This window comes from Neisseria bergeri (assembly GCA_003044455.1).
In the GTDB taxonomy this organism is placed as follows: Bacteria; Pseudomonadota; Gammaproteobacteria; order Burkholderiales; family Neisseriaceae; genus Neisseria; species Neisseria bergeri.
Window position 1 is genome coordinate 1 of record POWY01000001.1, and the last position, 57671, is coordinate 57671.

Consider the following 57671-nt stretch of genomic DNA (forward strand, 5'->3'; position numbering starts at 1 on the left):
AGACGAAACGGCGATGACGAAGTTTCGTTTGGCGATGTCGATACCTGCACAGTTGTATTGGGTACTCATCATAAACCTGCCTTGCATTCGGTTGTATTGTCTGGCAACTGTCCGGTTGTGTCGATGGGTTGCCCTGCCCTCCCTGTGCTACGCAACGGTTGTCTGCCTTGGGTGGGCGCGGGTGGCGGCCGGGCGGTTTGTTGCTATGATACAGTGATTACAATATACAAGGGTGGGCTTCAGCCCACCGCTTCGACGGCATCAAATGCCTTGTCGGGCTTCAGACGGCATCGCCCCCGCCGCCGTCATTCCCGTGCTCGGGCAACGGCAGTTTCTAAAGATCATAAAAACCCGTCATTCCCGCGCAGGCGGGAATCTAAACCTTCGGGAAACGGCAATATTCAAAGATTATCTGAAAGTTTGAGGTTCCGGATTTCCGTTTCCACGGGAATGACGAAAGGTTGCGGACATCAAGGGGATGACGGGGTTTCAGAATGATTTAAGATAAATCAATCCCGCAATTCGGGGATAACCGTTTTATGCGTCGGATTTCGCAAACAGGCTGTTTTTGCACAAGCCCTGCCGCAGGTGGAAAGCAGGAAAAAGAAACCGCCGCAATGGCGGCGGTCGGCTTGCCGGCGGATGCCGGTTTCGGGGGTTAGAATTTTACGCGGACGCCGGCGGTATATTCGTTGGCAAATACCCTTGTATCGTCAAATTTGCCCAAATAATTGAAGCGGTAGCCCAAATCCAAAGTAACGTTGGGTGCGACTTCAAAGCCGACACCGCCCAATGCGCCGATGCTTGCTTTGGTTTTACTGTATTTTCCGTCTCCATCTTTTAAAGTCAATCGGTTCAGTCCCAAACGCGCGCCGACATAAGGTTTGACGATGGAATTGGTGTTGAAGTCTTTGATGACGGCAACGCCTGCGCCTTGGAGTGTGGCGGTAGTGTCCTCAATTTTGTCGCGGACGCGGTAGTAGTCTGCGGCAATACGCATATCGCCGGCATCGAAGCCGACGGAAACGCGAGGGAGGAAATTGTTGGATGTTTCGCCATCGTAGCGGATGGAGGAAAGACCCGCGTCACCTTGTACATAAACGCCCGGCTGGTTGTCGGCGGCAAATGCGGCAGCGGGGAGGGCAAGCACGGTTAATGCAGTAAGGAGTTTTTTCATTTCTCGATTCCTAAAAATGTTCAAAATTTTCTGAATATCGGAATCCGTTGGGAAATCCGTTGGGAAATCCGTTGGGAAATCCGTTGGGAAATCCGTTGGGAAATCCGTTGGGAAATCCGTTGGGAAATCCGTTGGGAAATCCGTTGGGAAATCCGTTGGGAAATCCGTTGGGAAATCCGTTGGGAAATCCGTTGGGAAATCCGTTGGGAAATCCGTTGGGAAATCCCATTTCATTATACAATATTTTTCAAATTTTTGCCTGTTTTCGGCTTTTTTGTCGTTCCGGTTCGTCCGGTTTTGCCGGGGGCTTTTGTTGCCGCCTGTTTGTGCCGGTGTGCTAAAATTTCCCGTTTCCGCGTATTGTGTTTTCCGCCGCCGGGCGGTTTGTTTGCGAATCGGACGAGAATTTATGCCTTCTGCCCATTATCCTGAAATGAACGAAAAACTGATGGCGGTTTTGATGGCGATGCTGGTCGCGCTGATGCCGTTTTCCATCGATGCCTACCTGCCCGCGATTCCCGAAATGGCGCAGTCGCTGAACGCGGATGTCCACCGTATCGAACAGAGTTTGAGTTTGTTTATGTTCGGCACGGCGTTCGGGCAGGTGGTCGGCGGCGCGGTGTCCGACATCAAAGGGCGCAAACCCGTCGCCCTGACCGGTCTGATTGTATATTGCCTTGCCGTTGCCGCCATCGTATTTGCTTCGAGTGCCGAACAGCTCCTCAACCTGCGTGCGGTACAGGCATTCGGCGCGGGTATGACTGTGGTCATTGTCGGCGCGATGGTGCGCGACTATTATTCCGGACGCAAAGCCGCGCAGATGTTTGCCCTCATCGGCATCATCCTGATGATTGTGCCGCTGGTCGCACCTATGGCCGGCGCACTGTTGCAGGGCTTGGGCGGCTGGCAGGCAATTTTTGTTTTTCTGGCGGCGTATTCGCTGGTGTTGCTCGGTTTGGTGCAGCATTTCCTGCCCAAACCCGCCGCCGGCGGCAAAATCGGACGGGACGTGTTCGGGCTGGTGGCAGGGCGGTTCAAGCGCGTATTGAAAACCCGTGCCGCGATGGGTTATCTGTTTTTTCAGGCATTCAGCTTCGGTTCGATGTTCGCCTTTCTGACTGAATCTTCCTTCGTGTACCGGCAGCTTTACCGCGTTACGCCGCACCAGTACGCTTGGGTGTTCGCGCTCAACATCATCACGATGATGTCGTTCAACCGTATTACCGCGTGGCGGCTCAAAACCGGCGCGCATCCGCAAAGCATCCTGCTGTGGGGGATTGTCGTCCAGTTTGCCGCCAACCTGTCCCAACTCGCCGCCGTGCTGTTTTTCGGGTTGCCCCCGTTTTGGCTGCTGGTTGCGTGCGTGATGTTTTCCGTCGGCACACAGGGCTTGGTCGGTGCGAACACGCAGGCGTGTTTCATGTCTTATTTCAAAGAAGAGGGCGGCAGCGCGAACGCCGTGTTGGGCGTGTTCCAATCTTTAATCGGCGCGGGCGTGGGCATGGCGGCAACCGTCCTGCACGACGGTTCGGCAACCGTGATGGCGGCAACGATGACCGCCTCGACATCGTGCGGCATCGTGCTGCTGTGGCTGTGTTCGCACCGGGCGTGGAAAGAAAACGAACAGAGCGAATACCTTTAACGGAAAATGCCGTCTGAAACCGCTTCAGACGGCATTTGATGTTAGAATGCACGGCAAATTACTGTTCAGGCGAAATTATGTCCCAAACTATCGACGAACTCCTCATCCCGCACCGTAACGCCATCGACACCATCGATGCCGAAATCCTGCGCCTGCTCAACGAACGCGCGCAACACGCCCACGCCATCGGCGAATTGAAAGGTACGGGCGCGGTATACCGTCCCGAACGCGAAGTCGCCGTGTTGCGCCGCATTCAGGATTTGAACAAAGGCCCGCTGCCCGACGAATCGGTAGCACGCCTGTTTCGGGAAGTGATGAGCGAGTGCCTCGCCGTCGAACGTCCGCTGACCATTGCCTATTTGGGGCCGCAGGGCACGTTTACCCAACAGGCGGCAATCAAACATTTCGGACACGCCGCGCATACCATGGCGTGTCCGACCATAGACAACTGCTTCAAGCAGGTTGAAACCCGTCAGGCGGATTATCTGGTCGCGCCCGTGGAAAACTCGACCGAAGGCTCGGTCGGTCGCACGTTGGATTTGCTTGCCGTTACCGCGTTGCAGGCGTGCGGCGAAGTCGTTTTACGCATCCACCACAACCTTTTGCGTAAGAACAACGGCAGCACCGAGGGCATCGCCAAAGTCTTTTCCCACGCGCAGGCGTTGGCGCAATGCAACGACTGGTTGGGCAGGCATCTGCCCAACGCCGAGAGGGTGGCGGTCTCCAGCAATGCCGAAGCCGCAAGGCTGGTTGCCGAATCGGACGACGGTACGGTTGCCGCCATTGCCGGACGCACGGCGGCGGAAATTTACGGACTCAGCCCTGTTGCCGAGTGCATTGAGGATGAGACGAACAACACCACGCGCTTCCTGGTTATGGGTCATCATGAAACCGGTGCCGGCGGCAGCGACAAAACCTCGCTGGTCGTTTCCGCACCCAACCGGGCAGGCGCGGTTGCCTCGCTGCTGCAACCCCTGACCGAATTAGGCATTTCCATGACCAAGTTTGAGAGCCGTCCCGGAAAGGCGGCGTTGTGGGAATACCTGTTCTTTATCGATATCGAGGGACACCGGACGGATGACAAGGTTCAGACGGCATTAAAACAGTTGGGCGAGCGCGTCTCGTTCGTCAAAATCATCGGTTCGTATCCGACTGCCGTTTTGTAGTCGCGGCAGCGTTCAGACGGCATTTCCCCAACGATTATGTCCGAATACAGAGTCAACCACGAACCCATTTTTATGCTGGCATCTTCGCCTTGGCGCGAAAGCAGCCTGCGGGTCGAAGCCTTCAGCCGCCGTTACGGGCGTGTGGCTTTGCTGGCACGGAGCGCGCGCAAGCGGCAGAGCGAATTGCGCGGCGTGCTGGTTCCCTTCGTGCCCGTCAGCGCGTCGTGGTACGGCAGTCAGGAACTCAAAACCCTGCACCGTGCCGAATGGGTCGGCGGATGGCGGCAGCCGCAGGGCAGGGCGTTGTTCAGCGGTCTGTATGTGAACGAGCTGGTTTTAAAACTGACCGCGCGCGAAGACCCGATGCCCGAACTGTACGACGCGTTGGCAAAAGTGATGGAGGCGGTCTGCCTTGAAGCCAACCACATTGCCGATTTGCGCCGCTTCGAATGGAAGCTGCTCAATGCCTTGGGCGTTGCCCCCGATTTGCACGCCGACGGCACGGGCGGCGATATTTTGGCGGACAAAACCTACCGGCTGATGCCCGAAGAGGCGGTCATGCCCGTATGCCGGGACACGGACGCGCTTTCGCACGAAGCCGGCGCAATTGTCGAAGGGCAAAGCCTGATCGATTTGCGCGAAGGCAGTTTCCGCACCGCCGAAAGCCTGCAACAGGCATTGAAAATCACACGGCTGCTGATCGGCACGCTGCTTCCCGAAGGCTTGAAATCGCGGCAGGTGTTGGAACAGATAAGGCAGTTCGACCGCAATACCGCGTAGCCGCACCCGCACCATGCCGTCAAACAGAAAAACGAAGAGAAAAGGAAACATTATGCTTCTGGGTGTCAACATCGACCACATCGCCACCGTCCGCAACGCGCGCGGCACGACTTATCCCAGCCCCGTGGAAGCGGCATTGGTTGCCGAAACGCACGGTGCAGACCTGATTACCATGCACCTGCGCGAAGACCGCCGCCACATCAAAGACGCGGACGTGTTTGCCGTCAAAAACGCCATCCGCACGCGCCTGAACCTTGAAATGGCACTGACCGAAGAAATGCTCGAAAACGCGCTTAAAGTGATGCCGCAAGACGTGTGCATCGTGCCTGAAAAACGTCAGGAAATCACGACCGAAGGCGGCTTGGACGTATTGGCGCAACAGGAAAAAATCGCCGAGTTCACCAAAATCCTGACCGACGCGGGCATACGCGTGTCCTTGTTTATCGATGCCGACGGCAGGCAAATCCAAGCCGCCTATGATGTCGGCGCACCCGTTGTCGAGCTGCACACAGGCGCGTATGCCGACGCGCGCAGCCACGCCGAACAAATCAGGCAGTTCGAGCGCATCCAAAACGGCGCGCATTTCGCCGGCGATTTGGGCTTGGTCGTCAACGCCGGACACGGACTGACCATACACAACGTTACCCCCATCGCCCAAATCCTCGCCATCCGCGAGCTGAACATCGGGCATTCGCTGATTGCCCAAGCCCTCTTCCTCGGACTGCCCGAAGCCGTGCGCCAAATGAAGGAGGCGATGTTCAGGGCAAGGCTGCTGCCGTAAGGGCAGGCAAACCGTTTCAGACGGCATTTTACGACAGGAGTGTGTTATGAATCAAAAGTATATTCTATCTGCAAACAATAATAGTTTGATAGAAGAAATTCACAATACAGTACAGAGTATTGGGTATTGTATTGTTCGCGGTCTTAATCTAAACCACCTTGATGACAGCCGGAGAAACAAGAAATTATTTGACTTTCTATCTCAATTAGGAATGCTGACAAACCACAAAGGCGATGGTCTTATAAATCTATATTTTGGGATATTAAATATCGCGGCGATGACTATGTAATAAATAATGATATAACTTTCTCGGAAGATGTTGGAGAATGTCCACTTCATAGTGATTCATCTTTTAGTGAAAACCCGGAAAGTTATTTGGTTATGTATGTAGTAAAATCAGCCAATGATGGAGGTAATTCTCTATTTTTAAGTTCATCAGATATTGTCAATCAGTTATCTAAAACAGAAACCGGTAAAAAACACTTAAAAACATTAACGGGCAATTTATATCCATTTAAAACACCAACATCATTTGATAAAAAACAAGGTGTGATATGGGGTAATATCTTATCGCTCAATACACAAATGATTAGATTTAGAGGTGATTGTATCTATAAAGGTATTGAAGAAAATAGAAATAAAGTATCGGAGGAAATGGTGCTTGCACTTGATTATCTTGTAAAGATTATAAAAAATTCGAGTGATATTCAAGAATTTTCTGCACAAGATGATGATTTGATTATTATTGATAATGTCAATGGTTTGCATGCCAGAACTGATTATACGGATAAAAACAGGCATTATATTAGAGCAAGAATTACTGTATAAAGGACGGTTATGCAAGAAATAATGCAATCTATCGTTTTTGTTGCTGCCGCAATACTGCATGGAATTACAGGCATGGGATTTCCGATGCTCGGTACAACCGCATTGGCTTTTATAATGCCATTGTCCAAGGTTGTTGCCTTGGTGGCATTACCAAGCCTGTTAATGAGCTTGTTGGTTCTATGCAGCAATAACAAAAAGGGTTTTTGGCAAGAGATTGTTTATTATTTAAAAACCTATAAATTGCTTGCTATCGGCAGCGTCGTTGGCAGCATTTTGGGGGTGAAGTTGCTTTTGATACTTCCAGTGTCTTGGCTGCTTTTACTGATGGCAATCATTACATTGTATTATTCTGTTAATGGTATTTTAAATGTATGTGCAAAAGCAAAAAATATTCAAGTAGTTGCCAATAATAAGAATATGGTTCTTTTTGGGTTTTTGGCAGGCATCATCGGTGGTTCAACCAATGCCATGTCTCCCATATTATTAATATTTTTGCTTAGCGAAACAGAGAATAAAAATCGTATCGCAAAATCAAGCAATCTATGCTATCTTTTGGCGAAAATTGTTCAAATATATATGCTAAGAGACCAGTATTGGTTATTAAATAAGAGTGAATACGGTTTAATATTTTTACTGTCCGTATTGTCTGTTATTGGATTGTATGTTGGAATTCGGTTAAGGGCTAAGATTAGCCCAAATTTTTTTAAAATGTTAATTTTTATTGTTTTATTGGTATTGGCTCTGAAAATCGGGCATTCAGGTTTAATCAAACTTTAATTCATTATTAAATGCCTTAACTCGTTATTAAATAATTGGCACAATGTTTTAGAATTTCAAATGCAAAAGGTTACAATAAAAATTGTTACCGACAAAACCCAAAAAGTGGACATTCACGCCATTTTAACGCCCCAAGAAATTGACGGCATTCATCATTACCCACAATCAAGGGCAAAGGAGCGCAAATATGATTTACGGCATAGGCACAGACATCGTTTCCCTCAAGCGCATCATCCGCTTAAACAAAAAATTCGGACAGGCGTTTGCCGGGCGCATCCTCACTCCCGAAGAGCTGCTTGAATTTCCACAGGCGGGCAAACCCGTCAACTACCTTGCCAAACGCTTTGCCGCCAAAGAAGCCTTCGCCAAAGCCGTCGGTACGGGCATACGCGGCGCGGTTTCCTTCCGCAACATCGGCATCGGGCACGACGCATTGGGCAAACCCGAATTTTTCTATGCCCCCGCCCTGTCCAAATGGCTGGAGGAACAAGGCATCAGCCGCGTCAGCCTCAGCATGAGCGACGAAGAAGACACCGTATTGGCGTTTGCCGTTGCCGAAAAATAAAACAGTACCCATTGGCAGGTCGGATGCCCGAATCCGACCTTTCCGGATTTTGAGACGACCTTCTCCAACCCTTCCCATGACCCAAGACACCCGACCCCTTATCCGCGTCGTTGCCGGCATCCTGCTCGATTCAGACGGCAACTACCTGCTCAGCTCGCGCCCCGAAGGCAAGCCCTATGCCGGATATTGGGAATTTGCCGGCGGCAAGGTCGAGGCGGGCGAAACCGACTTCCAAGCCCTGCAACGCGAGTTTGAAGAAGAACTCGGCATCCGCATCCTCGCCGCCACGCCTTGGCTGACCAAAATCCATTCCTACGAACACGCCCGCGTCTGCCTGAAATTCCTATGGGTAAACCCCGACCAATGGACGGGCGAACCGCAATCCCGCGAAGGACAGGAATGGTCGTGGCAGAAGGCGGGGGATTTTACCGTTGCCCCCATGCTGCCCGCCAACGGCGCGCTTTTGCGTTCGTTGTCCGTTCCGCGCCGTTTGTACGGCAGCCTGAAAACAGGTTTGTACGGTGAGAACAGTATGGGTACGTACCGCGTCCTGCCTTTGGGTTCGGCAGAGGGAAGCGGTGCGAACGTTTTGATGGAGGCGGCGCAATGGCAGGACAGGCCCGAACACGCCAACAGCGTGTGGATGATGGTGCAGACCCGCGAACAATGGAGGCAGGTGCAGGAAAAGGGCGCGGATGTGGCCGTGTGGCGGGTCGGTAATGCCGCACAAGCCGCAGCGGTGGACGAAGTGTTGAAGCACGGCGTATCCGTGCCGCTGGTCGTTGCCGCCGACGTTCAGACGGCATCGCATTACGGCGGGCAATGGCTGGCGGCGGGCGCACACGCCGTGTTGGCCGATGAAAAAATGGGGGACGGAAATGGCTAAAAACCGCAAATTACTGCTTGCCGCACTGCTGCTGATTGCCTTTGCCGCCTTCAAGCTCGTTTTGTTGCAATGGTGGCAGGCGCAGCAGCCGCAAGCCGTGGCGGCGCAATGCGATTTGACCGAAGGTTGCACGCTGCCGGACGGAAGCCGCGTCCGCGCCGCCGCCGTTTCAACCAAAAAACCGTTTGATATTTATATCGAACACACGCCCGCCGGCACGGAACAGGTCAGCATCAGCTTCAGTATGAAAAATATGGATATGGGTTTCAACCGCTATATGTTCGAGCGGCAACCGTCGGGGAATTGGCAGGCAGCACGCATCCGCCTGCCCGTCTGTGTCGAAGGCAGGCGCGATTTTACGGCGGACATTACAATCGGCAGCCGGACATTTCAGACGGCATTTACCGCCGAATAAACCTTTCAATCCGCCATTGCCGTAACATCCGTCCGGAAAGGACACGCTATGAATACTTTATATACACTTTTCGCCACCTGCCCGCGCGGCTTGGAAACCGTTTTATCGCAAGAACTCGGAAGCCTCGGCTGTACCGATGTTCAAGCGTTTGACGGCGGTGTTTCCTGCCGGGGCGAATTGGAACAGGCCTACGCCGCCAACCTGCACTCGCGCACCGCCGGCCGCATCCTGCTGCGCCTGACCAAAGGCACATACCGCAATGAGCGCGACATCTACAAACTTGCCAAAAACATCAACTGGTTCAACTGGTTTACCTTGCAGCAGACGTTCAAAGTCAAAATCGAGGCAAAACGCGCCAACGTCAAAAGCCTCCAATTTGTCGGTTTGACCGTCAAAGATGCCGTCTGCGACGCTTTCCGCAACATTTACGACGCACGTCCGAGCGTGGACAAAGCCGCGCCCGATGTCCGCATCCACGCCTTTTTGGACGAACGCAATGTCGAAATCTTCATCGACACTTCGGGCGAAGCCCTGTTCAAACGCGGCTACCGTCTCGATACCGGCGAAGCGCCGCTGCGCGAAAACCTTGCCGCCGGACTGCTGCTCTCGGCAGGCTACGACGGTACGCAGCCGTTTCAAGACCCGTTTTGCGGCAGCGGCACGATTGCCGTCGAAGCCGCTTGGATTGCCACCGGCCGCGCACCGGGTATGATGCGCCGTTTCGGTTTTGAGAAACTGCAAAATTTCGATAAAACGCTGTGGTCGGATTTGCGCCGCCGCGCCGAAGCGCAAACCCGCCCCGTCCGCGCCCCGATTGCAGGCAGCGACAACGATCGCCGCATCGTTCAGACGGCATTGGACAACGCACACAATGCCGGAGCGGACGACATTGTTTCCTTCAGCGTTGCCGACGCGCAGTCCGTCCGTCCGAACGGCGAAAACGGCATCATGGTGTCCAATCCGCCCTATGGCGTGCGCCTTGAGGAAGTCCACGCTTTGCAGACACTGTATCCGCAGTTGGGGACGTGGTTGAAAAAACACTATGCCGGCTGGCAGGTCGGCATGTTTACCGGCGACAGGGAAATGCCCAAATTCATGCGCCTGTCGCCAAAACGCAAAATCCCGCTTTATAACGGCAACATCGACTGCCGCCTGTTCCTGATTGATATGGTGGAAGGATCGAACCGTTGAGGAAAGTGTACAAAAATGCCGTCTGAAAAATGTTCAGACGGCATTTATTTTTCGGAATCAACCCCGCTTCAATACGGAAGTGTTGATGTAGCGTTGGACACCTAAGGCAATGGATTGGGCGCACTGCCTGCGGAAGGATTCGCTGCCCAGCAGCTTCTCTTCGGCAGGATTGGACAGGAAGGCGGTTTCGACCAGGATAGACGGCATATCGGGTGCGCGCAAAACGGCGAAATTGGCTTCGTCCACCCTGCCTTTGTGCAGATGGTTGAGCCTGCCCAATTCTTCAAGCACCAGTTTGCCGAGTTTGCGGCTGTCGCGCAGTGTGGCGGTTTGGGTCATGTCGAGCAGGGCGGTATCGACATTGCGGTTGCCGCTGGTCGGTACGCCGCCGACCGCGTCGGCATTGTTTTGGGTTTGTTCCAAGAATTTGGCGGCGGAGCTGGTCGCGCCTTTGGTGTTCAGCATATAAACCCCTGTGCCGCGCGCGGAGGGGCTGGTGAAAGCGTCGGCGTGGATGGAGACGAATACGTCCGCCCGCCGTGCGCGCCCTTTGGCGACACGCACGCCCAAAGGGATGAACACGTCTTCGTTGCGCGTCATAAAGACGTTGTAACCCAAGGCTTCCAATTGTTTTTTGGTTTCGCGGGCGATGGAGAGGACGACGTGTTTTTCCTGCAATCCGCCCGAGCTGACGGCGCCGGGGTCTTCGCCGCCGTGTCCGGGGTCGATCATAATGATGGGCCTGCGCCCGTTTCTGCCGCGCCCGGGTTGGGGCGTGGTGTTTTGGGCGAGGTCGGCTTCCGGAGAGCCGCGCCGGGTTTTGTTCGGGCTGCCGTTAAGCAGCGCCATCATCGGATCGTCGGCATCCATCCCTTGCGGATAGAGATCGACGACGAGGCGGTTTTTAAAGCCGCCGACGGGGGGGAGGGAAAAAACTTGCGCGTAGGAAGGCTGTTTCAAATCGATGACGAGGCGGACGGTGTCGGGCGTGTTCTGACCCGCGCGTATGCTGCGGATAAAGGGGTCGTCCGCCATAACCTTCTGAGACAGTCCGTGCAATACGGTATTGATGTTTGCGTTTTGTATGTCGACGACCAGCCTGCCCGGGTTGTCGAGCGCGAAGTGCTGGTATTTGAGCGCGGTTGTGCTTTCCAGCGTCAGGCGGGTGTAGGTGTGCGACGGCCATATCCGTGCGGCGGTGAATTGTGGTGCGCGCACGGTTTTGGCAACGGCGGATGCGATGGGGCTTAGGGCGAACAGTGTGCCGGCGGTGCGGCGGATGATTTGTCTTCGTGTCAGTTTGGTCATAGCGGCAGGCTTTCGCGTCCTCGTTCGGTATGGGCGGTCAGCAGGCATTTTCTGCCGCCGCCGTCGTGTGTCAATGTTGCGGTGATGTCGGCGGGCGGCGTAAATTCCCCGCCCTGTTGCGGCCATTCGATCAGGCAGACGCTGTTTGCGGCAAACAGTTCGTCAAGCCCCGCGTCTTCCCATTCTTCGGGCGTGGTGAAACGGTAGAGGTCGAAATGATGCAGGGTGAAGCGTTCCAGCGGATAAGATTCGACGATGGCGTAAGTCGGGCTTTTGACTGCGCCCTGATGACCCAATCCGCGCAGGATGCCGCGTGTCAGCGTGGTTTTCCCCGCACCCAAATCCCCTTCGAGATAAATGACCAGCGGTGCGTTTAAACGGGAAGACCACGCCGCGCCCAAATCTAGTGTGGCGGCTTCGTCGGCAAGGAATCGGGAAACGGGGGGAAAATCAGACATAGGGGCTTTACAACTTTTATGTGGCGGATCGGAGGGGCGGCCGGAAAACCGTGCGCCCGGCGGCGGCATTGCCGTACATTATAACAGCCAAATCCGCATCCTGCTTTCAGACGGCAACGGCTGTCAAGAAAAAGCGGCGCGTGTACAATACGCGGATTGTATGTTTAGGACGGATTGGAAAAAGGATGGAAAATATCGGCAGGCAGCGACCCATCGGCGTTTTTGACTCGGGAATCGGCGGTTTGACCAATGTGCGCGCATTGATGGAGCGGCTGCCGATGGAGAACATCATTTATTTCGGCGACACGGCGCGCGTGCCTTACGGGACGAAATCTAAGGCGACCATCGAAAATTTCTCGATGCAGATTGTCGATTTTTTATTGGAACACGATGTCAAGGCGATGGTTATCGCGTGCAATACGATTGCGGCGGTGGCGGGGCAGAAAATCCGTCAAAAGACGGGCAATATGCCGGTTTTGGACGTGATTTCCGCCGGCGCGAAAGCCGCGCTGGCAACGACGCGCAACAATAAAATCGGCATTATCGCCACCAATACCACAGTCAACAGCAATGCTTATGCGCGCGCCATCCACAGGGACAACCCCGACACGCTCGTCCGCACGCAGGCCGCGCCGCTGCTCGTCCCTTTGGTGGAAGAGGGCTGGTTGGAACACGAAGTTACCCGCCTGACCGTATGCGAATACCTCAAACCATTGCTTGCAGACGGCATCGATACGCTGGTGTTGGGCTGCACGCACTTTCCCTTGCTCAAGCCCTTAATCGGCAGGGAGGCGCACAATGTCGCGTTGGTTGATTCTGCAATTACGACGGCTGAAGAAACCGCGCGCGTCCTTGCGCAGGAGGGATTACTCAATACCGACAACAACAATCCCGACTACCGTTTTTACGTCAGCGATATTCCTTTGAAATTCAGAACCATCGGCGAGCGTTTTCTGGGCAGGACGATGGAGCAGATTGAAATGGTGTCTTTGGGTTAAAACGATGACGGAAAGCTGCCCGAGATTACAGAAACCTAAAATCCCGTCATTCCCACGAAAGTGGGAATCTAGACCTGTCGGTGCGGAAACTTATCGGATAAAACGGTTTCTTTAGATTTTACGTTCTAGATTCCCGCTTTCGCGGGAATGACGGGATGCAGGTTTCTGTGCAGATGTATTCGGATTCCCTCCTGCGCGGGAATGATGGGATTTTTAAATGTCCGAATGCCGCAAATGCCGTCTGAAAGGCTTCAGATGGCATTTTTTGCACAATTCCCACCGTTTCCCATCCTTCCCGATACACCGTAATCCTGAAACCCGTCATTCCCGCGCAGGCGGGAATCCAGACCGTTCGGTTTAGGTTTTTTTTGAGGTTTCGGGTAACTTCTAAACCGTCATTTCCGTGAAAACAGAAAATCAAAAACAGAAACCTCAAATCCCGTCATTCCCGCGCAGGCGGGAATCTAGACCTTCAATGCTAAGGCAATTTATCGGAAATGACTGAAACTCGAAAAACTGGATTCCCACTTTCGTGGGAATGACGTGGTGCAGGTTTCCGTATGGATGGATTCGTCATTCCCGCGCAGGCGGGAATCTAGACATTCAATGCTAAGGCAATTTATCGGGAATGACTGAAACTCAAAAAACTGGATTCCCACTTTCGTGGGAATGACGAAGTGGAAGTTACCCGAAACTTAAAACAAGCGAAACCGAACGAACCGGATTCCCGCTTTCGTGGGAATGACAAATTTCAGGTTGCTGTTTTTGGTTTTCTGTTTTTGTGAAAATAACAGGATTTTAGCTTGTGGGTATTTACCGGAAAAAACAGAAACCGCTCCGCCGTCATTCCCGCGAAGGCGGGAATCTAGGTCTGTCGGTGCGGAAACTTATCGGGTAAAACGGTTTCTTGAGATTTTGCGTCCTGGATTCCCACTTTCGTGGGAATGACGGGATGCAGGTTTCCGTATGGATGGATTCGTCATTCCCGCGCAGGCGGGAATCTAGACATTCAATGCTAAGGCAATTTCTCGGAAATGACTGAAACTCAAAAAACTGGATTCCCGCCTGCGCGGAAATGACGAATTTCAGGTTGCTGTTTTTGGTTTTCTGTTTTTGTGAAAATAACGGGATTTTAGCTTGTGGGTATTTACCGGAAAAAACAGAAACCGCTCCGCCGTCATTCCCACGCAGGCGGGAATCTAGACATTCAATGCTAAGGCAATTTATCGGGAATGACTGAAACTCAAAAAACTGGATTCCCACTTTCGTGGGAATGACGGGATGCAGGTTTCCGTATGGATGGATTCGTCATTCCCGCGCAGGCGGGAATCTAGGTCTGTCGGTGCGGAAACTTATCGGGAAAAACGGTTTCTTTAGATTTTATGTCCTAGATTCCCACTTTCGTGGGAATGACGGCAGAGCGGCTTCTGTTGCTCCCGATAAATGCCGCAATCTCAAATCCCGTCATTCCCGCGCAGGCGGGAATCTAGACATTCAATGCTAAGGCAATTTATCGGGAATGACTGAAACTCAAAAAACTGGATTCCCGCCTGCGCGGGAATGACGAAGTGGAAGTTACCCGAAACTTAAAACAAGCGAAACCGAACGAACTGGATTCCCACTTTCGTGGGAATGACGGGATATACGTGGGAATGATGGGATATAGGTTTCCGTGCGGACGCGTTCGGATTCCCGCCTGCGCGGGAATGACGGGATTTTGGTGTATTCCCTAAAAAAATAAAAAAGCATTTGCAAATTTGTTAAAAATAAATAAAATAATAATCTTTATCATTCTTTAATTGAATTGGGTTTATATGAACAATCCATTGGTAAATCAGGCTGCTATGGTGCTGCCGGTGTTTTTGTTGAGTGCTTGTCTGGGCGGAGGCGGCGGCAGCTTCGATCTTGATTCTGTCGATACCGAAGCCCCGCGTCCCGCGCCAAAGTATCAAGATGTTTCTTCCGAAAAGCCGAAAGCCCAAAAAGACCAAGGCGGATACGGTTTTGCGATGAGGTTGAAACGGAGGAATTGGTATCCGTTGGCAAAAGAAGACGAGGTTAAACTGAACGAGGGTGATTGGGAGGCGACAGGATTGCCGACAGAACCCAAGGAACTCCCTAAACGGCAAAAATCGGTTATTGAAAAAGTAGAAACAGACGACGACAGCAATATTTATTCTTCCCCCTATCTCACACCATCAAACCATCAAAGCGGCAGCGCTGGCAACGGTGTAAATCAACCTAAAAATAAGGCAACAGATCACGAAAATTTCCAATATGTTTATTCTGGTTGGTTTTACAAACACGCTAAACAAAATCGTGATTTGCCAAATAAAATTGCACAACAAGGCGACGACGGCTATATCTTTTATCACGGCAAAGAACCTTCCCGACAACTTCCCGCTTCTGGAACAGTTACCTATAAAGGTGTGTGGCATTTTGCGACCGATGTCAAAAAATCCCAAAATTTTCGCGATATTATCCAGCCTTCGAAAAAACAAGGCGACAGGTATAGCGGATTTTCGGGCGATGACGGCGAGGAATATTCCAATAAAAATGAAGCGACTTTACAAAGCGGTCACGAGGGTTATGGATTTACCTCGAATTTAGAAGTGGATTTCAATAATAAAAAATTGACGGGCAAATTGATACGCAACAATGCGAATACCGGTAACAACCAAGCCACCACCCAATACTACAGCCTTGAGGCTCAAGTAACAGGCAACCGCTTCAACGGCAAGGCGATGGCAACCGACAAACCCGGCAACGGCGAAACCAAACAACATCCCTTTGTTTCCGACTCGTCTTCTTTGAGCGGCGGCTTTTTCGGCCCGAAGGGTGAGGAATTGGGTTTCCGCTTTTTGAGCGACGATAAAAAAGTTGCCGTTGTCGGCAGCGCGAAAACCAGAGACAACACCGCAAATGGCAATACTGCGGCGGCTTCAGGCGGCACAGGTGCGGCAGCATCGGGCGGTGCGGCAGATATGCCGTCTGAAAACGGTAAGCTGACCACGGTTTTGGATGCGGTCGAGCTGACGCACGGCGACACAGCAATCAAAAATCTCGACAACTTCAGCAACGCCGCCCAACTGGTTGTCGACGGCATTATGATTCCGCTCCTGCCCGAGGATTCCGAAAGCGGGAACAATCAAGCCAATCAAGGTACAAACGGCGGAACAGCCTTTACCTACAAAACAACCTACACGCCGAAAAGCGATGAAAAAGACACTCAAGCAGGTACGGCGGAGAATGGCAATCCAGCCGCTTCAAATACGGCAGGTGATACCAATGGCAAAACAAAAACCTATGAAGTCGAAGTCTGCTGTTCCAACCTCAATTATCTGAAATACGGGTTGCTGACACGCAAAACCGCCGGCAACACGGGGGAAGGCGGCAACGGCAGCCCAACCGCCGCCGCCCAAACGGACGCGCAGAGTATGTTCTTACAAGGCGAGCGCACCGATGAAAAAGAGATTCCAAACGACCAAAACATCGTTTATCGGGGGTCTTGGTACGGGCATATTGCCAACGGCACAAGCTGGAGCGGCAATGCTTCCAATGCAACGAGTGGCAACAAGGCGGACTTTACCGTGAATTTTGGCGAGAAAAAAATTAACGGCACGTTAACCGCTGAAAACAGGCAGGCGGCAACCTTTACCATTGAGGGAACGATTCAGGGCAACGGCTTTGAAGGTACGGCGAAAACCGGTGATGGCGGCTTTGCGCTGGATCCGAAAAATACGGAAGCCTCCCATAAAGCGAGCATCAATGCCACTGTAACCGGCGGTTTTTACGGGCCCAAAGCCGAAGAAATGGGCGGATGGTTTGCCTATCCGGGCGACAGTCAGGCGCAGCCGTCCGCTTCGGGGTCAGGTACGTCAGCCGCCAACAGTGCGACCGTGGTATTCGGTGCGAAACGCCAACAGCTTGTGCAATAAGCACGGCTGCCGAACAATCGAGAATAAGGCTTCAGACGGCATCGCTTCTTCCGATGCCGTCTGAAAGCGAAGAGTAGGGAAACACTATGCAACAGCAACATTTGTTCCGATTAAATATTTTATGCCTGTCTTTAATGACCGCGCTGCCCGTTTATGCAGAAAATGTGCAAGCCGGACAAGCACAGGAAAAACAGTTGGATACCATACAGGTAAAAGCCAAAAAACAGAAAACCCGCCGCGATAACGAAGTAACCGGTTTGGGCAAATTGGTCAAAACCGCCGACACCCTCAGCAAGGAACAGGTACTCGATATCCGCGACCTGACGCGTTACGACCCCGGCATCGCCGTGGTCGAACAGGGGCGCGGCGCAAGCTCTGGCTACTCGATACGCGGTATGGACAAAAACCGCGTTTCCTTGACGGTAGACGGCTTGGCGCAAATACAGTCCTACACCGCGCAGGCGGCATTGGGCGGGACGAGGACGGCGGGCAGCAGCGGCGCAATCAATGAAATCGAGTATGAAAACGTCAAGGCTGTCGAAATCAGCAAAGGCTCAAACTCGGTCGAACAAGGCAGCGGCGCATTGGCGGGTTCGGTCGCATTTCAAACCAAAACCGCCGACGATGTTATCGGGGAAGGCAGGCAGTGGGGCATTCAGAGTAAAACCGCCTATTCCGGCAAAAACCGGGGGCTTACCCAATCCATCGCGCTGGCGGGGCGCATCGGCGGTGCGGAGGCTTTGCTGATCCACACGGGTCGGCGCGCGGGGGAAATCCGCGCCCACGAAGCCGCCGGACGCGGCGTTCAGAGCTTTAACAGGCTGGTGCCGGTTGAGGATACCAATCAGTACGCAAATTTCATCGTTGAAGAAGAATGCAAAAGCGGGAATTACGAAACGTGTAAAGCGAATCCGAAAAAAGATGTTGTCGGCAAAGACGAACGTCAAACGGTTTCCACCCGAGACTACACGGGTCCCAACCGCTTCCTCGCCGATCCGCTTTCATACGAAAGCCGGTCGTGGCTGTTCCGCCCGGGTTTTCGTTTTGAAAACAAACGGCACTACATCGGCGGCATACTCGAACGCACGCAACAAACTTTCGACACGCGCGATATGACGGTTCCGGCATTCCTGACCAAGGCGGTTTTTGATGAAAATAAAAAACAGGCGGGTTCTTTGTCCGGCAACGGCAAATACGCGGGCGACCACAAATACGGCGGACTGTTTACCAACGGCGAAAACGGTGCGCTGGTGGGCGCGGAATACGGTACGGGCGTGTTTTACGACGAGACGCACACCAAAAGCCGCTACGGTTTGGAATATGTCTATACCAATGCCGATAAAGACACTTGGGCGGATTATGCCCGCCTCTCTTACGACCGGCAGGGTATCGGTTTGGACAATCATTTTCAGCAGACGCACTGTTCTGCCGACGGTTCGGACAAATATTGCCGTCCGAGTGCCGACAAGCCGTTTTCCTATTACAAATCCGACCGCGTGATTTACGGGGAAAGCCACAGGCTCTTGCAGGCGGCATTCAAAAAATCCTTCGATACCGCCAAAATCCGCCACAACCTGAGCGTCAACCTCGGTTTTGACCGTTTTGGTTCCGACCTCCGCCATCAGGATTATTATTATCAAAATGCCAACCGCGCCTATTCGTCGAAAATACCCACTCAAAACGGCAATCAAAACATCAGCCCCAACGGCAGCCAAGACAAACCCTATTGGGTCAGCATAGGCGGGGGAAATGTGGTTACGGGGCAAATCTGCCGCTTGGGCAATAATACTTATACGGACTGTACGCCGCGCAGCATCAACGGAAAAAGCTATTACGCGGCAGTTCGGGACAATGTCCGTTTGGGCAGGTGGGCGGATGTCGGCGCGGGGTTGCGCTACGACTACCGCAGCACGCATTCGGACGACGGCAGCGTTTCCACCGGCACGCACCGCACCCTGTCCTGGAACGCCGGCATCGTCCTCAAACCTGCCGACTGGCTGGATTTGACTTACCGCACTTCAACCGGCTTCCGCCTGCCTTCGTTTGCGGAAATGTACGGCTGGCGGTCGGGCGATAAAATAAAAGCCGTCAAAATCGATCCGGAAAAATCGTTCAACAAAGAAGTCGGCATCGTGTTTAAAGGCGATTTCGGCAACTTGGAGGCAAGTTGGTTCAACAATGCCTACCGCGATTTGATTGTCCGGGGTTATGAAGCGCAAATTAAAAACGGCAAAGAAGAAGCCAAAGGCGACCCGGCTTACCTCAATGCCCAAAGCGCGCGGATTACCGGCATCAATGTTTTGGGCAAAATCGATTGGAACGGCGTATGGGATAAATTGCCCGAAGGTTGGTATTCTACATTTGCCTATAATCGTGTCCGTGTCCGCGACATCAAAAAACGCGCAGACCGCACCGATATTCAATCACATCTGTTTGATGCCATCCAACCTTCGCGCTATGTCGTCGGCTTGGGCTATGACCAACCGGAAGGCAAATGGGGTGTGAACGGTATGCTGACTTATTCCAAAGCCAAGGAAATCACAGAGTTGTTGGGCAGCCGGGCTTTGCTCAACGGCAACAGCCGCAATACAAAAGCCACCGCGCGCCGTACCCGCCCTTGGTATATTGTGGATGTGTCCGGTTATTACACGATTAAAAAACACTTCACCCTCCGTGCGGGCGTGTACAACCTCCTCAACCACCGCTATGTTACTTGGGAAAATGTGCGGCAAACTGCCGGCGGCGCAGTCAACCAACACAAAAATGTCGGCGTTTACAACCGATATGCCGCCCCCGGCCGCAACTACACATTTAGCTTGGAAATGAAGTTCTAAACACCCCCTCGCCGCAAATGCCGTCTGAAAGGCTTCAGACGGCATTTTTTACACAATTTTCACCGTTCCCCATCCTTCCCGACAATACCGTAATCTCGAAACCCGGCATTCCCGCGCAGGCGGGAATCTAGGTCTGTCGGGTTTCGGTTTCTCCGATAGATTCCCGCCGCGTTGGGGTTCCTAGATTCCCACTTCCGTGGGAATGACGATTCAGATATTCCTAATAGCAAGCCGTATTAGTTTGCAAAAACTCTCAACCCCAACAGCCACCCAGTTCTCTCTCCCCGTGGGAGAGAGTTAGAGAGAGGGCAACAAGCCGTAAGGCTTGTATTTGGGGCGGTTAGGGAATTTTTTGAGCGGGGGGGGGGGATTGCCGCAACTTGGAAAATGCCCTCTCCCCAACCCTCCCCCACAGGGGAGGGAGCAGGTTGCGGCAGATTTTGCGGTTGCAGGCGGTTTGAAAGGCAACTTGGATAAGCAGCCGTTGATGCAGGTCGTCTGAAAAGCAAAAAGCAGCCTGCACAACTTATTTTCTTGGAATAGCGCATTAAAAAGAGTATGAGAATGGAGACACAAAAGATTCCGGCAAATGTCCGTGCGCCGTTCCCGTCCGTCATTCCCGCGTAGGCGGAAATCCAGATCTGTCGGCATAGGAAACTTATCGGATAAAACGGTTTCTTGAGATTTGACGTTCTAGATTCCCACTTCCGTGGGAATGACGGGATGCGGGTTTCCGTGCGGATGCGTTCTAGATTCCCGCTTTCGCGGGAATGACGGGATTCCGGTTTGCGGATTGATTTGAAGTTGCAAAATCCCAACGGGCCGGATTCCCGCTTCACGCGTTTCAAAGTTACGGCGTTATCGGAAAAACAGAAAACCAAAGCTGCAAGGATTTATTTAAAACAACCGGATTCCAACGGATAGGATTTTCGCCTGCGCGGCGGCGGAAGGTTTTTTGTTTTTCCTGACAAATGTCTGCAATCTGAAATTCCGGCCGCGGGCATAACGGTATAAATATTTTTTATTTCCATCCAATATAAAACGCCGTCCGAACATCGTTCGGACGGCATTTTTAATGCTTCAAATCAGTTGGAACCGACTTTGATTTTCTGCCACAAGTTGACAGACAGTTTTTTCGCATCCGCGCTCATTTGCGGCATCACGAAACCGTCTTTCATATCCTGCTCGTTCGGGAAGATGGAACGGGTGTTCACCAGTTCGGCAGGCATTTTTTCGCGCGCCGGTTTGCTGGCGGGGGCAAAGGTTACGGCGATGCCGTTTTTCGCCGCGATTTCGGGGTCGAGCGTGTAGTTGATGTATTTGTGGGCATTGGCGACGTTTTTCGCATCGGCGGGAATCAGCCAAGACTCAATCCAGAAGCCCATACCTTTCGGTGTCAGCACTTCGATGCCGACGTTGTTTTTCACTTCTTCGGAACGTGCTTTCGCCAAGTTCAAATCGCCGCCGTTGCCTGCCGCCAGGCAGATGTCGCCGCGCGCCAGCTCGTCGATGATGGACGGGCTGAAACGTTTGACATCCGGACGGATAGACTTCAACACTTCCGCCGCCGCCTTCAAATCTTCAGGATTCGATCCTTTGGGGTCTTTGCCCAAGTAGTTCAGCAAAATCGGGAACATTTCGCTCGGGGTGTCCCACAGGGCGATGCCGCAGGATTTCAGCTTGTGGGTGTATTCGGGTTTGAACAGCAAATCCCAGCCGTTTTCGGGCAGCTTGCCGCCCAAAAGCTCTTTGCCCTTCGCCGTAATCGCAATCGTGTTTACGCCGGAGAAATAGGGGACGGCATACTGGTTGCCCGGGTCGGCGGTTTCCAGCATTTTCAAGAGTTCGGGATCGATGTTTTTATAGTTGGGAATCAAGTCTTTGTTGACTTTTTGATACGCGCCCGCCTCGATTTGGCGAGGCAGGAAGGCGATGCCCGGCACAACCAAATCGTAACCGGATTTGCCGGTCAGCATTTTGGCTTCCAGCGTTTCATTGTTTTCGTACAAGTCGTAAGTTAGCTTCAGATTGTTGGCTTTTTTAAAGTCTTCGACCGTACTCTCGTCAACATAGTTCGACCAGTTGTAGATGTTCAGAGTATCGGTGGCAGCGGCTTCGGCATTGGCAGCAGACGCAGCGTCTGCTTGAGGTTGCACGGCGTTTTTTTCGCTGCCGCCGCAGGCTGCCAGAGACAGCGCGGCCAAAACGGCTAATACGGATTTTTTCATACGGGCAGATTCCTGATGAAAGAGGTTGGAAAAAAAGAAATCCCCGCGCCCCATCGTTACCCCGGCGCAAGGTTTGGGCATTGTAAAGTAAATTTGTGCAAACTCAAAGCGATATTGGACTGATTTTCCTAAAAAATTATCCTGTTTCCAAAAGGGGAGAAAAACGTCCGCCCGATTTTGCCGTTTTTTTGCGCTGTCAGGGTGTCCGACGGGCGGATAGAGAGAAAAGGCTTGCATATAATGTAAACCCCCTTTAAAATTGCGCGTTTACAGAATTTATTTTTCTTCCAGGAGATTCCAATATGGCAAACAGCGCACAAGCACGCAAACGTGCCCGCCAGTCCGTCAAACAACGCGCCCACAATGCTAGTCTGCGTACCGCATTCCGCACCGCAGTGAAAAAAGTATTGAAAGCAGTCGAAGCAGGCGATAAAGCTGCCGCACAAGCGGTTTACCAAGAGTCCGTCAAAGTCATCGACCGCATCGCCGACAAAGGCGTGTTCCACAAAAACAAAGCGGCGCGCCACAAAAGCCGTCTGTCTGCAAAAGTAAAAGCACTGGCTTGATTTTTGCAAAACCGCCAAGGCGGTTTTTTATATGTAATAAGCAAAAAACCCTGAGGCCTGACGGTTTCGGGGTTTTTGCATTGTGGGGGCAAAATCCCGAAATGGCGGAAAGGGTGCGGTTTTTTATCCGAATCCGCTATAAAATGCCGTCTGAAAACCAATATGCTGACAATGGGGGTGGAGATGAATACACGGAATATGCGCTATATCCTTTTGACAGGACTGTTGCCGATGGCATCCGCTTTTGGAGAGACCGCGCTGCAATGCGCCGCTTTGACGGACAATGTTACGCGTTTGGCGTGTTACGACAGGATTTTTGCGGCACAGCTTCCGTCTTCGGCAGGGCAGGAAGGGCGGGAGTCGAAAACCGTATTCAATCTGACGGAAACCGTCCGCAGCAGTCTGGATAAGGGTGAGGCGGTCATTGTTGTTGAAAAAGGCGGGGATGCGCTTCCTACCGACAGTGTGGGCGAAACCGCCGACATCTATACGCCTTTGAGCTTGATGTACGACTTGGACAAAAACGATTTGCGCGGGCTGTTGGGCGTGCGCGAACATAATCCGATGTACCTTATGCCGGTTTGGTACAACAGTTCGCCCAACTATGCCCCGAGTTCGCCGACGCGCGGTACGACTGCGCAGGAAAAATTCGGACAGCAGAAACGTGCGGAAACCAAATTGCAGGTTTCGTTTAAAAGCAAAATTGCCGAAGATTTGTTTAAAACCCGCGCGGATCTGTGGTTCGGCTACACCCAAAAATCCGATTGGCAGATTTACAACCAAGGCAGGAAATCCGCGCCGTTCCGCAATACGGATTACAAACCTGAAATTTTCCTGACCCAGCCTGTGAAGGCAGACCTTCCCTTTGGCGGCAGGCTGCGTATGCTCGGTGCGGGTTTTGTCCACCAGTCCAACGGACAGAGCCGTCCCGAGTCGCGTTCTTGGAACAGGATTTACGCCGTGGCGGGGATGGAGTGGGGCAAATTGACGGTGATTCCGCGCGTGTGGGTGCGCGCATTCGGTCAGGGAGACGATAAAAACGACAATCCCGATATTGCCGACTATATGGGTTACGGCGATGTGAAATTGCAATATCGTTTGAGCAACAGGCAGAATGTGTATTCCGTATTGCGCTACAACCCCAAAACGGGCTACGGCGCGATTGAAGCCGCCTACACGTTTCCGATTAAGGGCAAACTCAAAGGCGTGGTACGCGGATTCCACGGTTACGGCGAGAGCCTGATCGACTACAACCACAAGCAGAACGGTATCGGTATCGGGTTGATGTTTAACGACTGGGACGGCATCTGAACCGCGTGTTCAGACGGTATATCAAGTTGCCGTGCCGTCTGAAGCCGCCGGCGGTTTGGCGGGGCGGGATAAAAAATTCGTTTGAATCCGGGCAAACGCGTATAATGTGCGGTTTGTACGGACTTTGTCGGAATCAAGCAAGATGACGGAACCTGCAGCCGAAGGCGGCAAAGCTGCCAAGGCGTTAAAAAAATATCTGATTACAGGCATTTTGGTCTGGCTGCCGATTGCGGTAACGGTTTGGGTGATTTCCTATATCGTTTCCGCGTCCGACCAGCTTGTCAACCTGCTGCCGAAGCAATGGCGGCCGCAATATGTTTTGGGGTTTAATATCCCTGGGCTGGGCGTTATCGTTGCCATTGCCGTATTGTTTGTAACCGGATTATTTGCCGCCAATGTATTGGGTCGGCAGATTCTTGCCGCGTGGGACAGCTTGTTGGGTAGGATTCCGGTTGTGAAATCCATCTACTCGAGTGTGAAAAAAGTATCCGAGTCCCTGCTTTCCGACAGCAGCCGTTCGTTTAAAACACCGGTACTCGTGCCGTTTCCCCAATCGGGTATTTGGACAATCGCATTCGTGTCTGGTCAGGTGTCGAATGCGGTTAAGGCCGCATTGCCTCAGGATGGCGATTATCTTTCCGTGTATGTCCCGACCACGCCCAACCCGACCGGCGGTTACTATATTATGGTAAAGAAAAGCGATGTGCGCGAACTCGATATGAGCGTGGACGAAGCGTTGAAATATGTGATTTCGCTGGGTATGGTCATCCCTGACGACCTGCCCGTCAAAACATTGGCAGGACCTATGCCGTCTGAAAAGGCGGATTTGCCCGAACAACAATAAAGCCGCCGTTCAGACGGCATTTTCTGTTTTCAGTTTAAATCAATAAAAGGTGATTTTATGCGTACCAACTATTGCGGTCTGATTAGCGAGCAATACTTAGACCAAACCGTTACCGTCAAAGGCTGGGTACACCGCCGGCGCGACCACGGCGGTGTGATTTTTATCGACCTGCGCGACCGCGAAGGCATCGTCCAAGTCGTGATCGATCCCGACACGCCCGAAGCGTTTGCCGCTGCCGACTCCGCCCGCAACGAATACGTTTTGAGCATTACCGGCCGCGTACGCAACCGTCCTGAAGGCACGACCAACGACAAAATGATTTCCGGCAAAATCGAAATCCTTGCCAAAGAAATCGAAGTGTTGAACGCCGCCGCCACGCCGCCGTTCCAAATCGACGATGAAAACATCAGCGAAAACGTGCGCCTGACCAACCGCGTTATCGACTTGCGCCGTCCGGTGATGCAGCGCAACCTGCGCCTGCGTTACCAAGTCGCTATGGGCGTTCGCCGTTACTTGGATGCGCAAGGCTTCATCGACATTGAAACGCCGATGCTGACCCGCTCCACGCCTGAGGGCGCACGCGACTACCTCGTACCGAGCCGCGTCCATCCGGGCGAGTTTTTCGCGCTGCCTCAATCGCCGCAATTATTCAAACAACTGTTGATGGTGGCAGGTTTCGACCGTTACTATCAAATTACCAAGTGCTTCCGCGACGAAGACCTGCGTGCCGACCGCCAGCCCGAATTTACGCAAATCGACTTGGAAACCTCGTTTTTGAACGAGGATGAAATTATGGACATCACCGAAGGTATGGCGAAACAAGTCTTCAAAGATGCTTTGAACGTAGATTTGGGTGACTTCCCACGCATGCCTTATTCTGAAGCCATGTTCTACTACGGCTCTGACAAACCGGATATGCGTATCGACTTGAAATTTACCGAGCTGACCGACCTGATGAAAACGGAAGAGTTTAAAGTTTTCCGTGGCGCAGCCGATATGAAAGGCGGCCGCGTGGTCGCCCTGCGCGTGCCGAACGGCGCGAAATTCAGCCGCAAAGAAATCGACGAATACACCAAATTTGTCGGCATCTACGGCGCGAAAGGTCTGGCATACATCAAAGTAAACGATGTGGGCAACCTTTCCAACGGCGAAGACAGCGGTCTGCAATCTCCGATTGTGAAATTCCTGTCCGAAAACGCCCTGAAAGAAATTATCGAACGTGCCGGCGCGCAAAACGGCGACATTATCTTCTTCGGTGCGGACAAAACCAAAGTCGTGAACGAGGCCATCGGCGCATTGCGTATCAAAGTCGGCTTGGAACACGGCAAAGACAACGGCTACTTCGTGGACGAATGGAAACCTTTGTGGGTTGTCGACTTCCCAATGTTCGAATACGACGAAGAAGCCGACCGCTACGTTGCCGTACACCATCCGTTTACCGCGCCAAAAGAAGGTCATGAAGACCTGATGGTTTCCGACCCTGCAAACTGCCTGGCCCGCGCCTACGATATGGTATTGAACGGCTGGGAAATCGGCGGCGGCTCTATCCGTATCCACCGCGCAGACGTACAAGAGAAAGTGTTTGCCGCGCTGAAAATCAGCCCTGAAGAGCAACAAGAGAAATTCGGCTTCCTCTTGGACAACCTGAAATTCGGTGCGCCTCCTCACGGCGGTTTGGCATTCGGCCTCGACCGTCTGGTAACGCTGATGACCGGTGCCGAATCCATCCGCGATGTGATTGCCTTCCCGAAAACCCAACGCGCCCAATGCCTGCTGACCAACGCGCCAAACAGTGTGGACGACAAACAGCTGCGCGAATTGAGCCTGCGCCTGCGCCAAAAGGCGGCCGAAACCAAAGAAGCATAAGGAAAACAGAGCCGTTTACGGCTCTGTTTTTTTCAGACGGCATTTACGCTTCTTAACTTCCCTCTAATTCAAACCTAATTTTGCTGTGTTTTAATGGCGGCATTGAAAAACACCCCTTGTTCAATAAGTCGATTAAGAAAGGACTGAAAATGAAAAAACTGTTATTGGCTGCCGTTGTTTCCCTGAGTGCCGCAACCGCATTTGCCGGCGACTCTGCCGAGCGTCAGATTTACGGCGATCCCCATTTTGAACAAAACCGCACGAAAGCCGTGAAAATGTTGGAACAGCGCGGTTATCAGGTTCACGATGTCGATGCCGACGACCATTGGGGCAAACCTGTTTTGGAAGTGGAAGCCTATAAAGACGGCCGCGAATACGACATCGTGTTGTCTTACCCCGACCTGAAAATCATCAAAGAGCAGCTCGATCGCTGATTCCTTTGATAGAAAGATGAACCAAAATGCCGTCTGAAATGTTCAGACGGCATTTTGTTTTCCGGTGGGGAGACAGGTTTAGAACAGCGAATCAAACGGTTCGGAAGCAGTATTTTTAAAAGTTTCAGTTTCTGCCTGAGGTACGGATTCGGTAACGGGCTCGACATCGGCCGGCGGCAGGGCGGGAATGGGGTGGACGATTTGAACCGGAGGTTGTTCGGCAGCTTGGGGAACCGGCTGTTCGACAGGGTTAACCCGGGTAATTTTCGGCTTAGGTGCTTCAGCTTGGCTGTATGAGGAAGAACCCTGTATCCACGCCAGCGATTTGAGCGGCATCTTCATCTTGCCGTTTTTGCCGCAGGTCAGGCAGACGGCCGATCCGGTGCGGTCTTTGAGTACGGCATCGATTTTACCGGATGCGATGGTTTTACCCTGTGTTTTTGCCCATTGCGCAATACTTTTTTTCAGCGAGGCAATGTCAAGGTTGTTCTTACCGTAAGGGTCGCGGAAGGCGGCAAGCCACAGGTTGCGATCCGCATCTTCATTGAGACCCGCCATTTGATAGATGACGGAGGCGGGCGAGCCGCTGGCGATGGTTTTGGCAAATTCGAGCGCGTCGGGCGATTTCATGCGGACGCAGCCGTGACTCCGAACCCCGGGGACGCTGGCCGGCGCATTGGTTCCGTGTATGCCCAAACCGAGTTTCGGGTCTCCTAAGCGGACAAAAACCGGCCCCAAAGGGTTGTCCGGGCCGGCGGCTATGGTTTTTACGCCGTCGCCGCGTTCTTTCTGTATGGATTTGGGGATGTGCCAAACAGGGTTATAGGCTTTCGCCCCGATTTTATGTTCGCCTAGATTGGTTTGCGTCATCGCCCGACCTACCGCAACGGGATAAACCTTGGTCAGGTTACCGTCGGTGTAGAGAAACAGGCGTTGCTGAGGGATGTTAATGAAGACATGTTGACCTTGTGCGACGGGGGAGACATCGGGAATGACGGTGTTTGCGTATGAAAAACTGGTTATAGACAGTACGGCGGTGAGGCAGATTGTTTTATTCATATCAAAATGTAGTGTGCGTTCGATGGTGTTTTGGCAAATCATACCTGAAACCGTGCGGTTTTGTGCGAAAATATGCGTTTCGGTACAGTATGGACGGTTTTGGGAATGGAGACGGAAACAAATGTCGCGGAAATTTCCGCCTTGGATTATGAAGGCAGGGGTGTGGCAAAGGTTGGCGGCAAAACGGTTTTTATTAAAGGGGCATTGCCGTCTGAAAGAGTTGGTTTTCGGATTGTCAGACAGAAAAAGCAGTTTGACGAAGCGGAGGCGGTGGCGATATTCAAAGTTTCAGATGAGCGTACCGTCCCGCAGTGCCGTTATTTTGAACGCTGCGGCGGTTGTTCCCTGCAACATATTTCCCCGGCGGCGCAGGTGGCGTTCAAACAAAGGATGATGGAAGAGCAGCTCGAGCGTATCGGCAAGGTCAGGCCGCAGCAGATATTGCCGCCGATTTACGGACATGTATGGCATTATCGGGACAGGGCGCGGTTCAGTGTGTCATTAGACAAATCATGCCGTCTGAAACTGGGGTTTCAGGCAAAGAAAACGAATGATGTGGTGGGTATTTCGTCATGTATGCTTCTTCCGAAGCCGGTTTCAGACAAGCTGCCCGCCATCAGGGGGCTTTTGCAGGATTTGGCGGAAGAGGGAAGTGTTGCCCGTTTTGCCGAGTTTTATCGCGGCAGTGAAATCACCGTATTGAACATCGCGTTCAAAAGCAAACTTCGGCAGAACGAAGAAAACCGGATTCGGCAGTGGTTTGATTCGGAATTGTCGGACGGCTGGCAGGTTTGGCTGCAAATCGGAGGAAAGGTATCGGAACCGTTTTATTCCCAAAAGGATACGACATTAAAATATACATTACCTGAGTTCGGCATTGAAATGCCGTTCCGTCCGGGAGATTTTACACAAATCAATACCGATACCAACCGGCTGATGGTTTCACGTGTCGTGAAAATGCTCGACATACGGCGGGGCGAAAGGATTGCCGACCTGTTTTGCGGTTTGGGCAATTTCAGTTTGCCGATGGCAAAAAGCGGGGCGGATGTGGTCGGCATCGAAGGTGCGGAAAACCTGGTCAGGCGCGCCAGGCAAAATGCCCGGTTGAACGGTTGCGGCGGACAGACAGATTTTATTGCTGCCAACCTCTTTGATTGCACCGAAAAGACAGTCGCCTCTTGGGGAAGGTTTGACAAAATGCTGATAGATCCTCCCAGAAGCGGTGCATATGAAGTCGTCAAATCGCTGCATGCACCCTACCTTCCGCAAAAAATCGTTTATGTATCCTGCAATCCTTCCACTTTGGCACGGGATGCGGGCGTGTTGGTTGAAAAAGGCTATATACTCGGCGGGGCAGGGATAATGAATATGTTTGCCCAGACATCCCATACCGAGTCTGTCGCCGTATTCGATTTGTTGCCGCAACAGGAAAGTAACTTATTGAAAATAAAAGGTAAAGGCTAATTAAGGAAGGGGATGCAAACAGATAGTGCCCGACAAATACATTTAAACGTATAAAACATAAAAGGTCATATGGCAAGGCTTGTGCAGAAGGCATATTGTCAAACGTTAAATTATGGTATGATTTGAAACTTACAAGTCTATTTCAGTAAATCGTTAATAATAAAAGCGGACAATTGCCGTTGCAGGCAGTCAGCTATCCGCTCGTTACGGTATCGGGAGTATCCTTTGGAAAACTCATTAATTATCGGTCTGGCACTGGCGGTATTGCTGGTGCTTTTGGTTATGCGTGCGAAGCAGGGTAAGAAAACATCGAAGCGCAAATCCCAAGGTGTCGGCAATACGCAGGGGCAGCCGCCCGGAAGCAATGATTCGGACTGGGTCGATCAGGTTGACCAATCGGTTTCAGACGGCACGCAGACGGGATTTTCTTGGAATGAGAGCGCCGAGACCGCATCTGCGGCAGTATCCGCGCAAGAAGTCGATCCGCTGACGGAATATCAGGTTTATAAGCAGTTCGGTTATCAGGGCAAGGCTGCCGAGTCTTTGGCTGCCTATCTGGACGGCATTCCGGATGGTGAAGCGAAACCTGAAAACCTTATCCGCGAGCTGCTCGATATCAATCTCGAAGTGGGGGATGTCGATGTTTTGGCAGACAATCTGCAAAAATACGGCAGACTGATTCCTTCCGAACTTTTGGCAAAATATATCGAACAGGCATTACAGCGCGATTCAAACCATTTGCGTATCCGCGTCTTGGCGGAAGAAGGTTTGGGATGGGGCATTCAGGAGATTGAAAAACGCGCGGAAGGCGGTTCTGCGACGGCAGCTTCCGCATCGCCCCAGCCGGATGCCGGCGGTAAGGCTTATGGAGCCGAAGAAATCAAGCGCATCCCGATTGTGCGGGGCAAAAAAGACGTGTCCGGAATCAGCCAAGAGGAAATCGGTGCGATTGCCGGCCTGGTCCGCGCCGATCAAGGTGCGAAAATCCTTAAAGACAAAGTCAGCTACGAAACGGCATCGAAACAATACGACCGTGCCATCCAAACTTCCGAAAAACCTGCAAACCTGATTATCGATGCGTTGAAACTCGACTATCAGCATGCGGATATAGACCGTTTTGCCGGACATTTGTGGAAACTTTACCAAACGTTGGGCAATTACGGCAGACAGGTTAAAGAGCGGATGCTGGGGTGGGGGTACAGTTTGGGTTACCATGAAGTTTTCGATGATTTGGAAAAGGGGCCGAACGATCAGCAAATCAAAGACATCGGTATGGGGCACGGGTATCTGCCGAAAAATATACAGAAATTCAAAGCGCAACATCGGGATTTGGTGCTTCAAGATTCTTCGTTGATCAACATCGGTTCGTCTCCGGCAGACGATGCGGTTAAAGAAGTAGAGTCGTTGCTGATGTATGGTCAGATTGAGGCGGCAATGGATGTGTTGGAGCAGGCGGTATTGAAATATCCCGACGAGTCCCAGCTTTATATTACGTTGATCGATATTTATGAACGTACTGAAGATTGGGATAGGTTGGGGCAGTTTTTAAGGGTATTGAGGGAACGTGCGGACAGGCTTCCTGAAGAGGTCGTTATGCTGATGAGCCGACTGCTGCAGCGTATGAATCAAAATATAAAAAAATAAAACGGTACGGAAAATAAAAATGGAAGTTCAACTGCCGAAAATTAAAACAGTACGCGTAATGTTGGCGGGGATGACGGCGCAGCAGGAATCCGTTTTCAAAATGGCATTCAAAATGCACAATACCACCCGTTATGAAACAATATCCCCTTCAGACGGCAGTGCCGTGCCCGATTTGGTTTTGGCGGATACCGATGCCGAGGGCGGTTTTGAACTTTGGAAAGAGCTTGCCGAGCGTTATAAGGATATACCCGTCGCCGTCTGTTCGGAGAAAGTTCCCGATTCTGAAGTTCCCTACCTGCCCAAACCGATTCGGTTTGAAACATTGTTTCCTATGCTCCGCAAGTTGTTGCAGGGCGAGAATGTTTATGGGAAATCGTTTATTGCACCCGCAGACCGGTCAGCGAAAAACAACGGGAATGTGCAGCGTACGGTTACGATACGCCGGTTTAACCCGAATAAGGGATTATTGGGGGCGTTGCGGTTTGCGGAAAAGAACAGGCGGGACATCGCTATCTTGCATGGAAATAAGCCGGTCCTTATTGTTTTCCCCTCGATACAACGGGTTTTGCTGACAGAAAGTGTGCAAAAACTCGAAGAATTGTGCAAAGACGAAAATTTGCAGGTCAGTTGCAAGACTGTTCCCGATAACCCGCAATGGCGCGAAAAGGCTAAAGTAGGCATTATGTCCTGTATGTGGCAGTTTTCCATTTGGACGGCGCAGGGCAGGTTGATTTATCCGATTTCTCCCGATATTCCGTTTACGTTGAAATCTTGGCCAAACCTGACCCGGTTGGCAAATGTGCCGGGATCGATACGCTTGTCGGCATTTCTGACCAAGGCATCCGTCAACCTTAACGTGTTGTATAAAGTGATGCCTTTAAATCTCGATGATATTCTGAATTATCTTGCGGCAACCTATACGACCGGGTTTTTGTCGGTAGATTTAAAAACGGCTTCACAAAAGGCATACTCCGATATGGCGGATAAAATAAATATCGGGGCCGATTCTGCCTCTGATAGTGAAATGGTGAAAAAAGCGGAAAAAATCACGACCCCATCCCAATCCCAGCCGCGCGGCCTTCTGCAAAGGCTGATGAAAAAACTGTTGGGCAGCTAGGAGGCGGAGAGATGAGAGAAAATAAAATTATTTTCACAGGACCTGTCGGTGTAGGGAAAACCACTGCCATTGCAGCTATTTCGGACGAAGCACCCGTCCAGACCGATGCTTCCGCATCCGATATGACTTTGGACAGGAAAAGGAATACGACAGTGGCGATGGACTACGGGGTCATCAGCTTGGATGAGGATACCAAAGTCCATTTATATGGTACGCCCGGTCAGGAACGGTTCAACTTTATGTGGGAAATCTTAAGCCAAGGCAGTATGGGTTTGGTCTTGCTTTTGGATAATGCCAGAACCAACCCGTTGAAAGATTTGGAATTCTTTTTACATTCGTTTCGAGGGCTGCTGGAGAAGGCACCCGTCGTTGTCGGTATTACCAAGATGGATATACGCTCTCAGCCCGGTATCGACGTGTATCACAAATATCTTGCAAAACATAATCTTAATGTTCCGGTTTTTGAAATTGATGCCCGTAAGGAAGATGACGTAAAGCAATTGGTTAGCGCAATGTTATTTTCTATTGATCCGGGACTGGAGGTTTAATATGGAATCAACACTTTCACTACAAGCAAATTTATATCCCCGCCTGACTCCTGCCGGTGCATTTTATGCCGTATCCAGCGATACCCCCAGTGCTGGTAAGACCTTGTTGCACAGCCTGTTGAAAGCGGATGCGGACGAAGTGGTCAGCAGTGAGAAGCTGCTCGCCTGGGCGGACACCGCCGACATCGATACCGCTTTGAACCTGTTGTACCGTTTGCAAAAACTCGAATTTCTCTATGGCGATGAAAACGGTCATTCAGACGGCATCAATCTGTCGGACGAGCAATTGCCGTTGCTGATGGAACAATTGTCCGGCAGCGGTAAGGCATTATTGGTCGATCGGAACGGCCTGTATCTTGCCAACGCCAATTTCCATCATGAGGCGGCGGAAGAGTTGGGGTTGTTGGCGGCAGAAGTCGCACAGATGGAAAAGAAACACCGGCTGCTGATTAAGAACAACCTGTATATCAACAATAACGCTTGGGGCGTTTGCGACCCTTCCGGTCAGAGCGAATTGACATTTTTCCCATTGTATATCGGTTCGACCAAATTTATTTTGGTCATCGGCGGCATACCTGATTTGAGCAAAGAGGCATTTGTTACTTTGGTCAGGATTTTATACCGTCGTTACAGCAACCGCGTGTAAAACTTGGGATAGGAGGGTTTATGCAGCAATTATTAATTTCGGTTTTGGAAGACTTGAACAACACATCTCCGGATATTGTCGCATCTGCCGTTATCTCAACCGACGGATTGCCGATGGCGACAATGCTTCCTTCACATTTGAATTCAGACAGGGTAGGGGCGATTTCTGCCACTTTGCTTGCTTTAGGCAGCCGTTCGGTGCAAGAACTCGCCTGCGGGGAATTGGAACAAGTGATGATTAAAGGAAAATCAGGCTATATCCTTTTAAGTCAGGCGGGTAAAGATGCCGTGTTGGTGCTGATGGCAAAAGAAACCGGCAAACTTGGTTTAATCCTATTGGATGCCAAACGAGCGGCAAGGCATATTGCGGAAGCCATATAACATATAAAGATTGCGGGCTTGCAGATAAAGTGCAATCGATTGTAAATTTATATTGACACGTTCGGTATTTCTGTTTTATTATTCGCGCTTATTCCCCGATAGCTCAGTCGGTAGAGCGACGGACTGTTAATCCGCAGGTCCCTGGTTCGAGCCCAGGTCGGGGAGCCAAATTCCAAAACCCTCTAAGTATCTTCTTAGAGGGTTTTGTTTTTGTCAGAGAATCCGGTACGGCATTCTTTTATGGAGGGAAAGTTGTGACCCAATCAAGGCGGATTTTAGAATACGCAGAGAAGCAATGCGGCACGGTTCTTATAAAATATCCCGATTCTGCCGTGTTGAGGCATGGTGGGAATAGGGGGAAATGGTATGCACTAATCGGGAGGATTGCCAAAAGCCGTTTGGGTTTGCAGGGGGATGGAGAGGTAACATCCATTAATGTGAAGAGTAATCCTGATATGGTTTCCGTTTTGAGGCGGGGGAAAAATTTTTTACCTGCATACCATATGAACAAGCAGCATTGGGTCGGTATCGTGTTGGATTATGGTGCGGAAACGGATAAAATATTGACGCTGTTGGATTGGAGCTACGATTTGATGGAAAAATAAAAATGCCGTCTGGACTTGACTGCACCCTATCAGTTGGGGCAGTGCAAGTTCAGACGGCATTTCATCGTGGGTCGGCAGGAATCGGAACAAGGCGGTGAAACTGCAAACTGTACGGCAATGCGGTAACCTGTTAATTCACTATATTTTGTCCGTTCAGGCTCGGCGTTCTTTGCACATTAGTTTCGCATCCAGCCAGCCGTCGCCGCCGGAGATGATGTTTTTGGCAACGAAGTTGTCCAAGTCGGGCAGCAGGGAAACGGCGCGCCCGCTGTTGATGATGACGACGACGACCATCGGTTTGTCGCCCAGCCAGTAGCCTGCCAATGCGCGGACATTGTTGAGCGTGCCTGTTTTCAGGCGCAGCAGCCCGCCGCTTTGTTTGAAGCGGTTGCGTAAAGTCCCGTCTGTGCCGGCGATGGGCAGCGTGTCGATGAAATCTTGTGCAAACGGGCTGAAATAAGCCGTTTCCAACATTTGAGCCATCATTCTCGCCGTTACCCTTTCTTTTCTGGACAGACCCGAACCGTTTTCCAAAACCAAATCCGCAACATCGATGCCCGACACGGCAAGTTCTCGCCGGACGGCAGACGCTGCCTGTTCGGAAACGGCGGGCAGTTTGCCGTCGCCGCCGAGTTTCAGGAAGACGGAGCGCGCAATCAGATTGTCCGAACGCTTGTTCATGTCCGTCAAAATTTCCTTCATCGGTTTGGCGTGTGCAAGGGCAAGCGTCTGCGCGCCTTCCGGCGTGTCGGCTATGCCGATGCCGTCTGAAATCCGTCCGCCGCCGAGCAGCCAGTGGTTGGTAAAACTTTGCCGGATCAGTTCGTCAAGTACGAACATCCGGACACCGACAGGCTTGCCCAAACAGCTTTCGGGAATATTGCCGCGCAATTTCAGCGTATTGTCCGAAAAAGATGCACGCATCAGTTTTTTGACCGAAGGGCAGGCAGCTTGGGAGGCGGTAATTTTCAAGTTGTTTTGGGCAAAAATATGCGGCAAAGGCGGATCGGTGAGGATGTCGGTACTACCGGCGGCATTGCGTTCGGCGCGCACCATAACCATACCGGCAGACAGCATAGTCGGATTTGGGGGCGTCATAAACGGCGAACCGCTGTCGGCTTCAAAATGGTCAGGACTGCCGACTTCGCCCCACAGCTTGTGGTCGAGTATCAGGTGTCCCGTGATATTGCGTATACCTTTGTCGCGCAACTGTTTTTGAACGTCAAGCAGGTTTTCCTGATTGAAAACGGGGTCGCCGCTGCCTACCCAGTACAAATCGCCATCCAGCGTGCCGTTACTCACTTTGCCGTTGCTTTTAAACTCGGTCGCCCAGCGGTAATTGCTGCCGAAGGTTTTGAAGGCGGCAAACGCGGTAACGAGTTTCATCGTGGACGCGGGATTGACGGGGACATCCGCGCGGTGGTCGATGACGACCCTGCCGCTGACGAGTTCTTGGACATATACGGCGATTTCGTTTTGCGGAATGCGGCCGGTATCGAGCGCGTGTGCGGCGAGGGAGGTGAGAAGCAGCAGCAGAAAGGCCGCTGTTTTGGGGAAATTCATAGGTGAATCTGTTACATAAAAAGAGCAATTATAAGGCAAAGCCGGATAAGTGGGAACGCCGGGGCGGCGGGCCGGCTTGTTTGCAGGGGAAATCGCATATATAATAATCGCTATCATTATTAAATGATTGAAACACACAAACTTAATATTCAGGAGGAATGATTGTGGCTAAGAAAATCAGTATTTTGGTGGGCAGCCTGCGCCGTGCTTCTTTTGCACGCAAGGTGGCATTGAATGCGGTACAGATGTTTCCAGAAGGCTGGCAGGCGGAAATTGTCGAAATCGGACATCTGCCGCTTTATAATTTCGATTATGACGACCCTGCGGTGGAAGATGTGCCGCTGCCCGAAAGCTACACGGCTTTCCGCGAAACGATTAAGGCTTCAGACGGCATTTTGTTCGTTACGTCCGAAAACAACCGCACTGTTCCCGCCTGTTTGAAAAATGCGGTGGACATCGGTTCTAAACCGAATGCCGATGTGGCTTGGAAAAACAAACCTGCCGGCATCATCAGCCATTCCGTCGGCAAGATGGGCGGTTACAGTTCGCAAAAAAACCTGCGTCTTGCCCTGTCTTATTTCGATATGCCCGTAACCGGACAGCCGGAAGTGTTTTTGGGCAATTCGCCGACGCTGCTTGATGAAAAAGGCAAATTGGTTGACTCGGCAAGGGATTTTGTTCAGTCATATATTAATCAGTTTGTCTCTCTGGTGGAGAAACACGCAAAATAGGTTGGAAACGGTCAAAAACCGCAGAATCTTGGTTCTGCGGTTTTTTGTTGCTGCTAAATTGCGGCTAATTTTGGGGTGTTAGAATAGGCACGGTTTATTTTGAAGGGAAAGTTGATGCGTGTATTGTTGGTTGAAGACGATGCGATGATTGCGGAAGCGGTGTCGGCAAGTTTGAAAGACGGCGGCTATGCGGTGGATTGGGTCAAAAACGGCGCGCAGGTTGCGGCGGCGGCCGCTGCCCAGCCTTATGACCTGATGCTGCTGGATTTGGGTTTGCCGGGGCGCGATGGTTTGGATGTTTTGTCGGAAATACGCGCGGCAGGCTGTACCGTCCCCGTGCTGATCGTTACGGCGCGGGATGATCTGTACAGCCGGCTGAACGGTTTGGACGGCGGTGCGGACGACTATATCGTCAAGCCGTTCGATATGGCGGAGCTTAAGGCGCGGATGCGGGCAGTGTTGCGGCGCGGCGGCGGTCAGGGACAGGTTTGCCTGTCCAACGGCGTGATTTCGCTGAATCCGGCAACGTATCAGGCGGAAATTATTGCCGAGGGGCGGCAGGTGGCATTGAGCAACAAGGAGTTTGCAGTATTGCAGGCTTTGCTGGCGAGGCCGGGCGTGATTTTGTCGCGCTCGGATTTGGAGGACAAGGTTTACGGCTGGGGCGAGGAAGTCGAAAGCAATGCGGTGGATTTTCTGATTCACGCGCTGCGTAAGAAACTGGGTAAGGAAAGCATACAAAATGTGCGCGGTGTCGGCTGGCTGATGCCGCGTCAAGATGCCGTCTGAACAGGAACGAAGATGCCGGACCGTTTTTTTAAAATTTTAAAACATTCGCTTCAGGTCAGAATCAGCCTTGCCCTGATTTGGATGTTTGTTCCGCTGGCAATGCTTGCAGGTATGTTTTCCTACTACGAAACCTTCCACGAAACGGAAGCGTTGCAGGACGACCTGCTCCGTCAGGCGGCATTGTACGTCGCACCCGATTCCAAACCCGAAACTTTGCCCGAGGGCGACGGCGATACGCGCATTTTCGTGCAGATGCCGCAGCAGGAAGACCCTGTTGTCAGCCTGCCTGCGCATCTGGCGGACGGTCTGCACACGCTTCAGGCGGACGGGGACGACGATTATTACCGCGTCTATATCCGCACGACCGAACAGGGACGGATTGCCGTCATGCAGGAAAACGAATACCGTGAAGATTTGGCGGCGGATGCGGCACGGCAAAGCGTGTTGCCCCTGTTGGCGGCACTGCCGCTGATGATTTTGCTGACCGTGTGGATTACGCACAAAGCCATGCGCCCCGTCCGCAAATTGTCGCAAAGTCTCGAACAACGCCGAATCAATGACCTGTCTGCTTTGAGTGTGGACAATATTCCCAGTGAAATCAGAGGTTTCGTAACCGCCATCAACCTGCTTTTGAAACGTGCGGATGAAGACATCCGCCACCGTCAGCGGTTTGTCGCCGACGCGGCACACGAATTGCGTACGCCGATGACAGCCCTTTCCCTTCAGGCGGAACGGCTCAACAATATGCCGCTCCCGCCCGAAGCGGCGCGGCAGTCTGCCGTTTTGCAGCAGAGCATCAGGCGCAACAAACACCTGCTCGAACAGCTTTTGGCACTGGCGCGTTCGCAGTCGGATGAAACCCCTCTGACGAAAACGACATTCGGTCTGCAAAGCCGTTTCCGCCAAGTGTTGCAGGAACTGATGCCGCTGGCTTTGGAAAAACGTCAGGACATCGGTGTGGCGGTCGGAGGCGATGTCGAAGTGTCTGCCGACGAAACGGAAATCTATACGCTGATTAAAACCTTTGCCGACAACGCGGTACGTTACACGCCGCCCGAAGGCAGGATAGATTTGGGTTTCACGGACGAAGGGAAATATCTCGCCGTGTGGGTGGAAGATAACGGGAACGGCATTCCCGAATCCGAACGCGCCCGCGTCCTCGATCCGTTTTACCGTATTTTGGGAACGGAGCAGCAGGGGACGGGGCTGGGGCTGTCGATTGCCGACACGCTTGCCAAAAAATACGGCGGACATTTGGAATTGACCGACAGCCGACGTTTCGGACACGGTCTGTTGATACGGGCGTTGTTGGACAAGGAAACCCTGAAATAGACAGATGCCGTCTGAAGGCTTCAGACGGCATTTTTTACATCAGCACAATATCGTATTGTTCCTGCGTGTAAGCGGTTTCGACCGCCAGAGAAATCGGTTTGCCGATGAAATCTATCAGCATTGCCAAGGATTGCGATTCTTCGTCCAAAAACAAATCGATGACGTTGGGGGCGGCGAGGATGCGGAAACTTTCGGCATCGTAACGGCGCGCTTCGCGGACGATTTCGCGCTGGATTTCGTAGCACACGGTTTGCGGCGTTTTCAGACGGCCTCTGCCTTGGCAGGAAGGGCAGGGTTCGCAGAGGACTTGGTTTAAGTTTTCGCGCGAGCGTTTGCGCGTCAGCTCGACCAGCCCCAGGCTGGTAAAACCGTGCAGGGTAACGCGGGTACGGTCGAAGGCGAGGGCTTTGGCAAGCTCCTGCAACACGGCTTCGCGGTGGCTTTCCTGTGCCATATCGATGAAGTCGATGATGATGATGCCGCCGAGGTTGCGTAGCCTCAATTCGCGGGCGATGGTGTGGCAGGCTTCGAGGTTGGTGCGGAAGATGGTTTCGTCGAAGTTGCGTGCGCCGACGAAGCCGCCGGTGTTCACGTCTATCGTGGTCATGGCTTCGGTGGACTCGATAATCAGGTAGCTGCCGAAGTTGAGGTTGACGCGCGGTTGCAGGGCGCGGCTGATTTCCTGCTCGACGTTGTGGGTTTCAAACAGCGGGCGTTCGCCTTTGAACAATTCTATCCTGCCCAATGCGCCGTGGACGTATTGTTCGGCAAAACGCGTCATGCGCCCGTGGTTTACGGTGGAATCGACGAGGATTTTCTGCGTGTCGCAGCCGACCATATCGCGCAACACGCGCAGGCTTAAAGGCAAGTCCTGATAAAGCAGGGTTTCCGGCGGTTGGATTTTTGCCTGTTCTTGGATGTGTTCCCACACTTTGGTCAGGTAGTCGATGTCGGACTGGAGCTGTTCGTCGGTGGCGTTTTCGGCGTTGGTGCGGATGATGTAGCCCCGGCAGGCATTTTCCGGCAGGAGCTTGTCGAGGCGTTCGCGCAGGCTGCTGCGTTCGGCATCGTCTTCGATGCGTTGGGACACGCCGATGTGGTCTTCTTGCGGAAGATGGACGAGGAAACGCCCCGCCAGCGAGATTTGGGTGGAAAGCCGCGCGCCTTTGGTGTTGATCGGGTCTTTGATGACCTGCACCAAAACAGACTGCCCTTCAAACAGCATATGTTCGATGCGCTGGGTTTCTTCGGGGTTGCGGCGTTGTTCGAGGACATCGACGATGTGTAAAAACGCCGCGCGTTCCAAGCCGATGTCGATAAACGCGCTCTGCATCCCAGGCAGCACGCGGCGCACCACGCCCAGATAGATATTGCCGACCAGGCTGTGTTCGCTGTTGCGCTCGATGTGCAGCTCGCAGATATTGTTTTCCTCCAACACCGCTACGCGCGTTTCCTGCGGCGTGATGTTGACCAATATCGTTTCGGGCGGGCGCGCGATGTCTTTGGGGATGGGGAGTCCTGACAACATGGTTTTTCCTGAAAATGTAATAAAAATATTTTGCATCCGTTCCGCCGCGCAGCGCGGGTGCAAAAATATTTTTCACAATGTCTATCATACTTTAAAAAAGAAACTTTGACACATTCCGCACATGCCGTTTGAACGTGCATCTGTTCCGCACTTGCCAAACAGGGGAAATGCCCCTATATTGATTATCATTGCAAAACTTTCGGAAACCCAATATGCAGACCGTTACCATGTACACAGGTCCGTTTTGCCCCTACTGCGCGATGGCGAAAAGGCTGCTGCACGCGGCAGGTGTCGGACATATCGACGAAATCCGTGTCGATGCAAGCCCCGAAGCCTTTGCCGAAATGCAGCAGCTTTCGGGACAGCGCAGCGTGCCGCAGATTTTCATCGGCGAAACGCACGTCGGCGGATTTACCGACCTCTACCGCCTCCAGCAGGAAGGCGGGCTGGACGGACTGCTGAACCCTTAACCCCCAACTAGGAAAACAAAATGAGCGAAGAACTGCAACCCGTATTCAGCATCGAGCGACTGTATGTCAAAGACTTGTCTTTGGAAGTGCCGCACGCGCCGCAAATCTTTTTGGAACAGGGCGAGCCTGAAGTGGATATGCGCGTTTCCACCGGCAGCCAAAAGCTGGAAGACGGCTACTACAACGTGGATGTAACCGTTACCGTAACCGCCAAATTGGATAACGAGCGCACGATGTTTTTGAACGAAGTAACCCAAAGCGGTATTTTCCGTTTGGAAAACATCCCCGAAGAAGATGTGCAGCTGCTGCTGGGCGTGGCGTGTCCGAACATCCTCTTCCCTTACGCGCGCGAAGCCGTTTCCGGTACGGTAACACGTGCCGGCTTCCCGCCCGTCCTGCTCGCGCCGATTAATTTTGAGGCGATTTACCAACAACAGCAGGAAGCCGAAGCCGCCGGGGCTTGATTCCTGCCTGCCGATGCCGTCTGAATCCGTTTCAGACGGTATTTTTGTTTTCGGATAAAATAGGTGCGTTCAAAGGAATCTGCCTATGATGTCGCCCGAAACCCAGAAACAGCTCAAAATCACCGATGTTTCCGCCAAGAAGCTCGACAAACTCAACCTCCATACCGCGTGGGATTTGGTGTTGCACCTGCCGCTGCGTTACGAGGACGAGACGCACATTATGCCGATTAAGGACGCGCCGATTGGCGTGCCGTGCCAGGTCGAGGGCGAGGTTATCCATCAGGAAGTAACGTTCAAACCGCGCAAGCAGTTGATTGTCCAAATCGCCGACGGTTCCGGCAGCGTCCTTTTTCTGCGCTTCATCCACTTTTACGCCAGCCATCAGAAACAGACGGCGGTCGGCAAACGCATCCGCGCCGTGGGCGAAATCAAACACGGCTTTTACGGCGACGAGATGATTCATCCCAAAATCCGCGATGCCGAGGGCGGCGGTTTGGCGGAAAGCCTCACGCCGGTTTACCCGACCGTAAACGGTTTGAACCAGCCCACTTTGCGCCGTATTATTCAGACGGCGTTGGACGTTACGCCGCTGCACGACACGCTGCCCGATGCCCTGCTGTGCCGTCTGAAGCTGCCACACCTCGCCGAAAGCCTGCGTCTTTTGCATTCGCCGCCGCCGAGTTTCACGATTCATCAGCTTTCAGACGGCACGCTGCCTGCATGGCAACGGCTCAAATTCGATGAACTTTTGGCGCAACAGCTTTCGATGCGCTTGGCGCGACAGAAGCGTATCGGCGGCACGGCGGCGGCATTGGGCGGCGACGGCACATTGACCCAAGCCCTGCGCCAAGCCCTGCCGTTTGCCCTGACCGATGCGCAAGAAAAAGTTGTTTCCGAAATCTGCCGCGATATGGCGCAAACCTACCCGATGCACCGCCTGCTGCAGGGCGATGTCGGCAGCGGCAAAACCATTGTGGCTGCTTTGTCTGCTTTGACGGCTATCGAATCCGGTGCGCAGGTGGCTGTAATGGCGCCCACTGAAATCCTTGCCGAACAGCATTTTATTAAATTTAAACAATGGCTCGAACCTTTGGGCATTGAAGTTGTCCGCCTTTTTGGCAGTTTGCGTAAAAAAGCCAAAGACGAAGCCAAAGCCAAACTGGCTGACGGCAGCGTCAAAATCGCCGTCGGCACGCACGCCCTGTTTTCAGACGGCGTGGCGTTTCACAATTTGGGCTTGACCATTGTGGACGAACAGCACCGTTTCGGCGTTGCCCAACGCCTCGCCCTCAAAAACAAAGGGCGCGAAGTCCATCAGCTGATGATGTCCGCCACGCCCATCCCGCGCACGCTTGCGATGAGTTTTTTCGCCGATTTGGACGTGTCCGTCATCGACGAATTGCCGCCCGGGCGCACACCGATTAAAACGCGCCTCGTCAACAACGTCCGCCGCGCCGAAGTCGAAGGCTTCGTCCTCGGCACTTGCCGAAAAGGGCGGCAGGCGTATTGGGTCTGCCCATTGATTGAAGAAAGCGAAACCCTGCAACTGCAAACCGCCGCCGAAACCCTCGCCCGGCTTCAGACGGCATTGCCCGAACTCAATATCGGACTGGTACACGGGCGCATGAAGGCCGCCGAAAAGGCCGAAGTGATGGCGCGGTTTTCTTCGGGGGGGCTGAACGTCTTGGTCGCCACCACCGTCATCGAAGTCGGCGTAGATGTGCCCAATGCCGCCCTGATGGTCATCGAACACGCCGAGCGCATGGGCTTGGCGCAGCTTCACCAATTACGCGGACGGGTAGGGCGCGGCGCGGCGGAAAGCGTGTGCGTCCTCCTGTTTGCCGAACCCTTGGGCGAACTCGCCAAAGCGCGGCTGAAAGTCATCTACGAACACACCGACGGCTTCGAAATCGCCCGCCAAGACCTCAATATCCGCGGCCCGGGCGAGTTTCTCGGCGCGCGCCAAAGCGGCGTGCCTATGCTGCGTTTCGCCAAACTCGAAGAAGACCTGCACCTTTTGGAACAGGCGCGCGAAACCGCCCCTTTGCTGATTGAGCAAAACCCCGAAATCGTCGAAGCGCATTTGGCAAGGTGGCTTTCCGGCAGGGAAGGGTATTTGGGCGTGTGAGCAAAATGCCGTCTGAAATATTAGAAAAAAGTGTAACGGAAATCTGATTTTTATAGTGGATTAACAAAAATCAGGACAAGGCGGCGAGCCGCAGACAGTACAGATAGTACGGAACCGATTCACTTGGTGCTTCAGCACCTTAGAGAATCGTTCTCTTTGAGCTAAGGCAAGGCAACGCCGTACTGGTTTTTGTTAATCCACTATATTATTTTTGACACATTTTCATGATTTTAAATCCCGTTATTCCCAAGTGGGCGGAAACCGGCAATGAGAAGCCGCAGAGACTTATCGGGAAAAACGGCAAGCCTTCCGCCGTCATTCCCGCGCAGGCGGGAATCTGGAAATGAAAAACCACGGTGTTATCGGCAATGACTGAAACCGGAGAAATGACGAAATTGAAGCGTGCGGAAATGTGTCGGAAATTGCTGAAGCCGGATAAACTAGATTCCCGCTTTTGCGGGAATGACGGGATTTTAGGTTTTTGGTTTGTTTTCGCGGCAATGATGGGATTTTAGGTTTTTGGTTTGTTTTCACGGCAATGATGGGATTTTAAATTGCAGGTATTTACCGGGAAAAACGGCAAGCCCTCCGCCGTCATTCCCGCGCAGGCGGGAATCTAGAAATGAAAAACCACGGTGTTATCGGAAATGATTGAAACCGGAGAAATGACGGAATCGAAGCGTGTGGAAATGTGTCGGAAATTGCTGAAGCCGGATAAACTAGATTCCCGCTTTTGCGGGAATGACGGGATTTTAGGTTTTTGTTTTCGTGGGAATGGATGGGCCCAAAGCCGTCCGAACCAAAAAAAACCGCCGCTTTCAGACGGCATCAAAAAACCGCAGGCACGATGCCTGCGGTTTGCCGTTTGCGCTTCAGGGGAGCAGGGGGATTGCGCCCAAGCCGTGTGTTTCCTTCAGTCCGAACATGATGTTCATATTTTGCACCGCCTGACCCGCCGCGCCTTTGACGAGGTTGTCGATGACGGAAAGGACGACCCACACATCGGATTGCGCCGCCTGTTGGATGCTGATGCGGCAGAGGTTTGCGCCGCGCACGCTGCGGGTTTCTGGTGTCGAACCGGCGGGCAGGATGTCCACGAACAGGCTGTCGCGGTAATAGTCGCGCAGGATGGTTTCGGGGCAGATGCCGTCTGAAAGGTGGAGGTAAACGGTGGCGTGCATACCGCGTATCATCGGCGCGAGGTGCGGCGTGAACACGAATCCTTCGGCGATGCCGTCCTGAAGCCCGGCGATGGTCTGCCTGATTTCGGGCAGGTGGCGGTGTCCGGCTATGCCGTAGGCTTTGAAGTTGTCGCCGGCTTCGCACAGCAGCGAACCGACATTGCCTTTCCTGCCCGCGCCGGACACGCCGGATTTGCAGTCGGCAATCAGCGGCATACCGGGCTTCAGACGGCATTGCCGCAACAGCGGCACGAGCGGCAGGGAAACGCAGGTCGGGTAGCAGCCGGGGTTGGCGACGAGGCGTGCCTGTGCGACGGCTTCGCGGTTGAGTTCGCTCAATCCGTACACGGCTTGGGGAACGAGGCCGGGGGCGGCGTGGGTCATGCCGTACCAGTGTTCCCAGGTCGGAATGTCGCGTATGCGGAAGTCGGCGGAGAGGTCGATGACGCGCACGCCCTGTTCCAAAAGGCGCGGCGCGTCTTTCATGGCGATGCCGTTGGGCGTGGCGAAGAAGACTACATCGCATTGTTCCAAACCTGCCTGCTCGGGCGTTTGGAAGGCGAGGCCGTACACGCCGCGCAGACTCGGAAAGTAATCGGCAACTGCGGTCCCCGCTTCGCTGCGGCTGGTTACGGCGGCAACTTCGACATCGGGATGGGCGGCAAGCAGGCGCAGCAGTTCCACGCCCGTGTAGCCCGTCGCGCCGACAATGCCGGCTTTGATTTTTTTGTTCATCGTATTTCCTTTTCGGTTGAAACCCCGCCCTTCAGGGCGGCAGGATCAGACTTTATTCGGGAGGGGCGCAACCCCTTCCAAATCAGGACGACACATAGGGCGGTGCTTTATGTGTCGTCCTGTGTGTTGAAACATGGTTTTTCCTTTGTGTGGTTGGCGGGTATGCCGTCCGAACGCTGCAAAACTGCGGTTCAGACGGCATTCTGTTTTAAAACATACGCTGCCATTTGCGGTTGAGCAGGAAGCCGTGTCCTGCCGAGTTGGTGCAGAGTACGCCGTTTTCAAGGCTGCCGCACTGCCAGCCTTTTCCTTTGGCGGTGTGTCCGTAGGCGAGGACGGGTGGTTCGGGGCTGTACGGGTAGTCGCTGTAACAGCTCATGTAGGCTTTCCCTTTGTTGTCGATGTTGAACACATTGCCCCAGTCGAATCCGCATCCTTTGGGTTTCGGCATGGCGGGTTTGGTATTGTCGGTTTCGCGGATGAAGCAGGATACGCCGTGCCACGGTTCTTCGCCTTCCGGCGGTCCGGTGTCGCCGCCGCAGACGATGTTGCCGCTCGGGGATTGGAAATTGACGGCGAAAATGCCGTCGCTGGTGTCGGCATATGCGTGCGCGAAGGCTAGGGTTGCGGAAAGGATGAGGAAGGTTTTGCACAACATGGCTTATCCTCCGGATGTTGTGGGGGAATTGGGGGAAGCGGTTTGTTTGGTCTGAGCGTCAAACTCCGCCAGCGTCATGTTTAAAGTCTGCAAACACGGCGTCATTACCGCATCGACAGCTTGGTTCACATGATCCCTTTCCACAGGCAACGGGCGGTAAACGAAGAGCTTGAAGAGTTCGCTCAACTCAATCGAATCCGCCCCCGTTTTCAAAACCCAGCCCTGTCTGCCGGAGTAGATATAGCCGTACCGCGCCAGCTTTTCCAGAAGCTCGCCCAACTCGTCGTAGCCCATATTGATATGCCGTCTGAACTCCTGAACGGACAGGGTTCGGCCTTCTTTTTGCGCCGCATCCAGAAGCAGCAGGATTTTCAACACGTCGTCAAACCGTCCGCGCGAGTCGAAACCCCTGCGGAAGGCCTCGCCCTGCCAATAAGACAGCGACGAAGTCAGCACCGCGCCGCCCAACAACAGCGTCCACAGCAGGTTTAACCAAAGCAGGAAAAACGGCACGGCGGCAAATGCGCCGTAAATCGAGCGGTAGCCGTCGAAATTGCCCATATACCAGGTGAACAGGAAACGTGCCGTCTCCAGGCAGAATGCCGTAATCAAAGCCCCGACAAACGCCTGCCGGGCGGGCACGAAGCGGTTGGGCACGAAGCGGTACAGCCCCCACAACAAGACGGTCATGAAAGCCAGCCTTGCCGCCGTCTTCAACGCGTCCGCCCATTGTTGCGCTCCGGAGGAGAGTACGGAGTCTTGAACCGACCCGACCATAAAGGAAATGCCCACACCCAGAGACAGCGGCCCGAAAGTCAGCAACGCCCAATAAACGAGGAACTGCATCATCCAAGGGCGTTGCGTGTTAACCCGCCAGATGTGGTTGAACGCATTGTCTATCGTCCGAATCAGCATCAGCGAGGTTACGACCAGCATCACGCTGCCGATGGCGGTCAGCCGGTTTGCCTGATCGCGGAATGCGTCGATATAGTCGAACACCATATCCGCACCCTGCGGCACAATGGTTTGGTTGACGAAGGAGACGAACGAATCCGACCAGCGGTCAAACACGGGGAAAATCGAAGCGACCGCGACCATTACGGTCAGTACGGGGACGAGTGCCAGCAGCGTCGTAAACGTCATGCTTGCCGCCGCCTGCGGTACGCGTTCTTCATCAAAGCGGCGGACGACGAACCATGCAAACGCACAGATTTTATTGTCTGCCAAACCTTGCAAACGTTGTAAAAAGGTCATAATTTCTTGCCCGGTCAGTAGGTTGGGCGTTGATGCCCGATGTTATAGCCAGTTTTGCCGTCAGGAACAAATGCCTGAACTGCGGCTGTTTCAGACGGCATCGGGACAACCGTTATGCCGTCTGAAGACCGAACCATTTTAACGGAATCCGCCTATGAACCCAAATCCCCCTCAAAATCTTCGTCCTCTACTATTCCCAAAACGGCAGCACCCGCAATCCCGCCCGCCGAATCGCTCGCGGCATCGACAGCGTCGAAGGTTGCGAAGCCGTATTGCTTACCGTTCCCAAAGTGTCCGCCGTCTGCGAAGCCGTCGAAAAAGATATTTCCGACAGCGGCCCCGTCCCGACCGCCGAAGAAAACAATATCGCCTTCGCACAAAGCAAACGCTTGGCGGAACTCGCCGTCAAGTCGGCATAAGCTGCGTGTTCAGACGGCATGGCGTTCAGATGCCGTCTGAACGCGTTTGCCTGTATAATCCGCGTCTTTACTGTCCAACTTCGCGGTTCGCAAACCTCCCGCGTTACCAAAACTAGGATTCGATATGTCAAACCAAAAAGCCTTGGTCATCTTTTCGGGCGGTCAGGATTCGACCACCTGCCTGATTCAGGCAATCCAAACCTACGGGCGCGAAAACGTCCAAGCCATCACCTTCCGATACGGGCAACGCCACGCCGTCGAGCTGGAACGCGCCCGCTGGATTGCGCAGGATTTGGGTGTCAGTCAAACCGTACTCGACTTGAGCCTGATGCGGCAGATTACGCACAATGCCCTGATGGACGAAACCGCCGCCATCGAAACCGTCGGCAACGGTGTTCCCAATACCTTTGTGGACGGGCGCAACGCGCTTTTCCTGCTTTACGCCGCCATTTTTGCCAAAGGGCATGGGATACGGCACATCATCGCGGGCGTGTGCGAAACCGATTTTTCCGGCTATCCCGACTGCCGCGACGTGTTTGTCAAATCGATGAACGTTACCCTCAATCTGGCGATGGACTACGATTTTCAAATCCACACGCCGCTGATGTACCTGACCAAGGCGCAAACGTGGGCGTTGGCGGACGAAATGGGCGCGCTGGACTATATCCGCGAACAGACCCACACCTGCTACAAGGGCATCGTCGGAGGCTGCCGCGAATGCCCGAGCTGTATTTTGCGCGAACGCGGGCTGGCGGAATATTTGGAAAGTAAAAAGGCCGTCTGAACGCGCGCAAAGCACAAGGAATACGATATGCCCAAGCTTCATATGTTTTACCTCGGCGGTAACGCAGGCCGCTCCAATATCGAAGTGCACGACATCCAATTTGCCGTGTGCGACGACTACCGCGAAGCCGTCCCCGCACTCAAAGCCGCGTGGTTCGGCGATGCGGACAAAATCCACATCGACGGTTGGCAGGTTGTCGAATGGGCGGACGGTTACGACATCGCCGTATCCGAAACGCCCAAAACGGAAATGCCGTCTGAACACGCCCCGCGCCTGTATTTCGCCAATGTCGGCGGTTATCGCGCGGGGCAGCTTGCCGAGGCGCACGCTTTCGGGCTGTTCGCCGCCGCCACGCCTGCCGAAGCCAAACAAAAAGCCCTGCAAACCCTGTTGACCGACTATGTTCAGCAGCATAAAGACAACTTGAAAGACGTGGACAACCTGCTTGCGCTCGACCGCATCGGCAATTTCCATATCCGCCTGACCCCGAATCCGCACGGCAAACCCGCCGAAATCGGCTTTCAAGGCTATTTGCCCATTTGAGAACCCATGAAAATCACCAAAATCTTCACCTTCGACTCTTCACACATGCTCGACGGGCATGACGGCAAATGCCAAAACCTGCACGGGCATACCTACAAACTCGAAATCACCGTTTCAGACGGCATTATCAAAGGCGGCGCGAAAGACGGTATGGTGATGGACTTTACCGACTTGAAAGCCATTGTCAAACAACACATTACCGACCCCTTCGACCACGCCTTCATCTACGACGGCGGCAACGGCCGTGAATGCCAAATCGCCGCGCTTTTGGAAGGCTGGAATATGAAAACCCTGCGCCTGCCCTGCCGCACCACTGCCGAAAATATGGCGGTCGAAATGTACGACCGTTTGAAAAACGCGGGGCTGAACGTGTGCAGCGTGAAATTGTGGGAAACACCGACATCGTGTGCGGAGTATGAAGGGGAGTAGGGAATATCTTGAACGTATCGATATAGTAAATTCAAATAAGACATGCCCAACCGCGTCATTCCCGCGCAGGTGGGAATCCAGACCTTGATTTATCAGGAATATTTAAAAATTGCAGCAATTCCAAATCTCTGGATTCCCGCCTGCGCGGAAAGGACGGTTTAGAGCGTCCTTATTTGAATTTACCGTAAAACGGTTTTTTCTCCTGTGCGGATTCTCCGTTCTTCAGACGGCATTTCATCTCAAACGTACCCATTAAAAGGAACACCCATGAAACTTCTTTCCACCATTCTCGTCCTCTTCGTCGCCGCCGAACATTTTTACATCGCCTGGCTTGAAATGACGCAGATTCCCAGCGAAAAAGCGGCGGAAACGTTCAAGCTGCCTTATGAATTTATGGAACAAAAGCGCGTGCAGACCTTGTTTGGCAACCAAGGGCTGTACAACGGTTTTCTCGGCATCGGGCTTTTGTGGGCGCGGTTTGCCGCTCCGGATAATGCCGTTTACGGCGCGACGATCCTGTTTCTCGGCTTCGTCCTGATTGCCGCCGCGTGGGGCGCGTTTTCGTCCGGCAACAAAGGCATACTCGTCAAACAAGGTTTACCCGCATTTTTGGCAGCGGCGGCGGTGTTGGCGGTATGAAAAAAATCAATGTTGCCCCCGAAAATCCCCAATACCGCATCGTTGAAATCTTTGAAAGCCTGCAAGGTGAGGGCTGGAATACGGGTATGCCTGCCGTTTTCGTCCGCTTGGGCAAATGCAATCTGGCGTGCGGCTGGTGTGATACCGATTATTTGACATTCGGTATGATGAGCCTGTCCGACATTTTAGGTCGTCTGAAAACCTACGCCGCCCGCAACATCATCATCACCGGCGGCGAACCGACCATCCAGCCGCATCTCGACACCCTCTTGAACGCGCTCAAAGCCGAAGGTTATTTCCTCTGTATCGAAACCAACGGACTCAATCCCGCGCCGCCGCAAATCGACTACACCGCCACCAGCCCCAAAGCCTGCTATGCCGCCAAATACGAAAAAAGCTGTATCGAAACCGCCGACGAAGTGCGGATTGTTGCCGACGGCGATGTCGTCGGGTTCTGCGAAAATATGGAACGCAAAATCCGCGCGCATCATTACTACCTTTCGCCCTGCGAACAAAACGGCGCAATGAACATCTACGACACCATCCGCCAAATCGGTATTTTAAACAGCCGCCCCGACACCCACGTGCATTGGCAGTTGAGCGTGCAGACGCATAAATGGGCGGGGATAGAGTAGTTTAAGTAGTGTAACTCAAAGGGTCGGCGTACCGTTTTGCCGATGTTTGACATACGGGAAGTGTACCGCTTCCGCGTGAAACTGCCGGCATTTCCGCTGCCTAATTGGTTCGGAACCTTACTGAATAAGATGCTGCCGTTGGGTACAAGCTTGGCTTCCTAAGTTCTGATAGTCTTTTGAACCTTGCCGATACCCTTTGTCAGTGCACGCAAATGGCAGGGTTGGGGGAAAACGAAATGCCGTCTGAAACAGAATGCTGTTTCAGACGGTATTTTTCTGTTGCCGCCAAAAGGGAAAAACCGCCTCGGCAATGTATGCTGAGGCGGTTTGGATTTGGTCGGAATGAGAGGATTCGAACCTCCGACCCCTTCGTCCCGAACGAAGTGCGCTACCGGGCTGCGCTACATTCCGAATTAAGTAAGGCGTGATTATAGCGCAAAAAATACGGCGTGCCTATACCGTTTTGCCTTTTTGCCGCGTGTCGGGCGGATTTAAAACGCTGTGTTTGAATACAGTGTTGATAAGCATCCTTATCTTCAAGTAATTCAATAGGATAAATTTCTACTTAACCGGAAAATCATTGCCTTTCCCTGACAAACGGTTGAAATCGGCAGATTGTTGAAACGCAGCTGGTTTAAAAGGCTTCGCCGACTTTTACGCCGCCCGCCGTGTCCTGCGGCGAAGTCAAACGGGAGGTCAAGGCTTGCGCCGCTTGAAAATCCGCCGTCTGCATCACGGCTTGCGCGGCGGCACTGCCGAGCGTGTTGGCCATGTATTGCCAACGTTGCGCCAAAGCGGGATTGTCGGGAATGCGGAAATCTTCGCGCAGTTCGTCCACAAGGTCGGGACGGTTGCAGACGAGGACGATGTCGCAACCTGCTTCAAACGACAGTCGGGCGCGTTCTTTGATGCCGCCTGCCCCGCACGCGCCTTCCATGGTCAAATCGTCAGAGAAAATCACGCCTTTGAACCCGATGTCGCGGCGCAAAATCTGTTTGAGCCAGATTTCGGAAAAACCGGCGGGCTTGGCATCCACTTGCGGATAAACGACGTGGGCGGGCATAACCGCCGCCATACCTTCGCGGCTCATGCTGCGGAAGGGGATAAGGTCGGCGGTTTCGAGTTCGGACAGGCTGCGCCTGTCTTCCGGCAAGACCAGATGGCTGTCTCCTTCGACAAATCCGTGTCCGGGAAAATGTTTGCCGCATGATTTCATGCCGCCTTTTTCCAAACCTTTTTGAAGGGCGAGGGCAAGGCGGGTTACGGCTTCGGGGTTACGGTGGAAACTGCGGTTGCCGATGACGGGGCAGTTTCCCCAGTCCAAATCCAAGACAGGAGTGAAGGACAAGTCGATGCCGCAGGCGGAAAGCTCGGTTGCCAACACCCATCCGATGTGTTCGGCATGAGTTTCGGCAGTTTCCGCGCCTTCACTGTCCCAAATCTCGCCGAGCGTACTCATTGCGGGCAGGCGGGTGAAGCCTTCGATGAAACGTTGTACCCTGCCGCCTTCGTGATCGACGGCGATGATGAGTTCGGGTGTGCGCAGGGCTTTGATTTCGGCGGTAAGTTCTTTGAGCTGTTCGATGTTTTGGAAGTTGCGGCGGAAGAGGATGATGCCGCCGATTGCGGGGTCGAGCAGGCGTTGCTTTTCTTCTTCGGTCAGGCGGAAGGCGGCAATGTCTGCCATGATGGGACCGCGCGGAATATGGGGAACAGTCATTTCGGTTTGCTCCAAAAAGCTTCAGACGGCATATGCCGTCTGAAAGGGGGGAAGGTCAAACGGCGGCGCGTTTTTTGTCTTTCAAGATGAAAATCAGCACCGCCAAGACAATACCGGTCATGCCAAAGCCCAACAGCGCGGATTTTGTCAGACCCAACGCGAGGTAGCCTGATGCGGCTGCGGCGGCAACGGTTAAGGCGTAAGGCAGTTGCGAGGTAACGTGGTCGATGTGGTTGCAGCGCGCGCCGGTGGACGACAGGATGGTCGTGTCGGAGATGGGCGAGCAGTGGTCGCCGCATACTGCCCCCGCCATTACTGCGGACATGCACGGGATAATCAGTGAGGGATCGACTTTGACCGCCATGGCGGCGGCAATCGGCAGCATGATGCCGAACGTCCCCCAGCTTGTGCCGGTGGCAAACGCCATCACGCTGGCGAGCAGGAAGAGGATGACGGGCAGGAAGCCGGGATGGATGTTGCCCGCAACCAGCGTGGAGAGGTAGTCGCCGGTGTGCATTTCGCCGACAACCGTACTGATGAGCCAGGCGAGGATTAAAATGGCGATTGCGCCGAACATAGATTTCGCACCCTGCCAAACGGCTTTGGGATAATCGGACGCTTTGATTGTGCCGAGCGTGCAGAGGATGACGGCAAGCACGCCGCAAGTGCCGCCGAATACCAGCGAAGTGTTTACGTCGGTATTTTCAAATGCCCCCAAAATGCTGAAGGTTTCGCTTGCCTGTGCACCGGTGTAGATCATGGCGGAAACCGTTGAGGCGATTAAGGCCAAAACGGGAATAATCAATGCGTAAACCCTGCCCTGGCTGCCGTCTGAAACGGCAGTTTCATCGTGGGTTTCGTTCAAAGCGGCTTGTTCGAAACGCGCCATCGAGCCGATGTCGAAGGAAAACCATGCGACGACGAACACCATAATCAGGGCAAACAGTGCGTAATAGTTCATCAGGCTCATGGCGACAAACGTCCCCATTGGCGTGTATTCGGTGATTTTGTAGGTAACGAGCAATCCGGCAAGCGTGGCGATAATCGACGCGCCCCAGCTTGAAACGGGCATCAGCACGCACATAGGCGCGGCAGTGGAGTCGAGGATGTAGGCGAGTTTGGCGCGGGAAACTTTAAACTTGTCGGTAACGGGGCGTGCAATCGCGCCGACGGCGAGGCTGTGGAAGTAGTCGTCGATGAAGGTAACGAATACGAGGCAGGCGGTCAGCATTTTCGCGCCGCGCCGGTTTTTAATGTGCCGTTTTGCCCAGTCGGCAAACGCCTGATTGCTGCCAGAGTAGGTCAGCAGGGAAGTGAAAATGCCCAAAAGTATCAGGAAAACCAAGATTTTTGGTTTGCCCAACGACCAATCGCCGTCTGCCCAAGCCAAGCCGACGACCATGTCTTTCAGGTGTGTCAGACCGTCGACGGGGTTGCCGCCGACCAAAAAGGCAACGCCGACCAAAATACCGATGCCTAAAGACAGCAGTACGCGGCGGGTAATGACGGCAAGTGCCAGTGCCAAAAAGGGTGGCACAACCGAGAAAAATGAATGTGAATAGTCGATCAGCTGCATGGTTTATGGGAGGTATTAAGCGTCCGAATGGGGCGGTTTCTGTCCGCAACGGTTCGGATTTTGTTGGCAAAATGGGCGAAAGTATTTTTTGTTCCGGAAAATACTTATTTGAAATCAATTAACTGATTTTTTAAAATGCCCGTTAATCAGTGTTGACGGGCATTTTATCATCTAAAAAAATATTTTGGTCAAATTATGTGGGTTATTGCAGGTTTAATGCGATAAACAGCGTGTTGCCACGGCGCATGACCAGCAGGGGGACGTTTTTGCCTGCCTTGTCCATAGCTTTGCGGAAACCGGCTTCGTCATTGACGGGGACTTGCCCGACGGCGAGGATTTCGTCGCCGCGCCTCAAGCCTGCACGTTCTGCCGCGTCGGAAACCCGTACGACGACGAGGTGTCCGCCGCTGCTGTCGGTATGTGTCTGAAGGGTAATGCCTGCGGATTCGACCGAGAACGTACCGGATTGCTGTTCGGTGTAGGGGGCTTCATCTGTTTTGGATGATGCGCCGGTATGCTCGGCGGCGTTGCCCAGCTTGATTTTGATTGTAATTTCTTCACCTTTGCGCCATACGCCGAGGCTGGCTTCCTTACCGGGCATGATGGCGCCTACCATGACGGGAAGGTCGCCGGAAGAACGTATTTCTTCTCCGTTGAGGCTGCGTATGATGTCACCTGCCTGCAAGCCTGCACGTTCTGCGGGGCTGCCGGGAAGGATTTTGGCAATCAATGCGCCGCTGGCTTTATCCAGACCGAACGACTGTGCCAAACCGTAGGATACTTCCTGAATGATGACACCCAGTTGCCCGCGTTGGACTTTGCCGGTGTTTTTTAGTTGTTCGGCAACATTCATGGCAACGTCGATGGGGATGGCAAAGGAGATGCCCATGAATCCGCCGCTGCGGCTGTATATTTGCGAATTGATGCCGACGACCTGTCCTTTCAGGTTGAACAGCGGGCCGCCGGAATTACCCGGATTGATGGCGACATCGGTTTGGATGAAGGGGGTATAGCTTTCATTGGGCAGGCTTCTGCCTTTGGCGGAGACGATGCCGGAGGTAACGCTGTTGTCGAAACCGAAGGGCGCGCCGATGGCGGCTACCCATTCGCCGGGTTTCAAATCTTTGGGATTGCCGATTTTGACGACAGGGAGGTCTTCCGTTGCGTCTATTTTTAAAAGCGCTACGTCGGATTGGACATCCGAGCCGATGAGCTTGGCGGTATATTCGCGCTTGTCGTTGAGCAGGACTTTGATGCTGCCCATGCCGGTAACGACGTGCGTATTGGTCAAAATATAGCCGTCTTTGCTGATGATGAAGCCGGAGCCGAAGTTCAATCCGCCGTCATCTGCTTCTTCTTGGGGGATTTCGGGCATATTCGGGACGAGGCGTTTGAAAAATTCGTAGAACGGGTCGTTGTCGGCAATCGGGTCGGAATCGTTTTCGGCATTGCCGCTGCCGTTTTGGGTGCGCGGGGCGGGGGCTGCCTGAATATTGACGACTGCCGGACCTTCACTTTGAACCAGTTGGGCAAAGTCGGGCAGCAGCATACTGACGCTGCCGTCGTCTTTGGTGTGTTCGATGCGTTCTACGAAGGATGCTTCTTTTTTGTCCGCACCGAAAAAGCTGCCTGCCTTGTCGCAGCCTGCCAGCGAGGCGGCACACAGTGCTGCCAAAGCGAGGTATTGGTATTTTTTGAACACGTTTCGTCCTTTGTGTTGTGCCGATATTGACTTCAATGCCGTCTGAAGCGCATTTTGTCGGCTTCAGACGGCATGGGATGAAATTCTACAACGTCCGTCCGAATTTTCAAGCGTTTCATTTTGAACGGAAAGGGAGGGTCAGGATTTGGCGGGATATTCGCACAAATCGTTGATGATGCAGGTTTGGCATTGCGGTTTGAGTGCCTTGCAGGTGTAGCGTCCGTGCAAAATCAGCCAGTGGTGCGCGTCCATCAGAAATTCTTTAGGAATGAAGCGCATCAGTTTGTCTTCGACTTCGCGTACATCTTTCCCAGGGGCGATTTTGGTTCGGTTGGACACGCGGAAAATATGCGTATCGACCGCCATAACGGGGTGTCCAAACGCCGTGTTCAATACCACGTTTGCCGTTTTGCGCCCCACGCCAGGCAACGATTCCAAAGCCTCGCGGTCTTCCGGTACTTCGCCGTTGTATTTTTCCAGCAGGATGCGGCAGGTCTGCATGATGTGCTTGGACTTGGTTTTATACAGCCCGATGGTTTTCGTGTATTCCATCACGCCGTCCAAGCCCAAATCCAGCATCGCTTGCGGCGTATCGGCAATCGGAAACAGCTTCGCCGTCGCCTTGTTTACGCCGACATCGGTCGCCTGCGCCGAAAGCAGAACGGCAATTAAAAGCTCGAAAGGGGAGTTGAAATTCAGCTCGGTGGTCGGATGGGGGTTGGCGGCGCGGAAGCGTTCGAAAATTTCTTGGCGGATGTGTCTGTTCATTTTTTTATACGGTGGGTTTGTGTGTTCGGCATTATAACGCACGGTTCAGGCGGCGTAATATTGCATTCCCCACAGAATGAAGGCGTAACGCGCCGTCTTGCCGACAACCAGCATCAGCCCGCTTGTCCACGGATTCAACCGCAGCCAGCCTGCGGCAAGCGGCAGCGCGTCGCCGACGACGGGTAGCCACGCAAACGGCAGCAGCCAAATACCGAAACGCCGCATCAGATTCAGTGTTTTTTCAGACGGCATTTTTCGGGAAGGCAGCAAACGCCCCATCCAATAGGAAACCATACTGCCCAATCCGTTGGCAAGACCGGCGCACAGCCATGCGCCGTATGCATGTTCGGGGAAGTTGCGGACGAACAGGGCAAAGGCGGCTTCGGACGTGCCGGGCAGGAGGGTGGCGGAAGTGAAGGCGGAAAAAGCGAGGGCGGCGTAGGCGTAAAAGACGGTCATGTACGGTTTGTGGTAAATCAAAATGAGGATTGAAAAAATACAGCGTCGGCGTGCTTGTCGGGATAATAGCGGATGTTGTCCGGCAAGGATATGCCGGCGGCTTGCAAATTTGTGAAATGTCAGTATGATTCACGCCACCCTTGAAGAATGTCAATTTTTGCCGTCCGAACCGTGCAATGTATTCCAATAAAATGAAAGGCAAATCATGTCTGCGCAATCACAAAACAACCATACGTCCCCATTGGTCGTCTTGACCACGCTGTTCTTCATGATGGGTTTTATTACCTGCATGAACGACATCCTTATCCCTCATTTGAAAGAAATTTTCGACCTGACTTACGTTCAGGCGATGCTGGTTCAATTTTGCTTTTTTACCGCCTATGCGGTGATGTCCATCCCGATGGGGGCTTTTGTCGGCAAAGTCGGCTACAAAAACGGCGTTATCGGCGGCTTTCTGCTGACGGCGGTCGGATGCCTGCTGTTTTATCCTGCTGCGGGCAGCCATTCGTATGCGGTATTTTTGGGCGCGTTGTTTATTTTGGCTTCCGGCGTAACGCTGCTTCAGGTTGCCGGTAATCCTTATGTAACCCTGCTGGCGAAACCCGGCAAGGAATCGGCAACGCTGACGCTGGTTCAGGCGTTCAATTCTTTGGGTACGGCCATTGCGCCTCAAATCGGCGCGTTCCTGATTTTGGCGGACGCAACCCA

Annotated in this window: 52 protein-coding genes, 2 tRNA genes and 2 pseudogenes (1 of these 56 running past the window's edge); 39 read left to right on the forward strand and 17 right to left on the reverse strand. The window is 53.0% G+C overall.

Features of this window, described 5'->3' with window-relative positions:
* Positions 1-658 precede the first annotated feature (658 nt).
* Positions 659-1177, reverse strand: coding sequence for an opacity family porin (locus DBY86_RS00010; RefSeq protein ID WP_107818835.1), 519 nt, complete (start codon positions 1175-1177; stop codon positions 659-661).
* 409 nt (positions 1178-1586) lie between these two features.
* Between DBY86_RS00010 and DBY86_RS00020 the strand changes: the two genes are divergently transcribed.
* The 10 genes and pseudogenes from DBY86_RS00020 (at position 1587) to DBY86_RS00070 (ending at position 10208) form a co-directional block, all read left to right on the forward strand.
* On the forward strand, positions 1587-2819 hold the full coding sequence (locus DBY86_RS00020) for a multidrug effflux MFS transporter (RefSeq protein ID WP_107818448.1): 1233 nt from the start codon (positions 1587-1589) through the stop codon (positions 2817-2819).
* A gap of 38 nt (positions 2820-2857) precedes the next feature.
* Positions 2858-3985, forward strand: a complete 1128-nt coding sequence (gene pheA / locus DBY86_RS00025; RefSeq protein WP_107818449.1) for a prephenate dehydratase — start codon at positions 2858-2860, stop codon at positions 3983-3985.
* A 36-nt stretch (positions 3986-4021) separates the two neighbouring features.
* Entirely contained in the window at positions 4022-4765 is a 744-nt protein-coding gene (gene recO / locus DBY86_RS00030) for a DNA repair protein RecO (RefSeq protein ID WP_107818450.1), read from the forward strand.
* A gap of 52 nt (positions 4766-4817) precedes the next feature.
* A complete protein-coding gene (gene pdxJ / locus DBY86_RS00035; protein ID WP_107818451.1) occupies positions 4818-5546 on the forward strand; it encodes a pyridoxine 5'-phosphate synthase in 729 nt (242 codons plus the stop codon).
* Positions 5547-5592: 46 nt separating this feature from the next.
* Positions 5593-6374 (forward strand): annotated as a pseudogene (locus DBY86_RS00040) (TauD/TfdA family dioxygenase).
* 9 nt (positions 6375-6383) lie between these two features.
* Positions 6384-7151, forward strand: coding sequence for a sulfite exporter TauE/SafE family protein (locus DBY86_RS00045; protein ID WP_101329838.1), 768 nt, complete (start codon positions 6384-6386; stop codon positions 7149-7151).
* 187 nt (positions 7152-7338) lie between these two features.
* Entirely contained in the window at positions 7339-7716 is a 378-nt protein-coding gene (acpS, locus tag DBY86_RS00055) for a holo-ACP synthase (protein ID WP_107818452.1), read from the forward strand.
* 76 nt (positions 7717-7792) lie between these two features.
* Entirely contained in the window at positions 7793-8602 is an 810-nt protein-coding gene (locus DBY86_RS00060) for an NUDIX domain-containing protein (RefSeq protein ID WP_107818453.1), read from the forward strand.
* Positions 8595-9017, forward strand: coding sequence for a hypothetical protein (locus DBY86_RS00065; RefSeq protein WP_107818454.1), 423 nt, complete (start codon positions 8595-8597; stop codon positions 9015-9017). The genes DBY86_RS00060 and DBY86_RS00065 overlap by 8 nt, the downstream gene beginning before the upstream one ends.
* 48 nt (positions 9018-9065) lie before the next feature.
* On the forward strand, positions 9066-10208 hold the full coding sequence (locus DBY86_RS00070) for a THUMP domain-containing class I SAM-dependent RNA methyltransferase (protein ID WP_107818455.1): 1143 nt from the start codon (positions 9066-9068) through the stop codon (positions 10206-10208).
* Between the two features lie 57 nt (positions 10209-10265).
* Here DBY86_RS00070 and DBY86_RS00075 read toward each other — a convergent pair whose 3' ends face one another.
* Positions 10266-11516, reverse strand: a complete 1251-nt coding sequence (locus DBY86_RS00075) for an N-acetylmuramoyl-L-alanine amidase (RefSeq protein WP_061705875.1) — start codon at positions 11514-11516, stop codon at positions 10266-10268.
* The gene (gene tsaE / locus DBY86_RS00080; RefSeq protein WP_002260386.1) at positions 11513-11974 is read right to left on the reverse strand and encodes a tRNA (adenosine(37)-N6)-threonylcarbamoyltransferase complex ATPase subunit type 1 TsaE; all 462 of its coding nucleotides are present in this window, start codon (positions 11972-11974) and stop codon (positions 11513-11515) included. The genes DBY86_RS00075 and tsaE overlap by 4 nt, the downstream gene beginning before the upstream one ends.
* 185 nt (positions 11975-12159) lie before the next feature.
* Here tsaE and murI point away from each other — a divergent pair, with 185 nt between their 5' ends.
* The 3 genes from murI to tbpA all read left to right on the forward strand — a co-directional run bounded on the left by murI (position 12160) and on the right by tbpA (position 19744).
* Positions 12160-12972 (forward strand): glutamate racemase, encoded by an 813-nt coding sequence (gene murI, locus DBY86_RS00090; RefSeq protein WP_002227046.1) that lies wholly within the window; start codon positions 12160-12162, stop codon positions 12970-12972.
* Positions 12973-14786: 1814 nt separating this feature from the next.
* Positions 14787-16910 (forward strand): transferrin-binding protein-like solute binding protein, encoded by a 2124-nt coding sequence (locus tag DBY86_RS00125; protein ID WP_107818457.1) that lies wholly within the window; start codon positions 14787-14789, stop codon positions 16908-16910.
* 86 nt (positions 16911-16996) lie between these two features.
* Positions 16997-19744 carry a transferrin-binding protein TbpA gene (gene tbpA, locus DBY86_RS00130; protein WP_107818458.1) on the forward strand — a complete coding sequence of 916 codons (2748 nt, stop codon included), beginning with the start codon at positions 16997-16999 and terminating at the stop codon, positions 19742-19744.
* 1085 nt (positions 19745-20829) lie between these two features.
* On the opposite strand, the gene DBY86_RS00150 is transcribed toward tbpA, so the two are convergent.
* A complete protein-coding gene (locus tag DBY86_RS00150; RefSeq protein WP_101124032.1) occupies positions 20830-21972 on the reverse strand; it encodes an extracellular solute-binding protein in 1143 nt (380 codons plus the stop codon).
* Positions 21973-22274: 302 nt separating this feature from the next.
* Here DBY86_RS00150 and rpsT point away from each other — a divergent pair, with 302 nt between their 5' ends.
* The 5 genes from rpsT to DBY86_RS00175 all read left to right on the forward strand — a co-directional run bounded on the left by rpsT (position 22275) and on the right by DBY86_RS00175 (position 26993).
* Complete coding sequence (rpsT, locus tag DBY86_RS00155) at positions 22275-22538, forward strand: 30S ribosomal protein S20 (RefSeq protein ID WP_002212556.1); 264 nt, start codon at positions 22275-22277, stop codon at positions 22536-22538.
* A 162-nt stretch (positions 22539-22700) separates the two neighbouring features.
* The gene (locus DBY86_RS00160; protein ID WP_107818460.1) at positions 22701-23849 is read left to right on the forward strand and encodes a phospholipase A; all 1149 of its coding nucleotides are present in this window, start codon (positions 22701-22703) and stop codon (positions 23847-23849) included.
* A 142-nt stretch (positions 23850-23991) separates the two neighbouring features.
* On the forward strand, positions 23992-24693 hold the full coding sequence (locus DBY86_RS00165; RefSeq protein WP_107818461.1) for a DUF502 domain-containing protein: 702 nt from the start codon (positions 23992-23994) through the stop codon (positions 24691-24693).
* A 57-nt stretch (positions 24694-24750) separates the two neighbouring features.
* Entirely contained in the window at positions 24751-26559 is a 1809-nt protein-coding gene (aspS, locus tag DBY86_RS00170) for an aspartate--tRNA ligase (protein WP_107818462.1), read from the forward strand.
* 149 nt (positions 26560-26708) lie between these two features.
* A complete protein-coding gene (locus DBY86_RS00175; protein WP_002216588.1) occupies positions 26709-26993 on the forward strand; it encodes a PepSY domain-containing protein in 285 nt (94 codons plus the stop codon).
* Between the two features lie 78 nt (positions 26994-27071).
* Here DBY86_RS00175 and DBY86_RS00180 read toward each other — a convergent pair whose 3' ends face one another.
* Positions 27072-28052, reverse strand: a complete 981-nt coding sequence (locus DBY86_RS00180; protein WP_465119537.1) for a L,D-transpeptidase — start codon at positions 28050-28052, stop codon at positions 27072-27074.
* A gap of 105 nt (positions 28053-28157) precedes the next feature.
* Between DBY86_RS00180 and rlmD the strand changes: the two genes are divergently transcribed.
* The 8 genes from rlmD (at position 28158) to DBY86_RS00220 (ending at position 34456) form a co-directional block, all read left to right on the forward strand.
* Complete coding sequence (gene rlmD / locus DBY86_RS00185; RefSeq protein ID WP_107818464.1) at positions 28158-29516, forward strand: 23S rRNA (uracil(1939)-C(5))-methyltransferase RlmD; 1359 nt, start codon at positions 28158-28160, stop codon at positions 29514-29516.
* A gap of 225 nt (positions 29517-29741) precedes the next feature.
* Entirely contained in the window at positions 29742-31160 is a 1419-nt protein-coding gene (locus DBY86_RS00190) for a tetratricopeptide repeat protein (protein WP_107818465.1), read from the forward strand.
* A gap of 19 nt (positions 31161-31179) precedes the next feature.
* Entirely contained in the window at positions 31180-32277 is a 1098-nt protein-coding gene (locus tag DBY86_RS00195; RefSeq protein ID WP_107818466.1) for a response regulator, read from the forward strand.
* A gap of 11 nt (positions 32278-32288) precedes the next feature.
* The gene (locus DBY86_RS00200) at positions 32289-32825 is read left to right on the forward strand and encodes a GTP-binding protein (RefSeq protein WP_003710372.1); all 537 of its coding nucleotides are present in this window, start codon (positions 32289-32291) and stop codon (positions 32823-32825) included.
* A 1-nt stretch (position 32826) separates the two neighbouring features.
* Positions 32827-33471 carry a hypothetical protein gene (locus DBY86_RS00205; protein ID WP_003710371.1) on the forward strand — a complete coding sequence of 215 codons (645 nt, stop codon included), beginning with the start codon at positions 32827-32829 and terminating at the stop codon, positions 33469-33471.
* A 20-nt stretch (positions 33472-33491) separates the two neighbouring features.
* Positions 33492-33851 (forward strand): roadblock/LC7 domain-containing protein, encoded by a 360-nt coding sequence (locus DBY86_RS00210; protein ID WP_003710368.1) that lies wholly within the window; start codon positions 33492-33494, stop codon positions 33849-33851.
* A gap of 92 nt (positions 33852-33943) precedes the next feature.
* Positions 33944-34019: transfer RNA gene (locus tag DBY86_RS00215), tRNA-Asn, on the forward strand.
* 164 nt (positions 34020-34183) lie between these two features.
* Positions 34184-34456 (forward strand): MmcQ/YjbR family DNA-binding protein, encoded by a 273-nt coding sequence (locus DBY86_RS00220; RefSeq protein ID WP_234403360.1) that lies wholly within the window; start codon positions 34184-34186, stop codon positions 34454-34456.
* 153 nt (positions 34457-34609) lie between these two features.
* On the opposite strand, the gene dacB is transcribed toward DBY86_RS00220, so the two are convergent.
* Positions 34610-36019 carry a D-alanyl-D-alanine carboxypeptidase/D-alanyl-D-alanine endopeptidase gene (gene dacB / locus DBY86_RS00225; protein ID WP_107818468.1) on the reverse strand — a complete coding sequence of 470 codons (1410 nt, stop codon included), beginning with the start codon at positions 36017-36019 and terminating at the stop codon, positions 34610-34612.
* A 158-nt stretch (positions 36020-36177) separates the two neighbouring features.
* On the opposite strand from dacB, the gene DBY86_RS00230 reads away from it, so the two are divergent.
* From DBY86_RS00230 to DBY86_RS00240, 3 genes are all read left to right on the forward strand, one after another.
* The gene (locus DBY86_RS00230; protein WP_107818469.1) at positions 36178-36750 is read left to right on the forward strand and encodes an NADPH-dependent FMN reductase; all 573 of its coding nucleotides are present in this window, start codon (positions 36178-36180) and stop codon (positions 36748-36750) included.
* A 114-nt stretch (positions 36751-36864) separates the two neighbouring features.
* Entirely contained in the window at positions 36865-37539 is a 675-nt protein-coding gene (locus tag DBY86_RS00235; protein WP_107818470.1) for a response regulator transcription factor, read from the forward strand.
* A gap of 81 nt (positions 37540-37620) precedes the next feature.
* Positions 37621-38871 (forward strand): ATP-binding protein, encoded by a 1251-nt coding sequence (locus DBY86_RS00240; protein WP_002256891.1) that lies wholly within the window; start codon positions 37621-37623, stop codon positions 38869-38871.
* 34 nt (positions 38872-38905) lie between these two features.
* Here DBY86_RS00240 and rng read toward each other — a convergent pair whose 3' ends face one another.
* Complete coding sequence (gene rng, locus DBY86_RS00245) at positions 38906-40399, reverse strand: ribonuclease G (RefSeq protein WP_101074680.1); 1494 nt, start codon at positions 40397-40399, stop codon at positions 38906-38908.
* 212 nt (positions 40400-40611) lie between these two features.
* Here rng and grxC point away from each other — a divergent pair, with 212 nt between their 5' ends.
* From grxC to recG, 3 genes are all read left to right on the forward strand, one after another.
* A complete protein-coding gene (grxC, locus tag DBY86_RS00250; protein ID WP_002221441.1) occupies positions 40612-40869 on the forward strand; it encodes a glutaredoxin 3 in 258 nt (85 codons plus the stop codon).
* 20 nt (positions 40870-40889) lie between these two features.
* On the forward strand, positions 40890-41333 hold the full coding sequence (secB, locus tag DBY86_RS00255; RefSeq protein WP_002214461.1) for a protein-export chaperone SecB: 444 nt from the start codon (positions 40890-40892) through the stop codon (positions 41331-41333).
* A gap of 85 nt (positions 41334-41418) precedes the next feature.
* A complete protein-coding gene (gene recG, locus DBY86_RS00260; RefSeq protein ID WP_107818471.1) occupies positions 41419-43461 on the forward strand; it encodes an ATP-dependent DNA helicase RecG in 2043 nt (680 codons plus the stop codon).
* Between the two features lie 616 nt (positions 43462-44077).
* On the opposite strand, the gene DBY86_RS00270 is transcribed toward recG, so the two are convergent.
* The 4 genes from DBY86_RS00270 to DBY86_RS00285 all read right to left on the reverse strand — a co-directional run bounded on the left by DBY86_RS00270 (position 44078) and on the right by DBY86_RS00285 (position 47289).
* Positions 44078-44290, reverse strand: a complete 213-nt coding sequence (locus DBY86_RS00270; RefSeq protein ID WP_100216516.1) for a hypothetical protein — start codon at positions 44288-44290, stop codon at positions 44078-44080.
* Between the two features lie 43 nt (positions 44291-44333).
* Positions 44334-45377 (reverse strand): N-acetyl-gamma-glutamyl-phosphate reductase, encoded by a 1044-nt coding sequence (argC, locus tag DBY86_RS00275; RefSeq protein ID WP_107818472.1) that lies wholly within the window; start codon positions 45375-45377, stop codon positions 44334-44336.
* A gap of 208 nt (positions 45378-45585) precedes the next feature.
* Positions 45586-46035: a DUF6636 domain-containing protein gene (locus DBY86_RS00280; protein ID WP_107818473.1), complete on the reverse strand. Its 450-nt coding sequence runs from the start codon at positions 46033-46035 to the stop codon at positions 45586-45588.
* Positions 46036-46038: 3 nt separating this feature from the next.
* Positions 46039-47289, reverse strand: a complete 1251-nt coding sequence (locus DBY86_RS00285) for a YihY family inner membrane protein (RefSeq protein ID WP_107818474.1) — start codon at positions 47287-47289, stop codon at positions 46039-46041.
* A gap of 154 nt (positions 47290-47443) precedes the next feature.
* Here DBY86_RS00285 and DBY86_RS12800 point away from each other — a divergent pair.
* From DBY86_RS12800 to DBY86_RS00310, 6 genes and pseudogenes are all read left to right on the forward strand, one after another.
* Positions 47444-47648, forward strand: a pseudogene (locus DBY86_RS12800) (NAD(P)H:quinone oxidoreductase); the annotation flags it as partial.
* Between the two features lie 184 nt (positions 47649-47832).
* Entirely contained in the window at positions 47833-48492 is a 660-nt protein-coding gene (gene queC / locus DBY86_RS00290; protein ID WP_107818475.1) for a 7-cyano-7-deazaguanine synthase QueC, read from the forward strand.
* Positions 48493-48519: 27 nt separating this feature from the next.
* Positions 48520-49035: a DUF1543 domain-containing protein gene (locus tag DBY86_RS00295; protein ID WP_107818476.1), complete on the forward strand. Its 516-nt coding sequence runs from the start codon at positions 48520-48522 to the stop codon at positions 49033-49035.
* A gap of 6 nt (positions 49036-49041) precedes the next feature.
* Positions 49042-49464, forward strand: coding sequence for a 6-carboxytetrahydropterin synthase QueD (gene queD, locus DBY86_RS00300; RefSeq protein ID WP_107818477.1), 423 nt, complete (start codon positions 49042-49044; stop codon positions 49462-49464).
* Positions 49465-49731: 267 nt separating this feature from the next.
* A complete protein-coding gene (locus DBY86_RS00305; protein WP_107818478.1) occupies positions 49732-50103 on the forward strand; it encodes a DUF1304 domain-containing protein in 372 nt (123 codons plus the stop codon).
* Entirely contained in the window at positions 50100-50738 is a 639-nt protein-coding gene (locus tag DBY86_RS00310; RefSeq protein WP_002257160.1) for a 7-carboxy-7-deazaguanine synthase QueE, read from the forward strand. The genes DBY86_RS00305 and DBY86_RS00310 overlap by 4 nt, the downstream gene beginning before the upstream one ends.
* Before the next feature lie 334 nt (positions 50739-51072).
* Here the strand turns inward: DBY86_RS00310 and DBY86_RS00315 are convergent.
* The 6 genes from DBY86_RS00315 to DBY86_RS00340 form a co-directional block, all read right to left on the reverse strand.
* Positions 51073-51149: transfer RNA gene (locus DBY86_RS00315), tRNA-Pro, on the reverse strand.
* Positions 51150-51372: 223 nt separating this feature from the next.
* Positions 51373-52458: a beta-N-acetylhexosaminidase gene (gene nagZ, locus DBY86_RS00320; protein WP_107818479.1), complete on the reverse strand. Its 1086-nt coding sequence runs from the start codon at positions 52456-52458 to the stop codon at positions 51373-51375.
* 55 nt (positions 52459-52513) lie between these two features.
* Positions 52514-54034: a Na+/H+ antiporter NhaC family protein gene (locus DBY86_RS00325; RefSeq protein WP_107818480.1), complete on the reverse strand. Its 1521-nt coding sequence runs from the start codon at positions 54032-54034 to the stop codon at positions 52514-52516.
* Positions 54035-54236: 202 nt separating this feature from the next.
* Positions 54237-55736 (reverse strand): DegQ family serine endoprotease, encoded by a 1500-nt coding sequence (locus tag DBY86_RS00330; protein WP_107818481.1) that lies wholly within the window; start codon positions 55734-55736, stop codon positions 54237-54239.
* A 138-nt stretch (positions 55737-55874) separates the two neighbouring features.
* Positions 55875-56504 carry an endonuclease III gene (gene nth, locus DBY86_RS00335; protein WP_107818482.1) on the reverse strand — a complete coding sequence of 210 codons (630 nt, stop codon included), beginning with the start codon at positions 56502-56504 and terminating at the stop codon, positions 55875-55877.
* 45 nt (positions 56505-56549) lie between these two features.
* A complete protein-coding gene (locus DBY86_RS00340; RefSeq protein WP_107818483.1) occupies positions 56550-56963 on the reverse strand; it encodes a YqaA family protein in 414 nt (137 codons plus the stop codon).
* 205 nt (positions 56964-57168) lie between these two features.
* Here DBY86_RS00340 and DBY86_RS00345 point away from each other — a divergent pair, with 205 nt between their 5' ends.
* Positions 57169-57671: the start of an MFS transporter gene (locus DBY86_RS00345; protein WP_107818484.1), read on the forward strand. Its footprint extends 721 nt past the window's final position; only the first 503 of its 1224 coding nucleotides appear in the window; it begins with the start codon at positions 57169-57171; the stop codon falls past the right edge of the window.

Coding starts and splice junctions, on each gene's coding strand:
- DBY86_RS00010 (WP_107818835.1), bottom strand. CDS start 1,177: ATGAAAAAACTCCTTACTGCATTAACCGTGCTTGCCCTCCCCGCTGCC.
- DBY86_RS00020 (WP_107818448.1), top strand. CDS start 1,587: ATGCCTTCTGCCCATTATCCTGAAATGAACGAAAAACTGATGGCGGTT.
- pheA (WP_107818449.1), top strand. CDS start 2,858: ATGTTAGAATGCACGGCAAATTACTGTTCAGGCGAAATTATGTCCCAA.
- recO (WP_107818450.1), top strand. CDS start 4,022: ATGTCCGAATACAGAGTCAACCACGAACCCATTTTTATGCTGGCATCT.
- pdxJ (WP_107818451.1), top strand. CDS start 4,818: ATGCTTCTGGGTGTCAACATCGACCACATCGCCACCGTCCGCAACGCG.
- DBY86_RS00045 (WP_101329838.1), top strand. CDS start 6,384: ATGCAAGAAATAATGCAATCTATCGTTTTTGTTGCTGCCGCAATACTG.
- acpS (WP_107818452.1), top strand. CDS start 7,339: ATGATTTACGGCATAGGCACAGACATCGTTTCCCTCAAGCGCATCATC.
- DBY86_RS00060 (WP_107818453.1), top strand. CDS start 7,793: ATGACCCAAGACACCCGACCCCTTATCCGCGTCGTTGCCGGCATCCTG.
- DBY86_RS00065 (WP_107818454.1), top strand. CDS start 8,595: ATGGCTAAAAACCGCAAATTACTGCTTGCCGCACTGCTGCTGATTGCC.
- DBY86_RS00070 (WP_107818455.1), top strand. CDS start 9,066: ATGAATACTTTATATACACTTTTCGCCACCTGCCCGCGCGGCTTGGAA.
- DBY86_RS00075 (WP_061705875.1), bottom strand. CDS start 11,516: ATGACCAAACTGACACGAAGACAAATCATCCGCCGCACCGCCGGCACA.
- tsaE (WP_002260386.1), bottom strand. CDS start 11,974: ATGTCTGATTTTCCCCCCGTTTCCCGATTCCTTGCCGACGAAGCCGCC.
- murI (WP_002227046.1), top strand. CDS start 12,160: ATGGAAAATATCGGCAGGCAGCGACCCATCGGCGTTTTTGACTCGGGA.
- DBY86_RS00125 (WP_107818457.1), top strand. CDS start 14,787: ATGAACAATCCATTGGTAAATCAGGCTGCTATGGTGCTGCCGGTGTTT.
- tbpA (WP_107818458.1), top strand. CDS start 16,997: ATGCAACAGCAACATTTGTTCCGATTAAATATTTTATGCCTGTCTTTA.
- DBY86_RS00150 (WP_101124032.1), bottom strand. CDS start 21,972: ATGAAAAAATCCGTATTAGCCGTTTTGGCCGCGCTGTCTCTGGCAGCC.
- rpsT (WP_002212556.1), top strand. CDS start 22,275: ATGGCAAACAGCGCACAAGCACGCAAACGTGCCCGCCAGTCCGTCAAA.
- DBY86_RS00160 (WP_107818460.1), top strand. CDS start 22,701: ATGCTGACAATGGGGGTGGAGATGAATACACGGAATATGCGCTATATC.
- DBY86_RS00165 (WP_107818461.1), top strand. CDS start 23,992: ATGACGGAACCTGCAGCCGAAGGCGGCAAAGCTGCCAAGGCGTTAAAA.
- aspS (WP_107818462.1), top strand. CDS start 24,751: ATGCGTACCAACTATTGCGGTCTGATTAGCGAGCAATACTTAGACCAA.
- DBY86_RS00175 (WP_002216588.1), top strand. CDS start 26,709: ATGAAAAAACTGTTATTGGCTGCCGTTGTTTCCCTGAGTGCCGCAACC.
- DBY86_RS00180 (WP_465119537.1), bottom strand. CDS start 28,052: ATGAATAAAACAATCTGCCTCACCGCCGTACTGTCTATAACCAGTTTT.
- rlmD (WP_107818464.1), top strand. CDS start 28,158: ATGGAGACGGAAACAAATGTCGCGGAAATTTCCGCCTTGGATTATGAA.
- DBY86_RS00195 (WP_107818466.1), top strand. CDS start 31,180: ATGGAAGTTCAACTGCCGAAAATTAAAACAGTACGCGTAATGTTGGCG.
- DBY86_RS00200 (WP_003710372.1), top strand. CDS start 32,289: ATGAGAGAAAATAAAATTATTTTCACAGGACCTGTCGGTGTAGGGAAA.
- DBY86_RS00205 (WP_003710371.1), top strand. CDS start 32,827: ATGGAATCAACACTTTCACTACAAGCAAATTTATATCCCCGCCTGACT.
- DBY86_RS00210 (WP_003710368.1), top strand. CDS start 33,492: ATGCAGCAATTATTAATTTCGGTTTTGGAAGACTTGAACAACACATCT.
- dacB (WP_107818468.1), bottom strand. CDS start 36,019: ATGAATTTCCCCAAAACAGCGGCCTTTCTGCTGCTGCTTCTCACCTCC.
- DBY86_RS00230 (WP_107818469.1), top strand. CDS start 36,178: ATGATTGTGGCTAAGAAAATCAGTATTTTGGTGGGCAGCCTGCGCCGT.
- DBY86_RS00235 (WP_107818470.1), top strand. CDS start 36,865: ATGCGTGTATTGTTGGTTGAAGACGATGCGATGATTGCGGAAGCGGTG.
- DBY86_RS00240 (WP_002256891.1), top strand. CDS start 37,621: ATGTTTGTTCCGCTGGCAATGCTTGCAGGTATGTTTTCCTACTACGAA.
- rng (WP_101074680.1), bottom strand. CDS start 40,399: ATGTTGTCAGGACTCCCCATCCCCAAAGACATCGCGCGCCCGCCCGAA.
- grxC (WP_002221441.1), top strand. CDS start 40,612: ATGCAGACCGTTACCATGTACACAGGTCCGTTTTGCCCCTACTGCGCG.
- secB (WP_002214461.1), top strand. CDS start 40,890: ATGAGCGAAGAACTGCAACCCGTATTCAGCATCGAGCGACTGTATGTC.
- recG (WP_107818471.1), top strand. CDS start 41,419: ATGATGTCGCCCGAAACCCAGAAACAGCTCAAAATCACCGATGTTTCC.
- DBY86_RS00270 (WP_100216516.1), bottom strand. CDS start 44,290: ATGCCGTCTGAAAGCGGCGGTTTTTTTTGGTTCGGACGGCTTTGGGCC.
- argC (WP_107818472.1), bottom strand. CDS start 45,377: ATGAACAAAAAAATCAAAGCCGGCATTGTCGGCGCGACGGGCTACACG.
- DBY86_RS00280 (WP_107818473.1), bottom strand. CDS start 46,035: ATGTTGTGCAAAACCTTCCTCATCCTTTCCGCAACCCTAGCCTTCGCG.
- DBY86_RS00285 (WP_107818474.1), bottom strand. CDS start 47,289: ATGACCTTTTTACAACGTTTGCAAGGTTTGGCAGACAATAAAATCTGT.
- queC (WP_107818475.1), top strand. CDS start 47,833: ATGTCAAACCAAAAAGCCTTGGTCATCTTTTCGGGCGGTCAGGATTCG.
- DBY86_RS00295 (WP_107818476.1), top strand. CDS start 48,520: ATGCCCAAGCTTCATATGTTTTACCTCGGCGGTAACGCAGGCCGCTCC.
- queD (WP_107818477.1), top strand. CDS start 49,042: ATGAAAATCACCAAAATCTTCACCTTCGACTCTTCACACATGCTCGAC.
- DBY86_RS00305 (WP_107818478.1), top strand. CDS start 49,732: ATGAAACTTCTTTCCACCATTCTCGTCCTCTTCGTCGCCGCCGAACAT.
- DBY86_RS00310 (WP_002257160.1), top strand. CDS start 50,100: ATGAAAAAAATCAATGTTGCCCCCGAAAATCCCCAATACCGCATCGTT.
- nagZ (WP_107818479.1), bottom strand. CDS start 52,458: ATGACTGTTCCCCATATTCCGCGCGGTCCCATCATGGCAGACATTGCC.
- DBY86_RS00325 (WP_107818480.1), bottom strand. CDS start 54,034: ATGCAGCTGATCGACTATTCACATTCATTTTTCTCGGTTGTGCCACCC.
- nth (WP_107818482.1), bottom strand. CDS start 56,504: ATGAACAGACACATCCGCCAAGAAATTTTCGAACGCTTCCGCGCCGCC.
- DBY86_RS00340 (WP_107818483.1), bottom strand. CDS start 56,963: ATGACCGTCTTTTACGCCTACGCCGCCCTCGCTTTTTCCGCCTTCACT.